We start from the raw sequence: 40,973 nt of genomic DNA, 5'->3' as shown, positions 1-40,973 counted from the left end.
CCACGGATGTCCGTGGCCGCCCGCGGGCTCCCGCCGCGCCGACAGCGGGGATGGGCCGGCGCGGCAGGCTCGGGGCCGGCGGGATCAGCTCCGGTAGACGCCGAACTCGTAGAGCGAGTAGCCCCACGGAGTGCCGCGTTCGGAGGTGCTCACGCGGACGTAGCGGGCGTTGCCGGCGACCTCGATGTCGTCGATGCCCCCGTTGCCCGCCGTCTCCGTGTGGGCGGTGGTCCAGTCCTGGCCGTTGTCCGAGGTCTGGATCGTGTACCCCTTGGCGTAGGCCGCCTCCCAGGCCAGCTGGACGTGGTCGAAGGAGGTGGTCGCGCCCAGGTCCACCTGGATCCACTGCCGGTCGGCCCACTCGCTGGCCCAGCGGGTGTCGAAGGAGCCGTCGACGGCGTTGGCCGCCGGGCACGGGCAGCCGACGCTGTCCGGCTGGAACGACGAGGCCTCGGCGGGCTTGCCGGCGGCCAGGTTCACTCCGTCGACCCGCGGCGGCACCACCGTGAAGGACTTCGTCTCGATGCCGACGTTGCCCTTCCCGTCGGTCGACTTGAGATAGACCTTCCAGACGCCGAGCCGGTCCGGGGCGGTGACCTCGAAGGCGCCGTCACCCCGGTCGGTGAACTCCGCGTCCGTCAACTGGCCGCTTTCGTCGATGTACTTGGAGTTGACGAGCACCTGGTGGGTGACCGCGTCCCCGTCCGGGTCGGAGACGGACGCCCTGAACGTGAAGGGACGGCCCGCCTCGACGGCGGAGGCGTTGTCGACGGTCATGCCGCTGATGACCGGCGGGGTGTTGTCGCCCGAGGTGTCCGCGCCGTACGCCTCCTTCACCGCGTAGTACGAGAGCCGCTTCTGGCCGGCGGGGAGCAGGTTGAACCAGACGCCGCCGAAGTCGTACTCGGTGCCGTAGTGGAACAACGTGGCCCCGAGCGACACCCCCTGATGCCCGTCGACGCAGTCCCAGGCCCGCTGGTAGCCCTCGGCCTTCGCCAGATCGGTGGGCTCGTCGGGGATGCCGTTGGCGTCGTCCGGGACCTCCCACTCGCCGGCGGGCCCGCCCTCGGTGACGATGTAGGGCTTGTCGTAGCCGCCGCTCTCCCAGGTGGCGCGGATGTCGCAGACGGCGCCGTAGGAGTTCACGGCGTACAGGTCGAGGTCGGGCGCGTTCTTCTTGTAGTACGGCCAGGCCCCGGTCCACGCGTCGGTCGAGGTGACCGGGTGGTTCGGGTCGACCGCGTGGATCTTCTTGGCGATCTCGTTGACGAACGTGGTGTACGCGTCGCGCTGCCGCTCCAACTCCTCCCCGCTGTAGCAGTTCTGGAGGCCGAGCACCGACTCGTTGCCGACGTTCCACATGAGGACGCCCTCATGGTCCTTGTAGGTCTCCACCCACTTCGGGAACTCGGCGAGCATGTCGTTCTTGTACGCGGTGTCCGTCAGGTAGTTCACACAGCCGCCGCTGCCGGGGCCGCCGCCCGGTTGCAGCCAGAAGCCGGCGATCACCTTGATGCCGTTCGCGGCCGCCGTGTCCAGCAGGGGCTTCGTGGTGGCGTCGGTGCCCCAGGTACGGATCGTGTTGACGCCCATCGACTTCACGTCGGGCAGGTACTGCCCGGCGTCCGCGACGGACGGGCCCCAGGTCAGGCCCTTCACGGTGTACGGGGCGCCGTCCACGGTCAGCTGCCAGGCGCCCTGGGAGCCGGTCACCTTCACCACACTGCCGGCGGCCTGGGCGGCCGGCACCGGAAGGGCGGCCGCCGCGGCGGCCAGGAGACCGGCGACGGCGAGGCGTGCGGTGGTACGGCCACGGGTGCGGGCCGGTCGGCGAGATCGGGAGGTCGTCATGGGGGGAGAGGCTCCTCACGAGATGCGGGCAGAGAGTATGGGAGAGCGCTCTCCCTCATGAGCGTGATGCGCCCATGAGGGAAACGCGACGAGCGGGTTCAGGGCCGGTTCAGGGACGGTTCAGGGCATGTCAGGGCAGTTCGTAGTTCTCGTCCAGGACCGCGCCCTCGCCCGGGTTGTTCTCGTCGTAGCCGCGGGCGTTGCACTGGAGGGCGCCGACGACGCAGTGGTCCACCAGGGCGTCGAGCGTGGCGTCGTCCCAGGCGTTGAAGAAGTCGTAGTGGAAGGAGTGGCCGGTGCCGCTGGCCAGTCTCACCTGCGACATGTCACCGTTGACCGGCCACGCCATCTTGAACTCGATCATCGGCAGGGCGACCGGGTGGCTCGTCGGGCAGACGTCCTGGTTGGCCCCCGTCACGACCGGGTAGGCCATGTGGGCCTTGTGGTCGGGGGTGTCGAGGTACTTTCCGTCCCAGCAACTGGGCGCCTGCATGCGCAGGTTGAGCTGCGTGTCCCGGCTGGTCGGGCAGGCGGCCGGGAAGTCGTAGTTGTGGTAGCTCTCGCCGCACTCGTACCCCTCGACCATGCCGGGGTGGTCACGGAACTCCTCGGCGGTCTGCGTGGGGCTGCCGACGACGAACCGCAGCCCCTTGGGGAAGGGCCGCACGGTGCGGTAGTCGGTGACTCCGGCCTTGTAGTAGATGGTCTGGGGGCCGACCGGACGGATCTCCTCGTTCCCGTTGTAGAGGGTCGGCATCCAGTACGCGGAGAGGTCGCCGGGCGCCAGGCACTTGGTGCCGCCCGCGCTCAGGGAAGCGGTGGTGCTGCTCGCGTTCGTGGTGTCGTTGCCCATGAACGTGTGGTCGTGCGACGCTCCGGCCCGGCCGGGATAGACGATCGGGTCGTCCGGGGCGGTGTGGTTGACCGAGCAGTTGGCCTGGAACTCATGGAAGTAGCGGTGCGGCGGGATCTCGTCGGAGGGCTCGACGCCCGTGACGGGCGGGTCCGCGGGTATGTAGCCGTCGCCGTCGGGGTCGTCCCCGAAGGCCACGGGCTTGGCCGGCGCCATCTTGTGCCCCTGCATGACGTGCGAGGCCGCGGCGGGCCTGTCGGCCGCCGGTGGAGCCGCGCCGGGGGCGGTCGCCCCGGCGTTCGTGATCGCCGTCAGCCCGAGCGCGACCAGCGCCAGGGCGGTGAGCACGATCAGCGTGGACACCAGGGTTGATCTGTTGAGTCTTGTCACCATAGGGACCTCCATGCCGCTCTTCATCCCTGCACATCGGGTGCACGGTGGGGGGAAAGGGTGAGCTGGCCGGTGCAGCCGGGAGAGACTCCTCCCTGCGCGTCACGAGGCCGGCGGACCGCGGGATCCTATGGGAGAGCGCTCTCCAAAGCGGTGCCAGTGTTGCGCCGAGGCTGAGAGGGTGTCAATAGCTTGTGAACGATGCGGTGCCCGAGGGCTGTTGGGCGAAGAGGAGAACGCCCGGCCCGGGCTTGCCCGTACACGGAAGCGGCCCCGCACACCGGCGGGGCCGCTCACTGATGGTTCGGCCGGGTCAGCCGTCGGTGGGAGCCGCTGCGCCGGGGAGGACGGCGGGGCGGCTCCCCCGGCTCACGCGGTGTGCAGCCGCAGGCCGTACCGGTTGAGGATCTCGTTGATCGGCTGGTACCAGGTCTCGCCGCCGCTGGTGCAGTTGCCCCAGCCGCCGGAGGTGACGCCCTGGGCCTGGTCGCCGCTGAGGAACGAGCCGCCGGAGTCGCCGCCCTGGGCGCAGACGCTCGTCTTGGTCATCTGGTGCACGGCGCCCTGGCTGTAGTTGACGGTCTCGTTCTTGGCGAGGACGCGACCGCAGTGCCAGCGCGTGGTGGAACCGGAGCGGCAGATCGAGGCGCCGACCGGGGCCTCGTTCGAGCCACGGACGAGCTGGTCGGGAACGGCGCCCCAGCCGAGCACCACCGGGACGGTCCACCAGCCGCTGCCGACGTTCACCCAGGCGTAGTCGTCACCGGGGAAGGACGAACCCTGGAAGTTGCCGATGTAGGAGTTGTCCCAGCCGCGGACCTGCTGGCCGACGCCGCCGCAGTGCCCGGCGGTGACGAAGCCGCCGTGCACGGAGAAGCCGATGGAGCAGCGGACGTTGCCCGTGTAGTACGGGTCGCCGCCGACCGTTCCGGCCGCGAAGGTCTGCGGCGCCTCGGCGGTGGTCCTGACGGTGACGGGCCCGGTCTTGCGGGCCTTGGCGACGAAGGTGCGGACATCGTTGTCAGCCTGCTCGGCCGCGACGACGTTCACCACGACGCGGCTGGTGGCCGGGTCGACGTGCCAGCTGCTCACACCGGACGGGGCTTTCAGGGCGTCGATCCGCGCCTTGGCCGCGTCGAGGCTCTTGGCCGAGTGCTCGACGAGCCGGGTCAGGGCACCGGTCGCCCGCACGGCCTCGGCCTTCTCGGCGGTGGTGACCGCGACGGTCAGCCTGCCGGTCTTCGCGTCGAGCCAGGAGCCGCCGAACGCGGAGCCCGCGGCGCGCTGCGCCTTCTTCTCCAGGGCGGTGGCGGCCTTCTCGTCGGCGAGCCGGGTGAGGGCCTGCTTCTCGGTGAGGCCGAGGTCGCGCTGCATTGCGGAGAGCAGGGCGGCGGAGGCGGGGGGTTCGGCGGGGGTGGGTGCGGCGGAGGCGGACGTCGGACCGGCGGCGGTCCAGGCTCCGAGGACCAGGAGTGCGGACAGACCGGTCCGCAGCAGGGTTGCGTGTCTCAAGGGAGTGACCCTTCCTGTTGTTCCATCGACGTGGGGGTGGAACGGGAGGCGTCCGGGAGCGCGATCCGATCGTGCCTTTGAGAGCGCTCTCAGATGTGCCGTTCCCGGACTGTAGCGGAGTTCCAGAGTCAGGTCCATGCCAATGACAGCAGGCGTCCCGGAGGGGCTCGGGGCCTTGTGCGCACCGGCGTTGAGTAGGCGTACTCACCCGTCTCGCCGAGACCGGTCCTACGGTCACAGGAACACCGGACAGCACCAGCACGAGGAGCCGATCATGGCCGGATCACGCCGCAGACAGTGGAGAGCCGCACTCACCGGCGTACTGGCGGGATCCCTGGCCCTCCTGGGCGGCGGGTGCGGGGTGGTGAGCACCGAGGACGACCGGCGGGCGGCGGAGGAGCTGGCCGAGAAGCACTTCCCCGGGCAGCTCAGAGCGGTCGGGGCGCGGACGCTCTTCCCCGGTTCGGGCGGCTCCGAGGTGTCGTTCGCGGTGACCGACGACCGTGACGCCGTGGTCCGGCTCCGTGTCGACGCGGACGCGGGCACGTGCGACCGCGAGGACTGCGCGGGCGTGCTGGCGGAGGCGAAGGAGCGCGCCCGGGTTCAGGCCGAGGACTTCCGCACGCTCAAGGGCGCGTTCGACGCGTGCGGCTACGAGGTCGTCGCCCTGGGCCCGACCGGGACCCCGCCCTACGTGGTCGCCGAGTTCACGAACGCGACCGTGGCGAGGAAGCTCCGGGAGATCGGGGACCGCGTCCAGCGCTGGGTCACCGCGAGCGGGGCCGACAGCCCTCTCGGGAAGGCGAAGGCCACCGACGTGAACGTGGTCTCCCCGCCCGTCGCCGACCGGCGCGACCGGGGCGGGGACTCCTGGCCCACGGTGATGCGGCTGACCCGGTCGGACCTGCTGGGCTCACTCACCGAGCACGCCTCTTTCTCGGCGGGTTACGAGATCGGGGCGGGCCGGGTCGACACGGCGGGCAGGGCCCGGATCGTCCGCCCGTTCCGGGAGAGGCAGAAGTTCGGCGACACCGTGCGGCACGCGATGCAGGAGCACCTGCGCGCCGCCTGCCCCCGGGTGGTCGTGAGCGACTACCAGGGGATCTGGCGGCTGGAGCCGGGCCGCGTGGACCGGCAGACCGGCTACGTCCTGTTCTGCCCCGAGCCGCAGGCGCGCGGGCGGTGCGTCAACGCGGACGACGCGGCGCTGGTGACCACGGACGGGCACGGCAATCCCGTGGGGAAGATCCGTCTCGTGCACGACGTGCGCGAGGGCACGGGGATGCTGCGGCTGCCGCCGTACCAGGGCCTGTCGTCGCACTGCGGTCGTCGCCCGAAGGGCGGCCGGGCGACGCATGGTGCGTGCGATCGCAAGGCGCCGGAACGGTCTCGTGGCGGAGCGGAGCTACTAGGGCATTTCGGCAACGCCGCGAGCGTGCGTGCAGTCGTCGCCGGGCGGGCGGAAGTTTGACGACAGGCCCTAGGGCCTGTCTGACAAATGATCACCTGGCCGCTTCACGGAGCCAGAGGATCAGGGAGGCTAGAACGACTCCCGCGCGGTACCGGTTCGCGAGCTTGTCGAACCTGGTTGCGATCGCACGGAACTGTTTGAGGCGAGCGAAGCATCGTTCGACCACGTTGCGGTCGCGATAGATCTCCGTGTCGAAGACGGGTGGCCGACCACCGCGGCGCCCCCGGCGCCGACGGTTGGCCACCTGGTCGCGGCGCTCGGGGATCGTGGCAGGGATGCCCCGACGCCTCAGCAGATGACGGATGGCCCTGCTGGAATACGCCTTGTCACCCAGCACACGGTCCGGTGTCGTGCGCGGACGGCCCGTGCCGGCCCGAGGAGTGCGTACCCCATCGAGGACATCGGCGAACGCTGTGGCGTCGTTAACGTTTCCGGGTGTGAGCACAATCGACAGCGGCAGCCCCCCGGCCGTCGACGACGAGATGGACCTTGGTGGTCAACCCGCCCCGAGACCGACCGAGTGCCTGGAACGCCTGCGAGCGGCCCGGATCTTCCAGTTCGTCCACGTCCACGTCCCCCTTTTGCGGGCGCATGCGGCATGCTGATGGGCCCGGTTGACCGTGGAGTCGACGGCGACGGTCCACTCCACCCGGCCCGTCGCATCGTCACGGACCTGGACGTGCTCCAGCAGCTTCGCCCATGTGCCATCGGCCTCCCAGCGGGCGAACCGCTCGTAGACGGTCTGCCACGGCCCATACCGCTCGGGTAGGTCGCGCCACGGAGCCCCGGTCCGCAGCCTCCACAGCACCCCGTTGACCACCTGCCGGTGATCACGCCACGGACGGCCGCGTCCGTCCACCTGCGGCAACAGGGGCTCTATTCGCCCCCATGCCGCATCCGTCAACTCACCTCGACCCGCCACAAGATCAATTATCAGACCGGCTATAGAGTCCTGCCCGTGGCGAATCATCAGGACGAGACCAGGACGGCCTACGACGGTGTCGTCGAGCTGTACGCATCGCTGTTCGCAAACCGGCTGGAGACACAGCCTTTCTCCCGGGCCATGATCGGCACCTTCGCCGAACTGGTGCGCGCGACGGGCAACTTGCGGGCAGCGGACGTCGGGTGCGGGCCCGGACATCTGACAGCCATGCTGCACGAACTGGGCCTGGACGCCTTCGGACTCGACCTTGCCCCCGGCATGGTCGACCACGCCCAGCGGGCCCATCCGGCGCTGCGCTTCCAAGAGGCGCGGATGGAATCCCTGCCGATCGAGGACGGCGCGCTCGGCGGTGTACTGGCCCACTACTCGATGATTCACACCCCTCCGGGGGAGCTGCCGGAGCTGCTCTCCGAACAGGTACGCGTCCTGGCGCCGGATGGCCTGCTCCTGGTTTCCTTCTTCGGGACCGACGGACAAGAACCGGTCCGGTTCGACCACAAGGTGGCGCCCGCCTACAGCTGGCCGGCAGATAGCCTCGCCGAACTGCTGGCCGATGCCGGGCTCGATCCCTTCGCCCGGCTGCTCCACGATCCGGCCTCTGAACGGGGTTTCCTCGACGCCCACCTGCTGGCCCGCCGCTCGTAGGTCCTGCCCGGCAATGCCCGCCAGATGTCGGCGCACATCCGGGCTGCCAGCTCGACGGACGCTCGCTGATCCGACGGGATTTGTCAGACAGGACGTAGGGTCACCGTGCGCGCCGATGACGACGCCTCGGCCGGGGCTCGCGGCTCTTCAGCCCTGCCGGGTCCATGGCCCCAGCTTCTCCGGGTTGCGCACCACCCAGATCCGGGCGACGCCTGCCTCGGCCACATCGAACGACGCGACGGTCAGGACGACGCCATCGCGTCGGGCCACCAGCCCCGGCTCGCCGTTGACCTGGCGTTCCAACAGCTCCAGGCCGGGAGCCTTGTCGGCGATGGCGACCATGTACTGGGCGATGCGCGCGCCGCCCTCGATCGGGCGCAGGGCTGCGCCGACCAGGCCGCCGCCGTCGGCGGTCATCACGGCGGCCGGGTCGAGGAGGTCGACGAGGGCCGCGATGTCCTTGTTCTCCCATGCCACCTTGACCTGCCGCACCGCGTCGGCCCGCCCGGCGGCCGGCCCCGGAGCCCGGCCGGCGCGTACCCGCCGCCGGGCGGAGGCGGCGAGCTGCTTGCACGCGCCGGGGGTCCGGTCGAGGACGGCGGCGATCTCGGCGAAGGGGTAGCGGAAGACGTCGTGCAGGACGAACGAGACGCGCTCGGCGGGTGTCATCGACTCCAGGACGACGAGGAAGGCCATGGTCACGGACTCGTCCAGGATCAGCTGGTCGACGGGGTCGGAGCCCTGGCCGTGGGCGCGTTCGGCAGCGGGTCCGGGCAGCGGATCGGGCAGCCAGGCGCCGACGTACCGTTCCCGCCGGGCCCGGGCCGAGCCGAGCACGTCCAGGCAGATCCGGCCGGTCACCGTCGTCAGCCAGGCGCCGGGGGATTCGATCTCGTCCCGCCGAGCGCGCGGCAGCGCGTACCAGCGTGTGTAGGCCTCCTGCACCGCGTCCTCGGACTCGGCCACCGAGCCGAGCAACCGGTAGGCGACATTCATCAGTTGACGCCGCTCACCGGCTGTCCGATCGGCACTCGCCCCAGCCGTCCCCATGCTCGCGACCGCCCCCTCGCCTTACCTTTCGCGGGCCCGCGTCGTCGGGCTGGTGAGACCTTATCGATCTACCGCCCACGGGCGGGAAACGGGGGCGTGGCATGACCACCCGAGTGACGACAGAGCGCGGCGGCTTCTCGTTCCTGCGGATCGCGATCGCTCTCCAGACCCTGACCATCTTCCTTCAGGCCGTCTCCTCAGGACTGCTGATGACCACGTCCTACGGCGAGGTCCTGCACAGCGTCGGGGCGCGCGTGATGTACGGGGCGTCGATGCTGTACGTGCTCGCCGCGGTGCTGGCGTGGAAGCCGGGCGGCGGCTCGCCCCGGCCCGTCGTGTACGCGTCCGGATTCCTGGTCCTGGCCTCGGTCCAGGTGGCGGTCGGCATCGCGCACGTTCCGTCGGTCCATCTCCCCCTGGGCGTCGTGATGTTCGGGCTCAGCGTGCTGGCCCTCGCGCGCCGCTGAAGTCCGGCACGCCGCGCCGCGGGGCGTGCGTGCCGGGCGCCCGTACGGCAGACGGCAGTTCGACGACAGGCCCTGGGTCTCAGGGCGCCAGGAGGGGCAGGCCGGCGGTACGCCACAGGTCGCGGAAGCCGTCCTTCGCTCCGCGCACGCTTGCGGCCCGTGCTCCTCCCGGCTGCCGGGCCTCGGCCGTCTCCTCGTCCGCCGTACGCCACACCCGTACGGTTTCCCCGCTTCGGGCGGGGCAGTCCAGAGGCCCCCAGCCCGGTTCGCCGTGGGCGGCGAACTCGGCCCAGGCGCCTGCCATCCGCCGGGAGAGCTCCTCGTCGGCCGCGCCGGGCGGACCGCCGACGAGGAAGTGGACGCTCTCCTCGTGGAGGTTGCCGAAGGCGAACGGGATGTCCGCGCAGTGCCAGGCACGCACCCGCTGCCCCGCGGGGTCCCGGCGGCGGTCGAAGCGGGCGAGGAAGGCCCGGCCGCCCGCCCGAGTGTGGGCCTCGGCGAGGCGGCAGCTGTACTCGGTGAAGAGGAGTCCGGAGTAGAGGGTCAGGTAGACGTCGAGCACCGGCGCGTCCGGCTGGCGTTCACGGTGGCCCGCGATCAGCGAGGCCGGGAGACCGAAGTCGGCTGTGAAGGCGGCCAGTTGCTCGTCAGTCGTGATCTTCGCGCTGCTGCCGACCGCGTCCAGGAGCCAGTACTCCTCCGTGGTGTGGCAGACCAGCAGCTCCACCGCGCCGCCCGCTCCGGCCGCCAGTGCCTCCAGCGGGTCGGCGGTCAGCAGGACGCCGTCGGCGACCGGGCCGTAGATCGCCGGGTCGTAATGGCGCTGCCCCGAGGCGGGGTCCTGTGCTACCGCTCGCGGACCCGGTCCGCGGCGGCCACGAGGGCCTGGGGCGGGGCGGCTAGCAGCCCGGCGCGGGTGGCCGGCACGCCGGCCGCCGCTGCCACCTCGGCCGTGGTGCGGGCCGCCTGCGCCACCGTGGCAAAGGAGTTGACGGCACTGTGCAGGACGGCCCGGCGGAACAGGCCGCGCGCCCGGTCGGTCACCGTCAGGCAGGCGGCGGAGGTCGCCCCCGACGACTGCCCGGCCAGGGTGACCCGGTCGGGCGAGCCTCCGAACGCGGAGATGTTGTCGCGGACCCACTCCAGGGCGGCGATCTGGTCGAGCAGGCCCCCGTTGTCGGGGAAGGCCGCACCGCCTTCGGCGTCGGGGACGTGGCCGAACCCCTCGAAGCCGAGGCGGCTGTTGAGGGTGACGACGACGAGCCCCAGGCCCGCCAGTGCGGTGCCGTCGAAGTCGGGCTGGGCCGAGGACCCGAAGACGTACGCGCCGCCGTGGATCCAGACCAGTACCGGCAGGCCGCCCGGTCCGTCGGCGGGCGTCCAGATGTTCAGCGTGAGGATGTCCTCGTCACCGGGCGACCATGCCGGCGCGCCCGGCAGTTCGGCCGACTGCGGAGCGACCGGTCCGAAGGCGGCGCAGTCCCGTATGCCGTCCCAGGGTTCCACCGGCTGCGGCTCCCGGAACCGGTGGGCGCCGAACGGCGGTGCCGCGTAGGGGAGTCCGCGTACGGAGACGATTCCGCGGTCCCGGTCGGCGCGCCGCCCCCGTACCCGACCGCTCTTCGTCGTGAAGGTGTCCACGGTGCCCGCTCCCCCGCTGCTGCCCCGTCCGGCGTTCGGCGCGGCCGGGCCAGCATCCCAGCACACGCGCCGCCACCGCCAACGCATTTGATCTTGGCCTGCACGCCCGCGCGCCTGCACGCCTGCACCCCTGCACGCCTGCACGCCTGCACCCCTGCACGCCTGCACGCCTGCACGCCCAAGGGCCTACGGGCCTAGGGGTCTACGCGCCGATCAGCTCGCGCACGGTGGCCATGTCGCTGAACGGCAGCAGTTCGCCCCGGACGCTCTGGTGCGGTTCGCTGCCCTTGCCCGCGATGAGCACGATGTCGCCCGGCCCCGCCTCCGCCAGCGCGGCGGCGATGGCCGGACGGCGGTCGGTGAGCCGCTCGAACGGCGTCCCGGTCGACGCGATGCCCTCCGCGATCTGGTCGAGGATGACCTCGGGGTCCTCGAAACGAGGGTTGTCGGAAGTGAGGACGCACAGGTCGGAGTGGGTGCCCGCGATCGCGCCCATCTCGGCGCGCTTCGTCGTGTCGCGGTCGCCACCGCAGCCGAAGACGGTGATGACCCGGCCCCGGGCGAAGCCCCGGATCGTGGTGAGCACCTTGCTGAGGGAGTCCGGCGAGTGGGCGTAGTCCACGATCACCGAGGTGCCCTCGGGGGTCCGGAGGCGTTCGAAGCGGCCGGGGATCTGCGGCATCCGCTCCAGCGCGTCGACCAGCCCGGCCAGACCGTGGCCCAGGAGATGGCACGCGGCCACCGTGGCCAGCGCGTTGGAGACCGAGAACCGGCCCGGCGAGGGGATCGCCGCCGGATACTTGCGGCCGTCGTGGTGCAGGGTGAAGCGGGTGCCCGAGGCGTCCACGACGAGATCGCTCGCACGGTAGTCCGCGTCGCCGTCCAGCGCGTACGTGGTCACCGCGCCGGGCATCAGCTGCCGGATCCCGGCGCCCACCGGATCGTCGGCGTTCACCACGGCGCGTCGGCACAGGCCCTGGAAGAGGCGGAGTTTGGCGTCGCGGTAGTTCTCCATGGTGCCGTGGTCGTCGAGGTGGTCCTGGGTCAGGTTGGTGAAGACGCCGACGTCGATGAACGTACGGTCCAGGCGGTGCGTCAGCAGCCCCATCGAGGTGGCCTCCAGGACGACGCTGCCGCAGGCCCGGTCGCGCATGTGTCCCAGCAGGTACTGGAGATCGGGGGATTCCGGGGTGGTGAGCACCGAGGGCGGCATCGGGATGAGCTCGTCCCCGATACGGCTGCCCGCGGTGCCGATCACACCGACCCGGGCCTGCTCGGCGAGGCGCAGCACCGACTCGGTCATGTACGAGACGGACGTCTTGCCGTTGGTCCCGGTGATGGCGATCAGGTCCATCGCCCGGCCCGGTTCGCCGAAGTAGCGCGAGGCCACCACGGCGGCGGCCCTGCGGACGTCGGGGACGCGTACGGCGCACACGTCGCCCAGCGCGGCGGGCAGGGCCGGCGCCTGTTCGTCGACGAGTACGGCGACCGCGCCGCGTGCGACGGCCGGGGCGACGGCGTCCGGGCCGCCGGCGGCATGGCCGGGCACCGCGGCGAAGACGGAGCCGGGGGTGACCCGGTCCGCGTCGAACGTCGCGCCGGCGGTGACGTCCGTGCGGTCGGGGGTTCCCCGCAGCACGTGGTGGTCCTGCCCGGCCATGAGGTCGCTCAGCTTCACGATGATCCCTTCGAGTGCGGCGCGGCCAGGTGGTGCGGCTGTCGCCGGGAAACGGCACGGGCGGGTGCGCCGTAGGCCGTGTGGTGCTGTGGAGCCGATCGTGGAACGCGCGCGTCCGGCGAACGCCGGAGGCGACGGTGGGCTCCGGCGCTCAGCACGCCGGAGAAGTGGTGTCGGTGAGAGAGGCGGCGGGCCGGGCGGTCACGCCTGGGGCCGGGAACGCCGGATGTGGCTGTCGGGAACGGTCGCGAAAACCGCTAGCCGTGGCCGTGCAGTGCGGTGCGGCCCGTTCCGGGCGCCGCGTCGGCGGGCGCCGGGGGCACGGCCGCGCGGGCGGCGGCCGGGGGCAGCGCGGAGGAGGCCCGGTGCGGGCACTTACTCGGCTCGGCGCTGCGTCCCATGGGCCGAGTGTACGGGGGATGGGAAGGGCCCCGGTCCGCGCCGACCGGGGCGGACCGGGGCCGGGCCGGGCCCCGTAGGGACGTGCTGTCGACGAGCCGGACGGTGCAGAGGATCTTCCGACGGTAGCTCGGGCACCTCGTCGTCGACTCCCCTTACGCCGACGAACGTCCAGGAGACCGTCTCGCCCGCCGGGGTCTCGAAGGCGAACGCGGTCGCCTTGAGGATGGCCGGGGCGGAGAACCCGACGAGACTTCTCCTTGAGGACGGCCGGGATGAGAACCCGACGAGCGGGGTCTCCTCGGGATCGCCGTTCTCCGCGACGTAACTCACCCAGCCGGACGACGTGAGCGCCCAGACTCCCGGCACGTCGAGGCGATGCCGCGCTTGGGGTTGATCAGCGTCTTCCCGCCGGGCACGAGCGGCGCGGTCCCGTCCTCGGCCCCGCCGCGGGGCTCGCCCGGGGACGGGGACGCGGACGGGGCAACGACGTCCGCTCCGGTGGATCCCGCGTCCGGCCTTCCGTCGTCTCCATCGCCGCCGGGCACCAGGAACCCGGTGATCCCGGCGGCGAGGACGACGGTGGTGGCCACGACGACGGCGACGACCGAGCCGCGGCGGCCGCCGCCGGACGGAGGCGGGCCAGGGTGTGCGCTCCAGGGGGCAGAGGCCGCGGTGGGCTTCCCGGTCGGCTCGGTCGGCGCGTTCCAGGGGGCGCGGCCCCCGGTAGCGGGGGGCTGTCCCGCGTACGGCGGCCATGGCCCCTGCTGCTGGTGATCGCCGCCGGGCGACTGATGTCCGTTCCCCAGGGAGGATCACCCTGTGCGGGGCGTTCGACGATGCGAACGGCCCGGCGCCCCAGGAGTCTCCGCGCGCCGGGGAACGCGGCGCGACCTGCGTACGGACCGCTTCGCGCCGCCCGCGCCGGGTACCAGAAACCGATCTTCCCTTTGCGGCCGGAGCGGGACCGGAGTGGAATTGCGTACAGGGGACAGTGGTATTCGGTACTCCCGGAGGAAAGGACGCGCCATGAGCGACACCGACTGGGGGGACGACGTCTACCAGCCCCAGGAACCCGAGGCTTCCGACCGCGCCGAGCAGCTCGGGGCCGAGGACACGCTCATGGACCCGTCCGGCACCGGCGACCCGCTGGACGAGGGCTACGCCCCGCCGGACCGCCCGTGGGTGGTCGAGGGACTCGGCACCACGGCCCCGGAGCAGCACACCGGCGAGTCCCTCGAAACCCGCCTGAGCAGGGAAGTCCCCGAGCCGGACGGTTCCGTCGGCGACGGTGTGGGCGACCTGGCGGGCGGCGACGGCGAGCCCTGGGACGACGAGGTCGGCGTCGCCCGCGCCGGGCGGCTGACCCAGCAGGCGGAAGGGACCGTCCCGGCGACCCTCACCGCCAGCGATGTGGGCATCGACGGGGCAGCGGCGTCGGCCGAGGAGGCCGCGATGCACGTGATCCCGGAGCCGGGGGACGACGACGCGTTCCTGGAGCCGGGGCCGCCGCCCGGCGCTCCCGGTGCCGGCCCCGCCACCGGCGGAACGACCGCCTCACCCGCGCCCTGAGCGGACCGTCGGCGAGCGTCCACCCCTGAACGCGGCTGTCCCCGGGCCCGTACTCCGTGGCCGAGGAGCGGCACCCGCACGGCGGACCCACCTCTCGTACCGGACCCGTCCCACGCACCGGACCCACCCCACGCACCGTCGCACTCGGATCCCAGGAGCACACAGATGAGCGGCACTGCTCAGATCGGCGTCACCGGACTCGCGGTCATGGGCCGCAATCTCGCCCGGAACTTCGCCCGCAACGGCTACACCGTCGCCCTGCACAACCGCACCACGTCCCGTACGGATGCCCTGGTCGAGGAGTTCGGCGACGAGGGCACGTTCGTCGCCGCGCACACGCCCGAGGAGTTCGTCGCCGCGCTGGAGCGCCCCCGGCGCCTGGTGATCATGGTGAAGGCGGGCGACCCCACCGACGCGGTGATCCAGGAGTTCGCGCCGCTGCTGGAGGAGGGCGACGTCATCATCGACGGCGGGAACGCCCACTTCGAGGACACCCGCCGCCGCGAGAAGGAACTGCGCGAGCGCGGGATCCACTTCGTCGGGGTGGGCATCTCCGGCGGCGAGGAGGGCGCGCTGAACGGGCCCAGCATCATGCCGGGCGGCTCGGCCGAGTCCTACGCCTCGCTCGGCCCGATGCTGGAGAAGATCGCCGCGCGGGCCGGAGACGGCACGCCGTGCACCGCCCACATCGGTCCCGACGGCGCGGGCCACTTCGTGAAGATGGTCCACAACGGCATCGAGTACGCGGACATGCAGCTGATCGCCGAGGCGTACGACCTGCTGCGCGCCGTCGCCGGGTACTCCCCCGCGCAGATCGCGGACGTCTTCCGTACGTGGAACACCGGGCGGCTGGATTCGTACCTCATCGAGATCACGGCGGAGGTGCTCGCCCATACGGACGCGGCGACCGGGAAGCCGTTCGTCGACGTCGTGCAGGACCGGGCGGAGCAGAAGGGCACCGGGCGCTGGACCGTGCAGATCGCGCTGGATCTCGGCGTCCCGGTGTCGGGGATCGCCGAGGCGGTCTTCGCCCGGTCGCTCTCCGGTCACGCCGATCTGCGGGAGGCCGCGCGCGGCCTGCCGGGGCCCACTCCGAGGCCGCTCGACGGGGCGGCGGCCGCGGCGTTCGCGGACCGGGTGGAGCAGGCCCTGTACGCCTCCAAGATCGTCTCGTACACACAGGGCTTCCACCAGATCAGGGCGGGCAGTGAGGCCTACGACTGGGATATCGATCTCGGCTCCGTGGCAGCGATCTGGCGGGCGGGCTGCATCATCCGGGCGGCGTTCCTGGACCGCATCCGCGCCGCCTACGACAGCCGGCCGGACCTGGTCAGCCTGCTCTCCGACAAGGAGTTCGGGCAGGAGATCGGCGGGGCGCAGGACGACTGGCGGGCGGTGGTGGCCGAAGCCGTGCGCCAGGGCGTGCCGACCCCGGGGTTCGCCGCCGCGCTCTCGTACTACGACGGCCTGCGCGCGGACCGGTTGCCCGCTGCGCTCACCCAGGGCCAGCGGGACTTCTTCGGGGCGCACACCTATCGGCGTACGGACCGGGAGGGTTCGTTCCACACGCTCTGGGGCGGCGACCGGTCCGAGGTCGAAGCGGGCTGACCCGGTCCGAGGCCGGGGCGAGCCGACCCGGTCGGGAAGCGCACCTCCTGCCGCTCCCCCGGCCGGGCGCTCCCGGCGTGCGGGCGTGGGCGGGGCGTGGGTTAGTGGCTGCGAGCCCTGTTCGCTCTCGTCACTCCGGTCCGCTCGCTCGTCACTCCCGTCCGCTCGCTCGTCACTCCCGTCCGTTCGCTCTCGTCGCTCTTGTCCGCTCGCTCTCGTCCGTTCACCGTCGTAGTGGAGTGCGCCCATGCCCGACGCCGTCCCCGATCCCGTCTCCGTACAGCCTGTCGTGGCGCCGTTGACCAACGCGGCGCTCATCCTGGTCGGCACGATCGAGCCGGGCGGCGAGAGCGCGGTGCGGGACATGCTGCCGGATCTGGCGTCGGTGGCCCGGTCGCTCGGCTTCCGGTTCCCGGACGCCGATCTCGCCTGTGTGGCGGGGTTCGGCTCCAGCGCCTGGGACCGGCTGTTCGCCGGGCCCCGACCCGCTCACCTCCACCCGTTCCCGGAGCTGCGGGGGCCGCTGCACCACGCGCCGGCGACCCCGGGCGACGTGCTGCTGCACATCCGGGCCGAGCGGATGGACGTCTGTTACGCGTGGGCGGCGCAGTTGCTCGACAAGCTCGGCGGGGCCCTGAGGATCGTGGACGAGACGCACGGCTTCCGCTACCTCGACCACCGGGACCTGCTCGGCTTCGTGGACGGTACGGAGAACCCGGTCGGCGACGACGCCCGCGCGGCGGCGCTCGTCGGCGCGGACGACGACCCGGACTTTGAGGGCGGCAGCTACGTCGTCGTACAGAAGTACCTGCACGACCTGACGTCCTGGAACGCGCTCTCCGTCGAGGAGCAGGAACGGGTCATCGGCCGCACCAAGCTCGACGACATCGAGTTCCCCGACGAGGACAAGCCCGCGGACTCCCACCTCGCGCTCAACACCATCACCGACCCGGACGGCACCGAACGCGACATCCTGCGGGCGAACATGCCGTTCGGGAGCTTCGGGAAGGGCGAGTTCGGTACGTACTTCATCGGGTACGCCGCCGATCCCGACGTGACCGAGCGGATGCTCCGCAACATGTTCCTCGGCGATCCGCCCGGGACGCACGACCGCATCCTCGACTTCTCCACCGCGGTCACCGGCTCCCTCTTCTTCGCCCCCCGCGCCGACTTCCTCGACGCCCCGCCGCCCCCGCCCGTCCCGGACCGTTCCGGGGACCGGCCGGAACCGGTTGCCGCCTCCGTCCGGCAGGAGCCGGTCCCCGCCGGTCCCGACCACGGTTCGCTGCGCATCGGCAGCCTGCAAGAAAGTGCCCCGTGATGAACAATCTGCACCGCGAACTCGCACCGGTCACCCCGTCCGCCTGGGCCGGGATCGAGGAGGAGGCCCGGCGCACCTTCCGCCGCCATGTCGCCGGCCGCCGGGTCGTCGACGTGTCCGATCCGGACGGTCCGACGCTGGCCGCCGTGGGCGACGGCCATCTGCGCGACATCGATCCGCCCACCCCGGACGTGGTGGCGCGGGCCCGCACGTCGATGCCGGTCGTCGAGTGGCGGGTGCCGTTCACGGTGACCCGCCAGGCCGTGGACGACGTGGAGCGCGGCTCCGCCGACAGCGACTGGCAGCCCGTCAAGGACGCGGCACGCACCTGTGCGTTCGCCGAGGACATGGCGATCATCGACGGGTACGGGGCGGCCGGGATCACCGGCCTGCGGGACGGTTCCTCGCACGAGCCGCTGCCGCTGCCCGCGGACGCGCGGGACTATCCGGTGGCGGTCAGCCAGGCGGTGACACGGCTGCGGCTGGCCGGTGTCGACGGACCGTACCGGCTGCTCCTCGGCGCGGACGCGTTCACCGAGGCGGCCGAGACCTCGGACCACGGCTATCCGGTCAAGACCCACCTGAGCCGACTGGTGGACGACGAGATCCTCTGGGCTCCCGCGGTCAAGGGCGGGGTGCTGCTGTCCACCCGGGGCGGAGACTTCGAACTCTGCCTGGGCCAGGACCTGTCGATCGGCTACTCGGCCCACGACGCCACCACGGTCCAGCTCTACTTCCACCAGGCCTTCACCTTCCGGATGCTGACGCCGGAGGCCGTGGTCGGCCTGATCGCCTGACACCGTCGGGGGCGCTCACCCGCGCGCGCGAGGCGGGCGGCCGAACTTCTCCTCGTTCCGCCGAAGACCCGGAGGCAGACATCAGGGACTCTGGCCGTATGACGCAGACGACTACTTCCGCCACGTCCGCAGACGACGGGGGCGACCCGGCACAGCCGGCCTCCCCCTCCACCGCGCCCTCCACCGCGCCCTCCGCCGCCCGCTGCGACGCCGTCGTCCGGGCGGCCGTCGGACAGGGGCTGCTGGGAGAGAGCGGCCCGGTCGCCGGATTCATCGACACGGAGGGAGTGCGCGCCTTTGTCGGCTCCCTGTTCGACGCCTTCGCCGCCACTCCCGGGGTACTGCACACCTTCGCGGCCAAGGCATGCTCCCTCATCCCGGTGCTGCGCCTGCTGGCCGACTGCGGAATGGGGTGCGAGGTGGCGAGCCCCGGTGAACTGCGCCTCGCTCTGGAGGCCGGGTTCCCCGCGTCCCGTATCGTCCTGGACTCCCCCGCCAAGACCCGCGAGGAGATCCGGCTCGCGCTCGCCCTCGGCGTGGCCGTCAACGCCGACAGCCTCGACGAACTGCGCCGCATCGACGCCCTCCGGAACCCGGGCACCGCCTCGGTACTCGGGCTGCGGGTCAACCCTCAGGTGGGCGGTGGCTCGATCGGGCCGATGAGCACGGCGACGGACACATCGAAGTTCGGGGTGGCCCTGCGCGACCCGGGCGCCCGCGAGGCGATCGTGGCGGCCTTCCGGGACCGGCCGTGGCTGACCCGCCTGCACGCCCATGTGGGCTCCCAGGGCTGCCCGTTGGAGCTGATCGCGGCCGGGGTGGCACGGACCTACGAACTGGCGGAGGAGATCAACGCGACGCTGGGCGTCCGGCAGATCACCAGTCTGGACATCGGCGGCGGACTGCCGGTCAACTTCGCCGACGAGACCGTGCACCCCACGTACGCGGACTACGTGGCGGCCCTCGCGGCGGCCGCTCCCGGCCTGTTCTCCGGGCGCTACGCCCTGGTCACGGAGTTCGGCCGGTCGCTGCTGGCGAAGAACGGGTTCATCGGGGCCCGGGTGGAGTACACCAAGGACGCCGGAGGCCGCCGGATCGCACTCACCCACGCGGGTGCGCAGACCGCCACCCGTACCGTCCTGATGCCCGACGCCTGGCCGCTGCGGATCGGGGCGTTCGGCCCGGACGGCGCTCCCAAGGACGGACCGCTGGTGGCGCAGGACATCGCGGGACCGTGCTGCTTCGCGGGGGACGTGGTGGCGTACGGCAGGGAGCTGCCGGAGCTGGCCGAGGACGATCTGGTGGTGCTGTACGACACCGGGGCGTACTACTTCTCCACTCCGTGGGCGTACAACAGCCTGCCCCGTCCTGCGGTGTACGGATTCCGGCTGGTCGCGGGCCAGGACGGGGACTCGGGGCACGAGGGGACGGTGGTGTTCGCGACCGTGCGGGAGGCGCAGTCGATGGACGCCATCGCGGCGGAGAGCGGACTCGCGCATGTGGACGCGCTGATCGAGCGGGGCGACTGACCGGGCGGTGAGACCTGGACCGGCCCGCCCCGGTCTCACCGGGGCGGGCCGTGAGCGCCGGACGACCATCGTCGCCCGGACGCTCCTTCCTCTGCCCGAACGGGCGAACAAGACCCTGCACCCGGCCTCGACCGGACCGGGCCTCCGGTCACGTCCCGGCGGGCTGCGGTTCCGGTTCGGGATCCGGTACGGGGTCCGGGCCGGGGGCCGGCGGCTGCGGGATCGGGTCAGGCGCGGGCCCGGGCGGCACCGGTGCGGGCCCCGGCGGCACGGGGGGCGGGCTCGGCACCGGAGTGGGCGGGCCCGGTACGGGCGGAGGCGTCGGCGAGGGCGGTACGGGGTCGGGGTACGGGTGGGTCATCGCGATCCTCCACAACGGCACGAAAAGGACAGATGGAGCTTTCCTCCACCGTCTCCCGGTGCGGCTGCCCGCGCCTGCCGAGTCCACACATACGCCCAGCGACAGCTACGGGCTGCCGGGGCGTACCGGGCCACCCGGAGAGGGCAGGACATGGGGCAGGACACGGCAGGACTCGACGGAGGTGCGCGGGACCGCCCGGATCCGTGACCGTCCCCGGGCGGTGCGTGGGCGGCGCCCGCAGACCCGCCGCGGCCGCCCACCGGCCCCGCCGCCGCACCCGCTGCCCCCGCCGCCCCGGCGGTCAGAACAGCTCGGGGTGTTTCCTGAGCTGCCGTTGGGCCTCCTGGACGAGCTCGCCCGACGCCTCGGGCGCCTCGTCGGGGTGGCGTTGGGCCCACTTCGCCGCGTACGGGCAGAGCGGCACGACGGGGACCCCCTCGCGGGCGGCCATGGTGTAGAACTCCCGCACGAGCGCCCCCGCGATGCCCTTGCCCTCGTGTTCGGGCCGGACGACGGTGTGGACGGCCACGAGTGCGCCGGGAGCCGGGTCCATGACGAAGTACGCCATGGTCCCGGTCGCCTCACCACCCTCGTACGCCACGAGGCTGCCGTGGTCCCGGTCGTCCCTGATCTCTACAGCGGCGCTCTCCGCCATGGCTCCTGCCTTCCCGTTCGTGGACGCGGCCGAGGCCCGTCCGGCACCGAGGACGACGCTCTCAGCCGCCCGCGACGACGGCCTGCGGGCTCCGCTCCGTACGGGTCCCGGGAACCGGCGCCGAGGCGTCGGCGCCGAGCGCCACGATCCGGTTGTCCGCGTCCACGTGCACGACCCGCGGCACGAGGGCACGGGCCTCCGCATCGTCGACCTGTGCGTAGCTGATCAGAATGACCAGGTCACCGGGGTGCACGAGGTGTGCGGCCGCGCCGTTGATCCCGATGACACCGGAGCCACGCTCGCCCTCGATGACGTACGTCTCCAGGCGGGCGCCGTTGTCGATGTCAACGATATGGACCAGCTCGCCGGGCAGCAGGTCGGCGGCCTCCATCAGGGCGGCGTCGATCGTCACGGAACCGACGTAGTGCAGGTCGGCCTGGGTGACGGTGGCCCGGTGGATCTTGGACTTGAACATGGTGCGCAGCACTTGGGACTCCTCGAAGACGGCTCCCTGCCTGCTTTATGCAGGTCAAGGGCGGTCTCGACTGTACACCGGGACACGCCGAACGATGTTTGTGAAGAACATCGCTCCGATCAGTCGAAATGGCTTCCCACCTGGGCTTCCCCTTCGCTCAGACGTCTGTTGGGACAATCGCCCCGGAACGCGCGGGGGCTTGTGCTGACCGGATGCTGACTTACCTGACGAGTCATCATGCAGGGGAAAGACACCTCAGCACACGGACGAAAAACGCCCACGCACCGACCTGGCGGACCCCGCCATCGTTCCCGCATGGAACACGCCCTGTCTTGGCCATCAGCCGATCGATGCTCGACCGTCCGGAAACCGGATCGCTGCCTGCCGCCCATCCGAAACTCCTCGGCAGTGTGGTCCTCGTGGGCGAGGCGGGCTGAGGCGTCGACGCCGATCCGACCGAGCCGAGGTCCATGTCATGCGCCCCTGCGCACTTGTGTGCGCCGTTCCTTCCCTCCGTACGGTCCAGCCGATAGTGAACCGGCCTCGCACACTGTGAAGGAGAGCTGTTGAAGCCGACCGAAGAAGTGCTCCAGGACCTGACCCAGCCGTCGAACGTCTCCGTCCACTCCGACGTGGTACTCGTCGGGAAGGTGGAAGCCGCCATCGCCGCGGACGACAAGAAGCGGAAGGAGAACGAGGACGAGCCGCTCCGCCGGAAGCCCGCCCTCGCTCCGATCCCGCAGACGGAGCTGCCCCGGCAGTTCGAAGTGACCCTCTGGGACGTGCTCCACACCCTCGCCCGGGCCACAGCCCTGTCATGGCGCGGGGCGGGCCGCGGACTGGCGGAGCACTGGGGTGCACTCAAGTACACCCAGGCCCTGGCCGGCGGTCGCAACTCCTTCCTCGGCCTCACCGACGAAGGCCACCGGATCGCGGACCACTACAAGTCGCTGCAGTCCGGCGAGCTTGGCATCGGCTTCGCGCTCACCCTCGCCGAACACATGCTGCGCAGCCGCTTCCCCGACCACACGGTGACGATCGTCCCTGCCGATACGGCGTTACGCGCGGGCTGGGCTCTTACCAGCAGGGACAAAGGCGAGAAGGTGAGGTATCGCTACCGCCCACAGTACTTCGCAGAGGTCTGGCGGCCGGGTGAGCCGTCCCTCGTCATCCCCCTCGCCTGCAAAGGCAACCACAGCGACTCCGCCACATCCGCCGAACAGCTGGCCTCCGCCTCCGCCCACGCCGAAGCAGTCCACATCGGCCCGTGGAACGAGACCCCCGGCCTGCTGTTCAGCACACAGCTCCCAACAGACGGCGGCACGATGACCGTCCACGCCCTCCAGGCACCCGGCAGCGGCGGCCTGCTGTTCCCGGCGGAGGTCCGTGAGCCGAACCTCAACGCCCCACCGTTCCAAGCAAACGTGATGCCGGACATCCACCCGCCGGCCGAGGGCCTGGTCGCACCGGAGCCCGTACGGGGCTGCCACGTGCAGGCGAAGGACTACGCCTGGTTCCAGGAGTCCCTGGCCCACACCACCGCGGCAGGCCTGATGGCCTTCACGGGATCCGGCCACGCCACCGCCCGGCACCTGACCGATCGGCAGGGCAGCAAACGATTCACGGGCCTTGAGCACGCGGCCAGCATGAGCGTCCAGGACGCCACCCACGTCCTCTTCGGCAACAAGTACGTCGGCACTGACCACGTCTTCCGCCTCAACGGCCCTCGCGTCGAAGCGTTCTCCGGTGCGGACGAGGAGGTCTTCCGACTTCTCGCCAGGGGCGACGTCGAGGAATATCGCGCCCTCGTCCACGCTAGCCGCCACGTCCGCCCCCGCCTCGCCTTCGACAAGGATTGGGGCGGCCCCGTCTCCGTACACGCCGACGGATCGGTCCTCGCCCTGCGACTGCTGCCGGGGCAGGACGAGGAGCAGGCTCCGGGCTCCCCGCGCTGACCTCGGAAGGTCGCCGGGACGGGAACAAAACCGAGCCGGTCCCGGCGACAGGACGACGTACGCGCAGGCTCAGAGCGATGCCTCGACTCCGAGGCTTCCGGCTCCGAGGCTCCCCTCAGCACGTAGGCGATCTCCTCGGGCTTGAGATCGATGCCGTCGAGCCCCTCCAAGGTCAGCGGAACCTCCTCCAGCGCATACTCGCCGCGCCCTTCGGCACTGAACTCGGGACCGGTGCGGTCGTCGAAGGACCAGGTCGTGATGCGGGCGAGGTAGAAGAACTGGCGCTCGTCGTCGGTCTCCATCGTGTGGAGGAGGCGGACGATATTGGCCTTTCCTGCGATCTCCTCGTGGATCTCCCGGTGGAGGGCGGCCTCCCGGGACTCGTCACCGGGCTCGACGCCGCCGCCGGGCAGGACCCAGTACTCAGGGATGCCTGGCCTGGTACGGCGGATGACCAGCATCGTGTCGTCGGCAGTGACGAGGACGGCGCGGACTCGTTCGATCATCTCGGTTCGTCTCCTTGCTTGTTGACGGGCTCAGTGGAACAGCCAGCCGCCGTCGATGTGGACGGACTGCCACGTGATGAACGCGGCGGAGGGGCCCACAAGGAACGCCACCAGGGCCGCAACGTCCTCGGGCCGGCCACGGCGCGGGACGCCCTGGCGCTTGATCTGATCCTCCGGCCGCGCACAGTGCCGGGCGGGGAGAGCGTTCTCTGCCTCGACCTGGATGGCCCTATGAAGGCCAACACTCTCGCCCAGCACATCTCCACACTGGTAACCCAACCCGCCCCTGGGGATGAGTCCGTGTCCGCACCGCCACAAGCGTCAGAACAGGTACGAACCGGGCCCTCGGGAGATTCGGTGGCCGCTGGCACAGTAGGCCAATGATCCCTTCGCTCTTCGCCCACGTCCCAGCCCGAGCAGCGAGACGAGGCCCGGCAACCTCGACAGGTTGCCGGGCCTGCGTGCAGGCGGCAGGTGCATGATCATGGCTCGTCGCCAGGCTTCTGCCCTGCCCTCGCAGGCAGTCACTCAGCGTGCCCTGTGGCAGCGCCTCCGCCCCTGCCACCACGACCAGCCGCAACGGCACTTCCTGGAGAGGATCTGGGGAGTATCGATGATCCCGGGGAGCGCGTGGGGAGAATCGACCGCGGGACGCAACAAGATCCCGAAAGAGCTGAAAGACTCGTCAGCGCAGGTCAGAAGTAGGTGCAACGGCATCAATGCAGCTCAGCGACACCCGGCAGACACCTTCATTACATACGTACCGAGATCGTCGGCCTCGACGATGCCCGAGAGCGAACCGCCCTCCCGCAGGGGCGTGACATAGCGGATCGCTACGACTTCTTCCAGTACTTTCCCAGGCCACCCATCTCATTGGCCTCGCACTTCACGGACCGCTTCTCTGGAGCGTCGAGGCTAAACCCTGCGGTCGATGACCCTGGCGCAAATCAGGGCGGTTTCGGCTGTTGAGCCGGTCTCCCCTCTCCCCCAGCAGACCGTCGACGGCACCGCGCCCCTTGCTGCCAGCCTCCGGCATGAAGTGAGCATAGTAACCGAGGGTGATCGCCGGCGAGGCGTGTCCGAGCCACCGGGCCAGAGTCACTACGGACTCTCCGGCTTCCCGCAGGACTGAGGCGCGGGTGATCCGGAGCACGTGTGGGGGCGATACTCCTGAGCCACGCTCGCTCCCCCCGGCCCAGGTCATGCGGACCGCGAGCCGCCTGGCCTTGGTAATCCTCTACGGCACTCTGCTGCCGATCGACCGAATCGCTGCTGACACCCCGAACCGCTCCGGCAGAGACCGTCGTCCCGGATCACCGACGTGGTGAAGGCCGTTCTCGTCCTTCACCACATCCGGCGCGACGAGCACGTCGGCTCACGACGTTGCCGCCACGGCCCCCGATGATCAGACGCGGCCCGCATGCGAGAGGTCCTGGCGGAGGTGCGCGGCGGTGTGGGAGCCGGTGGCCTTCAGAAGATCGGCCGGAGTTCCTTCGAACAGGATTCGTCCGCCGCCGCTGCCCCCTTCGGGGCCGAGGTCGATGATCCAGTCGGCGCTCCTGACGACGTCGAGGTTGTGCTCGATGACGATGACGGTGTTGCCCTGGTCGACGAGGCGCTCGACGATGCCGAGGAGGCGGTGGACATCCGACATGTGCAGGCCCGTGGTGGGTTCATCCATGACGTAGACGCTTCCGACGCGGTGCAGGTCGGCCGCGAGCTTGAGGCGCTGGCACTCGCCGCCGGACAGGGTGCTGAGCGGCTGGCCGAGGCGGAGGTAGTCCAGCCCCACCTCGTTCAGGGCGTGCAGGACGGGGCGGAGCTTGGGCTCCGTGAAGAAGTCCGCCGCCTCGGCCGTCGTCATCTCCAGGACGTCGCTGATGGACCTGCCCCGCAGGCGGTAGCCGAGGACGTCCTCGGAGAAACGGCGGCCTCGGCAGACCTCGCACACCGACTTCAGCGTGTCCATGAACGCCAGGTCGGTGTAGAGGACGCCGAGCCCCTGGCAGTTGGGGCATGCGCCCTTGGAGTTGGCGCTGAACAGGGAGGCGCTGACCTTGTTGGCGTTGGCGAAAAGTTTACGGATCGGGTCCATCAGGCCCGTGTAGGTGGCGGTGTTGGAGCGTCGGCTGGTGTTCACCGCCGACTGGTCGATGACGATCGCGTCGGGGTACCGGCTGAGAAACTCGTCGTTGACCAGCGTGCTCTTGCCCGATCCGGCCACGCCGGTGAGGACCGTCAGGACGCCGGTGGGGAAGCCGACCGTCACGTTCTTGAGGTTGTGGCTCGTCGCGTCGGTGACGGTGAGCGTCCCGGTGGCGCGCCGGGGTTCGGTCTTGAGAGGCAGTCGGTGCTGGAGATGGCGCCCGGTAAGGGTGTCGGCACGGGTGAGTGCGTCGAAGCTGCCCTCGAAAACCACTTCGCCGCCGAGCATCCCGGCTTTCGGTCCCATGTCGACCACATGGTCCGCGATGGCCATGACGTCGGGGTCGTGCTCGACCACGAGCACCGTGTTGCCCTTGTCCCGCAACGCGATGAGGAGTTCCTTGAGCCGGTGCACGTCCCGGGGGTGCAGGCCGACGCTCGGCTCGTCGAACACGTACAGCATCTCGGTGAGACTGCTGGACAGATGCCGGACCATCTTGATCCGCTGGGACTCGCCACCCGAGAGCGTGCGGGTCTCCCGGTCCAGGCTCAGGTAGCCGAGTCCGATGTCGACCAGGTGGTGCAGATGGCTGGTCAGGTCGTCCAGGACCGGTTTCACCTGCGGCAGGTCCAGCTCCGCCAGGACGGCTGCGAGGTGCTGTGCCTCCATCGCGGTGAGGTCCGCGATGTGGTGGCCGCCGATCCGGGTGGCCAGCGCGGCGGGCGCGAGGCGGGTGCTGTCGCAGTCGGGGCAGGAGGCGGTGCGGGCGAACCGCTGGAACACCCGGCGGCCACGTTCGGACATGTCCTCCTTCTTGACGTAGAGCCGGGTGAACTTGTCGGCGAGGCCCTCGTAACGAACGTTAAGGGTGTTGCCTTGCCAGAGGAGGGGGAGCTTGTTCGGCAGTTCGCCGTGCAGCAGCAGCTGCCATTCCCGCTCGGTGAAGTCGGCCAGCGGCTTGTCGTTGTCGAACAGGCCGGACTCCACATAGCTCAGCCAGTACCAGCTGTCGGAGGAGAAGTCCGGGTGCAGCAGCGCGCCTTGGTTCAGGGACCTGGCGCGGTCGAGGAACGCGTCGAGGTCGAGGCGGACGGTCGTGCCGAGGCCCTCACAGGTGGGACACATGCCCTGGGGGTCGTTGAAGGAGAACGCGCTCGGTGACAGGCCCGCGGGATCACCGGCCCGGGAGAACAGCAGACGCAGCAGCGGGTTGATGTCGGTGACCGTGCCGACGGTGGAGCGCGGGTTGCCGCCCAGGCGTTTCTGGTTGATGACGACGGCTGCGGAGATGTTCTCGACGGCGTCCATGTCCGGCCGCCCGTGGTCGGGCAGGAAGGTCCGGACGAAGGCGCTGAAGGTCTCGTTGAGCTGCCGCTGGGCCTCGGCCGCGAGGGTGTCGAACACCAGGGACGACTTGCCCGAGCCGGAGACACCGGTGAAGACGGTCAGTTGCTGTCTCGGGATCCGAAGCGAGACGTTCTTGAGGTTGTTCTCCCTGGCACCGGTCACCTTGATGGCGTCGGTCCTCATGTGTGCTCCTTGCTGGTGCGGGTGGGCTCCCCCTCCGGGGGATGTAAGGGGGAGCCCGGTCTCGGGTGGGCCTGCGGGCGGTGCCGTCAGGCGTTCTCCTTGCGGAAGGTCCGTGTTCCCCACAGCAGGGCGAGGACGGCCATGACCAGCAGCACGAGGGAGCCGGTCAGTAGCTCCGTGGCGCTCATGTCCCCCCGGAACGCCGCACGTTCAGCGTCGACCACGTGGGTCAGGGGGTTGATCCGGGCCAGGTTGTACAGCCAGCCGGGCGCCAGTTGCTCGGAGACCGGCAGGAGCACGCCGGAGAGCAGCAGGAGCGGCAGGAGCACGGCGTTCATCAGCGCGGGGAACGCGGCCTCGCTCTTAAGGACCATCGCCAGTGCGTACGATCCCGAGGACAGCGTGATGGCCAGAACCGCGGCGATCGCCAGGCTGAGCAGCAGCCCGCTCAGTGAGGCGTCGAGGTCGAAGACGAGCAGCGTCACCAGCACGATCAGTACGGACTGCGCGGTGGCTTGCACTGCTTGGGCCAAGACCTTGCCGAACAGCAGGGCGGCCCTGCTCGCGGGCGTGCCGCGGAAGCGGTCGACGACGCCGACCCGGTACTCGGTCAGCAGTCCCACCCCGGCGAAGGCGCCGCTGAACAGTGCCGTCTGGACGATGAGGGCCGGGGTGAGGACCTCCCAGGCGCCGCCGGGCGGGAACCCGGGGGTGTTGTCGACCACGGACACCATGAGGGGTCCGAAGAGGAACAGGTACAGGAGCGGCTGCATGATCCCGATGAGCAGCCAGGTCGGGCTGCGCAGCGCGAGCTTCATGTCCCGCACGAAGATCAGTTGGGTGTCACGCAGCATGGGCGGCCTCCCTGGCCTGGGGCGCGGGGTCGCCATCCCGCAGGGAGCGTCCGGTCAGGCTGAGGAACACGTCGTCGAGGGTTGGCCGGTTGACCTTGACCGAGGCCATGGTGATCCCCCGGCCGTCGAGGGTGCGCAGCAGTTCCGGCAGGGCGGCGTCGCCGCGGGGCACCCGGAAGCGCACGGTGTCGCCGTCGACGCTCACCTCGGTCGCCCCGGTCAGCCGCCCGGCGACATCGGCCGCCTCCGCGACCTGGTCGGCCACCTCGATGGTGATCGCGTCGCCGGCGACCCGGGCCTTGAGTGCGTCGGGGGTTCCCTCGGCGACGATCGTGCCGTGGTCAGTGACGAGGATCCGGTCGCACAGCGTGTCCGCCTCGTCGAGGTAGTGCGTGGTGAGGAAGACAGTCGTGCCCTGCTCGGAGCGCAGGCGGCGGACGTGGTCCCAGAGGTTGGCCCTGCTCTGCGGATCAAGGCCGGTGGTGGGCTCGTCGAGGAAGACGAGCGTCGGTTCGTGGACCAGTCCGAGAGCGATGTCGAGCCGGCGGCGCTGACCGCCGGAGAGCGTCTTGACGGGGCGCTGGTCCAGTCCGGCGAGGTCGAGCCGCTCGGCGAGCAGGGCCCCGCGCCGTCTGGCCTCGGACCGGGACAGGCCGTAGAGCCGGGCCTGGAATTCGATCTCCTCGGCGACCCTGGACTCGGGCCAAGTGGCGCCGCCTTGGTGGACGCAGCCGATCCTGCGCCGGACGCCCTGGGGGTCCGTCAGCAGGTCGCAGCCGGCCACGGTTCCAGTTCCGCCGGTGGGGCGCAGCAGGGTCGTGAGCATCCGTAAGGTCGTGGTCTTGCCCGCTCCGTTGGGGCCGAGGAACCCGACCACCTCCCCAGGCGCCACGTCGAAGTCAATTCCTTTGACCGCTTCGACACTTTGGCCGCGCACGGTGAACCGGCGAGCGAGCCCTCGTACTGTGATCATGAAGTCCTCCTCTCGGCCCGGCGGTGGTCCGGCCGACTCGCGGCGCCCGGCGGGGATACCGGCTCCGGCGCGTGACTCGTCAGGACTGGCCATCGGCCGCCGCCTGGTATTCGGCGAGGCGCTCCTGTGCCTCGGCCATGTCGTCGGCGGTCGGGGCGTCATCCTGGGTGAGCTTGACGCGCCAGTAGCCGCTGAAGTCGATCGCGCGCTTGTCGAGCCCCCGGTCGTTGACCAGGTGGCGCCGCAGGGCCCGGACGACACCCGCCTCGCCGGCCAGCCAGGCGAAGGGGTGCCCGGGCGGGAACTCGGCGCCGCGGACGGCGTCGGCCAGGGCTTCGCTGCGGCCGGCCTGGGTTCCGTCGCGGTACAGCCAGTGCAGGGTGACGTCGCCCGCCGTCCGGAAGGTCTGCTGCTCGGCGCGTTCGGCTACCTCGATGAAGACCTGGGCGCAGGTCCGCTCGGGCAAGGCCTCCAGCAGGGTGGCGATGGCGGGCAGTGCAGTCTCGTCGCCGGCGATCAGCAGCCAGTCGGCGGAGGTGATCGAGTCCGTCAGGGAGACCGGTCCGGCGTAGAGCGCGGAGGGGCCGACCATGCCGAGCCGATCGCCTGGGCGGGCGGAGCCGGCCCAGGCGCTGGCCGGGCCGCTGTCGCCGTGCAGGACGAAATCCACCTCGACGGTGTTCGTCCCGGGCACGCGCCGACGGAGGGTGAAGCTGCGCATCCAGGGCCGCTCACCCTCCGGAATGGCCAGAAATGCCTGGTACCAGCCCGTCGCGTCGTCGCTCTGCTCCGGCAGGACGGGGCGCGACTGGCCGGCCCGGGGGAAGCAGAGCTTGAGCTGCTGGTCCGGGGTCAGGCCGACGGAGTCGTCGAGGAGGTCGGCCTCGAACGTCACGCGGGCCATCCGCGGTGTGATGCGTGTGATGTCGGTGACCTGGATGAATGTGACGGGGAGCTCTGCCATCGAAAACCTTCCACGAAGGTACGGCATACCAGGGTGGGCGGACACCCAGCTGATATACTTACAGCGTAAATAGATGCGCCGGTGAGGTTACTTTATGCAGCAAGGAGTTGCAAGGTGGTTGTTTTCGCCGGACAGGGCGATGCACGCCGATCCATGTCTCTGCTCTGGCGATCGGGCGAATTGGGCGGGCCTGCCCCTAAACCCGGTCCCAAACCCGGACTCGACGTGGACACGATCGTGGCCGCGGGTGTCGCGGTGGCGGACGAACAGGGAATGGCGGCCCTATCCATGCGGGCGGTCGGAACCCGGCTCGGCCGGACCGCCATGGCGCTCTACACGTACGTGCCGAGCAAGAGCGAACTGGTCGACCTCATGCACGACCGGGTGCTGGCCGAACTGCCCACGGAGTACGACACGAGTACGGGATGGCGCCCGGCGATCACCACCTGGGCCGACGACGCCTGGGCGTTCTACCTGCGCCACCCCTGGGTGCTCCAGGTCTCGCAGGCCCGTCCCGTACTCGGGCCGAACGAGTACGCGCGGCTGGAGACGGTGGTGCGGATCCTGGGCGGAATCGGCCTGAAACCCCTGCACGCCAGACGGGTCATCGGGGCGTTGTTCCAGTTCGTGCGGAGTATGGCCCTGATCGCGGCGGAACACCGGCAGGCGGCGCCGGAGACCGGGGTGCCCGATGAGGAGTGGTGGGCGCAACGGTCCGCGCTGATGGCGGAGTTCGCGCCGGACTTCACCGAACGCTTCCCAGCCCTCGCGGCCCTGGAGTCGACCGCGAGTCTCGCCGCCATGACCGAGGCGGAGGCGGGTGGCGCCGCGTCACACATGGAACAGGAGGGGAGGGAGGCGTTCCGGGTGGGCCTGGAACTGATCCTCGACGGCGTCGAGGCGGCGGTGCGGACGTGCTCCGACGGCACGCTCCACGCCCCGGCCGGCACCCCCTGACGGTTTCGTGCAAGCCCGGGCGGGCCCGCATTATCCGGCACGTGCCGCGCTCCCGAAACGATCGGCATCAAAGCCTGTTGTACCCCAATCAGCCATCTCCGGCCGGAAGTATTGGTGACGGTGTCTCGGACGGTGACTACCGTTTGTTGAGCTTGCGCCCTTGATGGCTCGAGGGTGCGATGAATGGTACGAGATGCATCATGCCCCGATTTCAGGAGAAAGCCGGTGCAGCACATCGCCAAGTACGACCGCAGTGACCGTCGACTACCGGTCAGCCGCCCAGCGGCCGAGGCTGCTCACCCAGGCAGACCGGGCGGGCAGGAACGAATCTTCAGCACCCGGGTCGGCCTCAAGATACCGACGAGTCTCACCTACGACCGATGGGAGAAGGCCGGGCAGCGCATCTTCCAGATCGCCGACTCCTCCGCCTGGTGCCTGGGCGACTGGCTCGTCTACGGCCAGGACCGCTACGCCGACCGCTACCAGACCGGAGTGCAGGCCGCGGGGCTCGACTACCAGACGCTGCGCAACTACGCCTGGGTGGCTCGCCACTTCGAGCTCGGGCGTCGGCGCGAAGCACTGAGCTTCGGCCACCACGCCGAGGTCGCCTCCCTACCGCCGGCGGAGGCTGACACCTGGCTCGACCAGGCGGAGCAGCACGGCTGGTCGCGGAACCAGTTTCGGCTGCGGCTGCGAGAAAGCCGCAGAGGGACCCCACCTGCCGGTCCCGCCCGCGCCAGCCTGCTGAGGATCAGCGCCCCCTGTGACCATGTCCAGCGCTGGCGGGAAGCCGCATCGAGGGGAGACCGAGACTTCGAGGAGTGGGTCCTGTTGACGCTCGACCGTGCCACCGCGCACGAGCTCGGTCAATGACCCGCCGCCCGACCACCGGAGACCCCCCATGAAGATCCGCATCGACCACGGCACCTGTATCGGGTCCGGGCAGTGCACCCTGACGGCACCCGCCGTGTTCACCCAGGACGACGACGGGTTCGCCGCGCTCGTACCCGACGGGGCGCGGACGGCGACCCCGCGGCAGGTCACCCAGGCCGCGCTGTCCTGCCCCGTCCAGGCCATCGCCGTGGGGAACGACCCGCCTGATGCCTGACGGCACCACTCTCGCCACCCCCGGGGCTGAGGGCTCCACGGTGCAGACCGTGGAGCCCTCAGCGCTGCGGTCGGATCATGCTCCGAGCCGCAGGCGCAACACGTTCAGCCGCCAGCTGCCCGGCAGCCGGGCACGGTCGTGCTCCGGATCGCCGTCAGCGAGTGCGAGGTCCGGGTAGCGGGCCAGCAGCCGGGCGAGCGCCACCTCGCCCTCCTGCCGGGCCAGTGTCGCACCCAGGCAGTAGTGGATGCCGTGGCCGAAGCCCACGTGGTTCTCGGCCTGCCCGTCCGGCTGACGTGTCAGGTGAAGCCGGTCCGGATCGGTGTAGTGCCGCGGGTCGAAGTTGGCGGACACCAGAACCGGCTGGACCGCGTCACCGCGGGCGATGCGCGTGCCGGCTATCTGCACGTCCTCGACTGCGTAGCGCAGTCGGGCCACCTGCACCGAGCCGCACCAGCGCATCAGCTCGTGCACCGCTCTCGGGAACAGCGCCGGGTTCTCCCTGAGCCGGGCCAGCTGATCGGGATGGGTGAGCAGGGCCACGGTGCCGTTGCCGATCAGATGCGTGCTCGTCTCATGGCCGGCCAGCACCAGGGTGAGCACCATGGTGACCATCTCCGCGTCGCTGAACCGTCCGCCGTCGTCGTCCTGTGCCCGGATCAGCTCGCTCAGCAGATCGTCCCTGAGCGCGGCGCGACGCTGTTCGATCAGTTGATGGCAGTAGTCGATCATCACAGGAAAAGAGTGCTGTAGGCGTTCGGGCCGCATCGACACGAGGTCCCCGCCCCACTCCCGCCACCGCTCAAGGTCGACGGCGGGGATCCCGACGAGCCGGCAGATCACCGTGATCGACAGGGGGTAGGCGTAGTGCTCCAGCAGGTCCACCGTGCCGTCCTGCGCCCGGTGGGGCAGTTCGGCGAGCAGCCGGTCGGCGATCTCTTCGATGGCGGGACGCAGATCGAGGATACGGCGGGCCGTGAACGCCCGGCTCACCAGGCGGCGCAGCCTCGGATGGTCCGGCGGGTCGCTGTCCAGGATGGATCCGAGCAGGTAGATCCGTAAGTGCTCGGGGACCTTGAGCAGTTCCATCATCCCCTCACGCGGATCCGCGCCCTGTGCGCCGGGCACGTGGGAGGGGGTGTTGACGAACCGTGGGTCGCGCAGCACGCCACGGACGTCGTCGTAGCGGGTCACGAACCACACCGGAGTGCCGTCCACGAACCGGCCGCGGACGACCGGGCCCTGCTCGCGCAGCCGGCCGTAACCGCCGAAGGGGTCCGCGAGCAGGTCGGGGTCCATCATGTGCGGGCCGGCGGGGCACGCCGCTCCTCCGCCGGGCGACGGGGCGTCCTGGAACGTGGAAGACATGGTCGGCTCCGATACTCGCTGGGGCGTCACTTGACCGCGCTGATCACGCCGTGCGGCGTCCACTGGCCGCCGGGCAGCCGCTCGGGCTTCACGAACCCGGCCGCGGCGAACCACTCCTCGTACTGGCCCCACCGGTAGATCGTGCTGCTGGGAGCCGGCAGCGTCGCGAAGTACACGTTGTCCAGGGCCGCGTACAGCGGGCCGTCCCCGCTGTCGTCGGACATGGCGTTGAACACCAGCACCCGCCCGCCGTCCGGCAGCGCCGCGTGCGCCTTGCCCAGCAGCCGTATGTTCTCCTGCGGCGACCAGATCACGAGCTGGTTGGCGAAGAGCACGCAGTCGTGGCCTGTCGGGTAGGTGTCGGCGAAGATGTCCGCGGCTCGCACGGAGATCCGGTCGGACAGGCCGTGCTCGGCGATCTTCTTGCGGGCGATCTCCACCGTGCCGGGCAGGTCCAGGACGGTGAACTCCACGCCGGGGTTGGCCTGCGCGAGGGCGATGGCGTTGACGCCGTCGCCGCCCCCCACGTCGAGCACGCGCCGCACTCCGGTGAGGTCGGCCTTCTCGACCAGCACGGGGTTGGACAGCCGGGACCAGGATCGCATGCAGCGGTAGAACAACTGCTCCAGCTCGGGGTCCGCGGACAGCCGGTGGTAGAGGTCCTCCCCCGTACCCTTGATCCGTCGCAGGCCGACGTTGGTGTTCTCGCGCAGCGAGGCGATGAAGTCCACCTCGGCGGGCCGGACGATTTGCTCCTCGTACTCGACGAGATCCTCGATGATCTCCCAGGCGCCCTCCGCGAAGAACCCGTTCAGGACGTCGGCGTTCTCGTAGCCGTCACCCTGACGCACGGTCAGTCCGAGAGCGGTGGTGCCAAGCAGCAGGATCTGCACCGGCCGATCCTCCAGGCCGAGTTCCCGGCCGATGTCCGGCGGGGTCAGGCCCGGTCGCCGGTGCAACAGGGTGAACAGGCCCAGGTCGCTGCCCGCACGGAGCATCTGGAAGGCCGAGGAGCCGAACAGGATCTGTACCAGTCCGTCGGTGGTGAGCGGGGACGCGTGAGGCATGGGCACTCCGAATCGGCTGAGGTGGAAAGGGTGGTGTGCAGGGAGGTGGAGGTCAGGTCACCCGGGCGAGGCCGGCGGGCCGGGAGGCGTAGGCGCCCTCGGCCACGACGTCGCGCATACGGGCCAACGCGTCCCAGACGTCGGTGAACCGGGTGACCAGGGGGGACAGACCGATACGCAGCCGGTCCGGGACCCGGTAGTCGCAGACGACCTTCGCGTCCGCGGCCAGCGCCTGGCAGATCCGCCAGGCGTCGGGGTGGTACAGGGACAGATGCGAACCGCGCCGCTCCGGCGGGCGGGGCGAGGCGGGCCGGAAGCCCAGCGGAGTGAGCCAGGCGTCCGCCAGATCGTCGGCCAGCCGGCCCAGCCGCAGCCCCTTGGCCCGGATCCGTGCCAGGCCGGCCTCCTCGACCAGGGCGAGGGCGGGATCGATCGCCGCCAGCGACACCAGCGGCGGGGTGCTCACCAGGAACCGCTCGATGCCCGGCACCGGGTCGTAGTCGGGCCCCATCTCGAACTGCCCGCGCTGCCCGTACCAGCCCCATACCGGCTGCCGCAGCCGGGACTGCAGGTCGCGCCGCACATAGAGGAAGGCAGGTGAACCCGGGCCGCCGTTGAGGTACTTGTAGGTGCAGCCGACGGCGAGTTCCGCACCAGCGCCGGCCAGGTCGACGGGGACGGCTCCGGCGGCGTGCGACACGTCCCACACCACCCGCGCGCCGACCGCGTGGGCCAGGTCGTTCACCTGCGCCATGTCTAGCAGCGCGCCGCTCCGGTAGGACACCAGGGACAGCACCACCAGCACGACGTCACCGTTCAGTGCCGAGCGCAGCGCGTCGAGGTCGAGGCCGCCGTCGAGTTCGGACGGCAGCCGCACCAGCCGCAGCCCGCGCTGTTCGGCCAGACCCTGGACGATGTACCGGTTGGTGGGGAAATCCTCGGCGTCCATCAGGACGGTGCCGCGCCCCGGTGCCGCGTCCAGGGCGGCGGCAGCCAGCTTGTAGAGGTTGACCGACGTGGAGTCGGAGATCACCACCTCGCCGGGTGCGGCGCCGAGTACGTGCTCGGCTAGGCGGTCGCCGAGCCGGGCGCCCCAGTCGATCCAGCCCTGCCACGACCGCACCAGTCCCCCGCCCCAGCCCTCCTCGACCACCTCCCGCAGCACATCCGGCGTGGCCGCGGGCAGCGGGCCCAGCGAGTTGCCGTCCAGGTAGATCAGCTCCGGATCGGCGATGACGAACCGCTCGCGGAACGCGGCGAGCGGATCGGCCGCGTCCAGTTCCTCGGCCACCGTGCGCGGGATCCCGCTCACCATCGGCCCTCCTTCTGTCTCGTGTCGTCCGTGTCCGCGTGCCCCGGCCGTCCGCGGGGAGACCGTGGACGCCTGGTCAGAGCGTGGAGCGCACCGACCACAGTTCCGGGAAGAATCGGTGCTCGCTGATCCGGGCGAGCCAGGCCACGCCTTCGGTGCCGCCGGTCCCGGGCTTGGCGCCCAGCATCCGCTGCACGGTCACCAGGTGGGTGTAGCGCCAGCGCGCGAACTGGTCGGCGGTGTCCATCAGCGCCTCGGCGAGCAGATGCAGGTCGCGATGGCGAACGGGGTCCCGGTAGATCGACCGCCAGGCCTCCTCGACCTCCTCGCCGCCGCGGTACGGCCGGGTGACGTCCCGGTCCGTGGAGTCGTCCGACGTGAGCAGCCCGCGGCGCGCCAGCAGCGCGAGCGCGGCGTCGTACAGGCTCGGCTCGTGCAGCTGGCCGACCACCGCGTCGTAGCCCGCCGTGTTCCGGTGCGGCGCGGCCATCGCGGGGTCCTTGTTGCCGAGCAGGAACTCCAGGCGCCGGTAGCCGGCCGACTGGAAGCCGGAGGCCGACCCCAGGACGTCCCGGAACTCGGCGAACTCCACCGGGGACAGCACGGAGAACGTCTCCCACGAGACCAGCAGCACCTGTTGCACCCGCGTGGCCCGGCGCAGCGTCCACAGCGCTTCGTCGAGCAGGTTGTCCGCCAACTGGTCGCGGGCTGTGCTGAATTCGGTGTGCAGCAGCTTGAACAGCAGCTCCTTGACCTGGCTCATGATGATGAACCCCGGCTCGGTACGGGCCGAGCTGAGCGGATGCTGCAACGCCAGCAGCTCGTCCATCCGCGCGTAGTGGGCGTACGGGGTGGTGTCCGACGGGGATCCGACGGACAGCGGGCAGGCGGGGCCCCGGGTGGTCTGTTCGGTGGTCATGCGGTCGTTCCTTCCAGTTTCATCTGCGCCAGCACCGCATCGCCCAGCCCGGTGCCCGGCACGCCCAGGTCGTAGGGGAGGTCGAAGTGGTCGCGCCGATCGGCGATGACCTCCGTCACCGCTGCCCGGGGAGCCAGCGCCGTCACCATCCGGTCGTGCTGGCGGACGTACTCCTCGGTCTCGTTCCCGCCGCGGGCGACCACCGTCTCGGGCAGCCGAGCCGGCAGCCGAAGGATCGGGCTGTTGCGGCGGGCCGCGGCCTCGTCCAGCCGCAGAGCGTCGTTGACATAGGACAGGCGGACCGGCTCCAGGTCGTACATGCCGCTGAGCAGCACCGCCCCGGCGATCCGGCCGGACACGTCCGGGCCGGCCGACGCGTCGGGCAGCAGGGCCATGGCGGCCAGGTGCGCACCGGCCGAGGTGCCGCACAGATGGAGGCGGTCCGGGGCGAACCCGAGCCCGTCCGCGTGCCGCAGCAGCCAGTCCACGGCCCGGCGCACCATGCCCGCCATGGCGTCCAGGCCAACGTCCGGCGCCAGCCCGTACTCGATCACCGCGACCGCCGCGCCGGCGGCCAGCAGCGGCGGCACCGGGAAGGCCGATTCGGCGCGGCCGAGTGCCTGCCAGTTCCCGCCGTGCACGAACACCAGCAGCGGTGCCCGTCCGGCTCCCGGTCCGTGGAAGTAGTCGAGTTTCTCCGCCGGGTGGGGACCGTAGGCGAGAGAGGTCCGCACCGGATGGGCCCGGCGGGCGGCCTCGCTCAGCCGCTCGTACTCGCGCAGGTAGGCGTTCAGGCTCGCCACGCGGGAACTCGGCGAGTACTGCCGGTCCAGCGTGGCCTGGTCCATGCCCCGGTACACGGCAGCTCCGGCCGGCGGTGCGTCGCGCATGCGCTCAGCTCCCCGGAGGGTAGGCGGCACGGGCCCGCTCGTACACCTCGGTCAGCAGCGGGTCGATGCCGTGCGAGCCGCTGCGGTAGCGGGCTCCGAAACGGCTCGCGTACTCCTCGAACCACTCCCGCCGGTCGGCCAGGAACAGCACGTCGTGGATCGCCATCGACCGCACCGCCATCATCGGCACCGGTGCGTGGCTCACCTCGAACGCCGGATTGCGGGCGGCCTTCTCCTCGCACTTCTCGTGGAACTGCGCGATCATCAACCCCCGCCGCACACTCTCCGGCTTCAGCGCGCTGTGCGCCGCGTCCAACAGGTGCAGGTGCTCGGCCGGCAGGTCCGGCAGGACGAGCAGCAACGAGCGCAGATTCGGGTTGCCGGACTTCCAGTCGACCTCGCTGAACTCGTCGAGGCCGCAGCGGACGAGTTCGTCGATCAGGGTCTGGCTCGGGGTGGGGCCGACCAGTCTGACGCGGATCTCCAGCGCGTCGGCACGCTGGGCGGGTTCGACGAACGGGCACACCGGGCCGGTGCGTCCGAGTTCGCCGTGCGGTCGGCGGATGTACTCGCTCAGCCATTCGTCCACGGCGGCCAGGGCCTTGGCCACGTCGATGGAGAGCACGTCGGTCAACATCAGTGTCAGTCCTCGGGTGTCGGTCCTCGCGGACAGCGGACGGCGGGTTCCTGGTGGGCGGCCCCGCGAAGGTCACTCGTCGCCGGTGAGGTCGTGGAGCTTGGCCGAGAGGATGCGGCCGATCTCGGCCAGTGTGTCCGGGCGGGTCAGCATCGACCCGTGGTCGCCGGGCACCACATGGGCCTCGACGGAGCCGCGCACGTACGGCTGCCAAGCGCCGGGGCTCACCGGCGGGTCCTGCTCCTCCGAGCAGGCGATCAGCAGCAGGTCTCCGTCGATCGGGCCGGGCCGGTAGTCGACGGTCAGATGGGTGTTGTTCGCCGAGATCTCGGTGATCGTCGTGAGCCGGTTCTCCTCCAGGTTGGCCAGCACACTGCCCTGGCGGCGCAGGATCTCCCGTGCCTTGGCGAAGGTCATCTCCTCGTCGTGGTGGTGACTGCCGTCGTCGACGAGACCCACGTGGTAGAGCAGCATCACCCGGTCGTCCGGGGCGGGCACGTCGGCATGGGTGAGGCCCTGCCAGTCGGGGATGACGTCGAGCACCGCGACCAGCGCCACCGGTTCGCCGCGCCGCTGGAACTCGGCGGCCAGCGCGTGCGCGCACAGCCCGCCGAACGACCAGCCGGCCAGGTGGTACGGCCCGTGCGGCTGCACCCTCTGGATCTCGTCGGCGTAGTCCACAGCCATCTCCTCGATGCTGGCGGGCCGGGGTTCCGGCCGGGCCAGACTGCGCGCCTGGATGCCGTACAGCGGGTACTGCGGCCCCAGGTGCTTGATGAGCGCGCTGTAGGACCAGCTGATGCCTCCGCCCGGATGGACACAGAACAGCGGCGGCCTGCTGCCCGCGGTGCGCAGCGGCAGCATCACCTCGTACGAGCCGTCCGCGTCGTCGACGTCGAGCCGGGCCGCGATGCCCGCCGGTGTCGGCGCCTCGAACAGGGTCCGCACGCCCAGCTCGACGCCGAAGGCCGCGCGCAGCCGGGCCATCAGCCGGGTGGCCAGCAGCGAGTGCCCACCCAGGTCGAAGAAGTCCTCGCTCACACCGACCACCGGTCGGCCGAGGACCTCCGCGAACAGCTCGCACACCACCTGCTCCTGCGGGGTGGCCGGCGCCCGCCCGATGTCGGCGGGCTCCGGTTCGAGCGCCGGCAGCGCGGCACGGTCGAGCTTGCCGTTCGAGGTGAGCGGCAGCCGGTCGAGCGGAACGACGACGGCGGGGCGCATGTACTCGGGCAGCCGACGGCGCAGGTGCCCCCGTACGGCCATGAGCAGGGCGCCGGTGCTCCGGCCGGTGGCCGGACTCGTGGTCCAGGAGGAGAGCGGCACGCCGGGGCCGACCGCACCCGTGGGCGCGTAGGCACCCACGGGCACCCCCTCGCCGAGCAGTTCGCGCTTGACGTACGTGATATCGAGGGCGGCCGGGTCGTGCCCGTTCCAGCTGATCGCCGTCCAGTAACCGTACTTCTCGCCCAGGCGGTGCAAGTCCTGCGGATCGACGCCGGCCGTGTCCCGGACGTCCGTTGCCGTCCCGGACTCGAGCGCGCGCTGTGCGGCGAGGTCGGCCGCGATGCGCGCGTGGGGTACCCCGGTCACGCGCAGCCGGTCGGGTCGCGCGCTGCCCAGATGATCGGCGAGGGCACCCGGGTCACGGGTCCAGGGGCGGGTGGGGGCGTCGTCGAGGGGGTAGGGGGTGATGCCGGTCTTGTAGAGGGTGGCGTCGTAGCGGTATCGGGTGAGTTCGTTGTGTGCGGTGCCGCGCTTGAGCTGGATGTCGGTGCCCGCCAGGTCGGGGACGTGGTGGGCCAGGGCGCTGAAGTACTCAGGGTCGACGAGGAGTTCCTTCTCCAGGACCAGGCTCTGCTCGACGGCCCGGCGGATCGCGGCCGTGTCGCCCGGGTCCTCGGCACGCGCCGTCTGCACACCGGAGACGAAGGTCCGCAGCAACCGCGGATTGCGCAGATCGCCGAGGAACAGGGCGCCACCGGGCGCGAGCAGGCGGAAGGCCTGCTCGACGACCTGCGTCAGGTATCCGCCGTTCGGGAAGTACTGGGCCACGGAGTTGAGCACGATCGTGTCGAAGTGCCCCTGGGGAAGGTCGCCGTGCTCGTGGGCGGCCTGCACCCGGAGCCTGACCCGCCGGGCCAGTTCGGGATCGGCGTCGACGTGCCGCCGCAGCTCCTCCACGACGACCGGGGAGAAGTCCGTGCCCCAGTACTCCTCGCACTCGAGGGCCAGTCCGGACAGCAGCAGGCCGGTGCCGGCACCGATCTCCAGGACTCGGCCGGGCTGGAGCGCCCTGATCCGATCGAGCGTGGCCGCACGCCACTCCCGCATCTCGGGCAGCGGGATCGGCTCGCCGTCGTAACTGCTGTTCCAGCCGGAGAAGTCCTCGCCCAGCGTCGAACCGGGCGCTGAGTACAGCGAGTCGTAGAGATCCCGCCACTCGCCGATCTGGTCCCGCTCCTCCTCGTCCCCCGGCGTTTCGTCGGTGTCGGGGACGATGTAGGCGATCAGGCGGGTGCTGCCGGGCTGGTCGTGGTGGGCGACCACGGCAGCCTGACCGATCGCC

At 70.9% G+C, this 40,973-nt stretch carries 31 protein-coding genes and 3 pseudogenes; 12 read left to right on the top strand and 22 right to left on the bottom strand.

Translation table 11 applies throughout. The features are described 5' to 3' along the window. Positions 1 to 84: 84 nt before the first annotated feature. The 3 genes from ACFWRV_RS31055 to ACFWRV_RS31045 all read right to left on the bottom strand — a co-directional run bounded on the left by ACFWRV_RS31055 (position 85) and on the right by ACFWRV_RS31045 (position 4,606). Positions 85 to 1,851 (bottom strand): discoidin domain-containing protein, encoded by a 1,767-nt coding sequence (locus ACFWRV_RS31055; RefSeq protein ID WP_384339237.1) that lies wholly within the window; start codon positions 1,849 to 1,851, stop codon positions 85 to 87. A 130-nt stretch (positions 1,852 to 1,981) separates the two neighbouring features. After that, positions 1,982 to 3,097: a DUF1996 domain-containing protein gene (locus tag ACFWRV_RS31050; RefSeq protein ID WP_384339236.1), complete on the bottom strand. Its 1,116-nt coding sequence runs from the start codon at positions 3,095 to 3,097 to the stop codon at positions 1,982 to 1,984. Positions 3,098 to 3,463: 366 nt separating this feature from the next. Beyond that, positions 3,464 to 4,606, bottom strand: coding sequence for a S1 family peptidase (locus ACFWRV_RS31045; RefSeq protein WP_384339235.1), 1,143 nt, complete (start codon positions 4,604 to 4,606; stop codon positions 3,464 to 3,466). Between the two features lie 274 nt (positions 4,607 to 4,880). On the opposite strand from ACFWRV_RS31045, the gene ACFWRV_RS31040 reads away from it, so the two are divergent. Beyond that, positions 4,881 to 6,077, top strand: a complete 1,197-nt coding sequence (locus ACFWRV_RS31040; RefSeq protein WP_384339234.1) for an SCO7460 family lipoprotein — start codon at positions 4,881 to 4,883, stop codon at positions 6,075 to 6,077. Positions 6,078 to 6,108: 31 nt separating this feature from the next. Here the strand turns inward: ACFWRV_RS31040 and ACFWRV_RS31035 are convergent. After that, positions 6,109 to 6,936: pseudogene (locus ACFWRV_RS31035) on the bottom strand (IS5 family transposase). A 99-nt stretch (positions 6,937 to 7,035) separates the two neighbouring features. Here ACFWRV_RS31035 and ACFWRV_RS31030 point away from each other — a divergent pair. Continuing rightward, on the top strand, positions 7,036 to 7,665 hold the full coding sequence (locus ACFWRV_RS31030) for a class I SAM-dependent methyltransferase (protein ID WP_384339233.1): 630 nt from the start codon (positions 7,036 to 7,038) through the stop codon (positions 7,663 to 7,665). Positions 7,666 to 7,812: 147 nt separating this feature from the next. Here ACFWRV_RS31030 and sigJ read toward each other — a convergent pair whose 3' ends face one another. Then, entirely contained in the window at positions 7,813 to 8,715 is a 903-nt protein-coding gene (gene sigJ / locus ACFWRV_RS31025; RefSeq protein WP_384339232.1) for an RNA polymerase sigma factor SigJ, read from the bottom strand. A gap of 101 nt (positions 8,716 to 8,816) precedes the next feature. Between sigJ and ACFWRV_RS31020 the strand changes: the two genes are divergently transcribed. Then, positions 8,817 to 9,182, top strand: coding sequence for a hypothetical protein (locus ACFWRV_RS31020; protein ID WP_384339231.1), 366 nt, complete (start codon positions 8,817 to 8,819; stop codon positions 9,180 to 9,182). A 79-nt stretch (positions 9,183 to 9,261) separates the two neighbouring features. On the opposite strand, the pseudogene ACFWRV_RS31015 reads toward ACFWRV_RS31020, so the two are convergent. Together ACFWRV_RS31015 and ACFWRV_RS31010 are read right to left on the bottom strand one after the other, a co-directional pair. After that, positions 9,262 to 10,823: pseudogene (locus ACFWRV_RS31015) on the bottom strand (carboxylesterase/lipase family protein). A gap of 202 nt (positions 10,824 to 11,025) precedes the next feature. Beyond that, positions 11,026 to 12,501: a UDP-N-acetylmuramoyl-L-alanyl-D-glutamate--2,6-diaminopimelate ligase gene (locus ACFWRV_RS31010; protein WP_384339230.1), complete on the bottom strand. Its 1,476-nt coding sequence runs from the start codon at positions 12,499 to 12,501 to the stop codon at positions 11,026 to 11,028. 1,428 nt (positions 12,502 to 13,929) lie between these two features. On the opposite strand from ACFWRV_RS31010, the gene ACFWRV_RS31005 reads away from it, so the two are divergent. The 5 genes from ACFWRV_RS31005 to ACFWRV_RS30985 all read left to right on the top strand — a co-directional run bounded on the left by ACFWRV_RS31005 (position 13,930) and on the right by ACFWRV_RS30985 (position 19,727). Beyond that, complete coding sequence (locus ACFWRV_RS31005) at positions 13,930 to 14,472, top strand: DUF5709 domain-containing protein (RefSeq protein WP_384339229.1); 543 nt, start codon at positions 13,930 to 13,932, stop codon at positions 14,470 to 14,472. A gap of 165 nt (positions 14,473 to 14,637) precedes the next feature. After that, entirely contained in the window at positions 14,638 to 16,080 is a 1,443-nt protein-coding gene (gene gndA / locus ACFWRV_RS31000) for an NADP-dependent phosphogluconate dehydrogenase (protein WP_384339228.1), read from the top strand. Positions 16,081 to 16,327: 247 nt separating this feature from the next. Further along, on the top strand, positions 16,328 to 17,401 hold the full coding sequence (locus ACFWRV_RS30995) for a Dyp-type peroxidase (RefSeq protein WP_384339227.1): 1,074 nt from the start codon (positions 16,328 to 16,330) through the stop codon (positions 17,399 to 17,401). Further along, a complete protein-coding gene (locus ACFWRV_RS30990; RefSeq protein WP_384339226.1) occupies positions 17,401 to 18,198 on the top strand; it encodes a family 1 encapsulin nanocompartment shell protein in 798 nt (265 codons plus the stop codon). Before ACFWRV_RS30995 ends, ACFWRV_RS30990 begins: the two co-directional genes overlap by 1 nt. 98 nt (positions 18,199 to 18,296) lie before the next feature. After that, entirely contained in the window at positions 18,297 to 19,727 is a 1,431-nt protein-coding gene (locus tag ACFWRV_RS30985) for a diaminopimelate decarboxylase (RefSeq protein WP_384339225.1), read from the top strand. Positions 19,728 to 20,389: 662 nt separating this feature from the next. On the opposite strand, the gene ACFWRV_RS30980 is transcribed toward ACFWRV_RS30985, so the two are convergent. Both ACFWRV_RS30980 and panD read right to left on the bottom strand, forming a co-directional pair. After that, positions 20,390 to 20,743 carry a GNAT family N-acetyltransferase gene (locus ACFWRV_RS30980; RefSeq protein ID WP_384339224.1) on the bottom strand — a complete coding sequence of 118 codons (354 nt, stop codon included), beginning with the start codon at positions 20,741 to 20,743 and terminating at the stop codon, positions 20,390 to 20,392. Between the two features lie 61 nt (positions 20,744 to 20,804). Further along, entirely contained in the window at positions 20,805 to 21,230 is a 426-nt protein-coding gene (gene panD / locus ACFWRV_RS30975) for an aspartate 1-decarboxylase (RefSeq protein ID WP_050361929.1), read from the bottom strand. A gap of 554 nt (positions 21,231 to 21,784) precedes the next feature. On the opposite strand from panD, the gene ACFWRV_RS30970 reads away from it, so the two are divergent. After that, a complete protein-coding gene (locus ACFWRV_RS30970; protein ID WP_384339223.1) occupies positions 21,785 to 23,173 on the top strand; it encodes a hypothetical protein in 1,389 nt (462 codons plus the stop codon). A gap of 69 nt (positions 23,174 to 23,242) precedes the next feature. On the opposite strand, the pseudogene ACFWRV_RS30965 reads toward ACFWRV_RS30970, so the two are convergent. The 6 genes and pseudogenes from ACFWRV_RS30965 to ACFWRV_RS30940 all read right to left on the bottom strand — a co-directional run bounded on the left by ACFWRV_RS30965 (position 23,243) and on the right by ACFWRV_RS30940 (position 30,146). Further along, a pseudogene (locus ACFWRV_RS30965) lies at positions 23,243 to 23,679 on the bottom strand (NUDIX domain-containing protein). 30 nt (positions 23,680 to 23,709) lie between these two features. Next, on the bottom strand, positions 23,710 to 23,790 hold the full coding sequence (locus tag ACFWRV_RS30960; RefSeq protein ID WP_384339238.1) for a hypothetical protein: 81 nt from the start codon (positions 23,788 to 23,790) through the stop codon (positions 23,710 to 23,712). 1,294 nt (positions 23,791 to 25,084) lie between these two features. Then, entirely contained in the window at positions 25,085 to 27,355 is a 2,271-nt protein-coding gene (locus tag ACFWRV_RS30955; RefSeq protein WP_384339222.1) for an ATP-binding cassette domain-containing protein, read from the bottom strand. 86 nt (positions 27,356 to 27,441) lie between these two features. Continuing rightward, the gene (locus ACFWRV_RS30950; RefSeq protein ID WP_384339221.1) at positions 27,442 to 28,209 is read right to left on the bottom strand and encodes an ABC transporter permease; all 768 of its coding nucleotides are present in this window, start codon (positions 28,207 to 28,209) and stop codon (positions 27,442 to 27,444) included. Beyond that, positions 28,199 to 29,182, bottom strand: coding sequence for an ATP-binding cassette domain-containing protein (locus tag ACFWRV_RS30945; protein ID WP_384339220.1), 984 nt, complete (start codon positions 29,180 to 29,182; stop codon positions 28,199 to 28,201). Before ACFWRV_RS30945 ends, ACFWRV_RS30950 begins: the two co-directional genes overlap by 11 nt. A 79-nt stretch (positions 29,183 to 29,261) precedes the next feature. Continuing rightward, entirely contained in the window at positions 29,262 to 30,146 is an 885-nt protein-coding gene (locus ACFWRV_RS30940; RefSeq protein ID WP_384339219.1) for a siderophore-interacting protein, read from the bottom strand. Positions 30,147 to 30,260: 114 nt separating this feature from the next. On the opposite strand from ACFWRV_RS30940, the gene ACFWRV_RS30935 reads away from it, so the two are divergent. The 3 genes from ACFWRV_RS30935 to ACFWRV_RS30925 all read left to right on the top strand — a co-directional run bounded on the left by ACFWRV_RS30935 (position 30,261) and on the right by ACFWRV_RS30925 (position 32,211). After that, entirely contained in the window at positions 30,261 to 31,103 is an 843-nt protein-coding gene (locus ACFWRV_RS30935; protein ID WP_384339218.1) for a TetR/AcrR family transcriptional regulator, read from the top strand. A gap of 225 nt (positions 31,104 to 31,328) precedes the next feature. Then, a complete protein-coding gene (locus ACFWRV_RS30930; protein ID WP_384339217.1) occupies positions 31,329 to 31,976 on the top strand; it encodes an LmbU family transcriptional regulator in 648 nt (215 codons plus the stop codon). Positions 31,977 to 32,004: 28 nt separating this feature from the next. Beyond that, a complete protein-coding gene (locus tag ACFWRV_RS30925; protein WP_360407211.1) occupies positions 32,005 to 32,211 on the top strand; it encodes a ferredoxin in 207 nt (68 codons plus the stop codon). A 75-nt stretch (positions 32,212 to 32,286) separates the two neighbouring features. On the opposite strand, the gene ACFWRV_RS30920 is transcribed toward ACFWRV_RS30925, so the two are convergent. From ACFWRV_RS30920 to ACFWRV_RS30890, 7 genes are all read right to left on the bottom strand, one after another. Further along, entirely contained in the window at positions 32,287 to 33,579 is a 1,293-nt protein-coding gene (locus ACFWRV_RS30920; protein ID WP_384339216.1) for a cytochrome P450, read from the bottom strand. Between the two features lie 26 nt (positions 33,580 to 33,605). Further along, positions 33,606 to 34,646 (bottom strand): 3-hydroxy-D-kynurenine methyltransferase AcmL, encoded by a 1,041-nt coding sequence (gene acmL, locus ACFWRV_RS30915; protein ID WP_384339215.1) that lies wholly within the window; start codon positions 34,644 to 34,646, stop codon positions 33,606 to 33,608. 52 nt (positions 34,647 to 34,698) lie between these two features. Further along, positions 34,699 to 35,961 carry a kynureninase gene (locus tag ACFWRV_RS30910; RefSeq protein ID WP_384339214.1) on the bottom strand — a complete coding sequence of 421 codons (1,263 nt, stop codon included), beginning with the start codon at positions 35,959 to 35,961 and terminating at the stop codon, positions 34,699 to 34,701. Between the two features lie 73 nt (positions 35,962 to 36,034). Further along, positions 36,035 to 36,877 (bottom strand): tryptophan 2,3-dioxygenase, encoded by an 843-nt coding sequence (locus ACFWRV_RS30905; protein ID WP_384339213.1) that lies wholly within the window; start codon positions 36,875 to 36,877, stop codon positions 36,035 to 36,037. Further along, positions 36,874 to 37,767 carry an alpha/beta hydrolase gene (locus tag ACFWRV_RS30900; protein WP_384339212.1) on the bottom strand — a complete coding sequence of 298 codons (894 nt, stop codon included), beginning with the start codon at positions 37,765 to 37,767 and terminating at the stop codon, positions 36,874 to 36,876. The genes ACFWRV_RS30905 and ACFWRV_RS30900 overlap by 4 nt, the downstream gene beginning before the upstream one ends. A 4-nt stretch (positions 37,768 to 37,771) precedes the next feature. Then, complete coding sequence (locus ACFWRV_RS30895; protein ID WP_384339211.1) at positions 37,772 to 38,404, bottom strand: DUF6875 domain-containing protein; 633 nt, start codon at positions 38,402 to 38,404, stop codon at positions 37,772 to 37,774. 72 nt (positions 38,405 to 38,476) lie between these two features. Continuing rightward, positions 38,477 to 40,973: alpha/beta fold hydrolase (locus ACFWRV_RS30890; RefSeq protein WP_384339210.1), on the bottom strand; the 2,497-nt coding region annotated here is incomplete at its 5' end.

The sequence above is a fragment of the Streptomyces sp. NPDC058576 genome (assembly GCF_042718715.1).
Lineage (GTDB): Bacteria > Actinomycetota > Actinomycetes > Streptomycetales > Streptomycetaceae > Streptomyces.
The sequence above is the reverse complement of the archived record's forward strand: the minus strand, read 5'-3'. Positions and strand labels throughout refer to the sequence as shown.

Bases quoted from the DNA above. Each gene is read 5' to 3' on its own strand.
- ACFWRV_RS31055 (WP_384339237.1), bottom strand. From the start codon at position 1,851: ATGACGACCTCCCGATCTCGCCGACCGGCCCGCACCCGTGGCCGTACC.
- ACFWRV_RS31050 (WP_384339236.1), bottom strand. From the start codon at position 3,097: ATGGTGACAAGACTCAACAGATCAACCCTGGTGTCCACGCTGATCGTG.
- ACFWRV_RS31040 (WP_384339234.1), top strand. From the start codon at position 4,881: ATGGCCGGATCACGCCGCAGACAGTGGAGAGCCGCACTCACCGGCGTA.
- sigJ (WP_384339232.1), bottom strand. From the start codon at position 8,715: ATGGGGACGGCTGGGGCGAGTGCCGATCGGACAGCCGGTGAGCGGCGT.
- ACFWRV_RS31020 (WP_384339231.1), top strand. From the start codon at position 8,817: ATGACCACCCGAGTGACGACAGAGCGCGGCGGCTTCTCGTTCCTGCGG.
- ACFWRV_RS31005 (WP_384339229.1), top strand. From the start codon at position 13,930: ATGAGCGACACCGACTGGGGGGACGACGTCTACCAGCCCCAGGAACCC.
- gndA (WP_384339228.1), top strand. From the start codon at position 14,638: ATGAGCGGCACTGCTCAGATCGGCGTCACCGGACTCGCGGTCATGGGC.
- ACFWRV_RS30995 (WP_384339227.1), top strand. From the start codon at position 16,328: ATGCCCGACGCCGTCCCCGATCCCGTCTCCGTACAGCCTGTCGTGGCG.
- ACFWRV_RS30990 (WP_384339226.1), top strand. From the start codon at position 17,401: ATGAACAATCTGCACCGCGAACTCGCACCGGTCACCCCGTCCGCCTGG.
- ACFWRV_RS30985 (WP_384339225.1), top strand. From the start codon at position 18,297: ATGACGCAGACGACTACTTCCGCCACGTCCGCAGACGACGGGGGCGAC.
- ACFWRV_RS30980 (WP_384339224.1), bottom strand. From the start codon at position 20,743: ATGGCGGAGAGCGCCGCTGTAGAGATCAGGGACGACCGGGACCACGGC.
- ACFWRV_RS30955 (WP_384339222.1), bottom strand. From the start codon at position 27,355: ATGAGGACCGACGCCATCAAGGTGACCGGTGCCAGGGAGAACAACCTC.
- ACFWRV_RS30950 (WP_384339221.1), bottom strand. From the start codon at position 28,209: ATGCTGCGTGACACCCAACTGATCTTCGTGCGGGACATGAAGCTCGCG.
- ACFWRV_RS30945 (WP_384339220.1), bottom strand. From the start codon at position 29,182: ATGATCACAGTACGAGGGCTCGCTCGCCGGTTCACCGTGCGCGGCCAA.
- ACFWRV_RS30940 (WP_384339219.1), bottom strand. From the start codon at position 30,146: ATGGCAGAGCTCCCCGTCACATTCATCCAGGTCACCGACATCACACGC.
- ACFWRV_RS30925 (WP_360407211.1), top strand. From the start codon at position 32,005: ATGAAGATCCGCATCGACCACGGCACCTGTATCGGGTCCGGGCAGTGC.
- ACFWRV_RS30920 (WP_384339216.1), bottom strand. From the start codon at position 33,579: ATGTCTTCCACGTTCCAGGACGCCCCGTCGCCCGGCGGAGGAGCGGCG.
- acmL (WP_384339215.1), bottom strand. From the start codon at position 34,646: ATGCCTCACGCGTCCCCGCTCACCACCGACGGACTGGTACAGATCCTG.
- ACFWRV_RS30910 (WP_384339214.1), bottom strand. From the start codon at position 35,961: ATGGTGAGCGGGATCCCGCGCACGGTGGCCGAGGAACTGGACGCGGCC.
- ACFWRV_RS30905 (WP_384339213.1), bottom strand. From the start codon at position 36,877: ATGACCACCGAACAGACCACCCGGGGCCCCGCCTGCCCGCTGTCCGTC.
- ACFWRV_RS30900 (WP_384339212.1), bottom strand. From the start codon at position 37,767: ATGCGCGACGCACCGCCGGCCGGAGCTGCCGTGTACCGGGGCATGGAC.
- ACFWRV_RS30895 (WP_384339211.1), bottom strand. From the start codon at position 38,404: ATGTTGACCGACGTGCTCTCCATCGACGTGGCCAAGGCCCTGGCCGCC.